Source organism: Granulicella sp. S156, assembly GCF_009766105.1.
In the GTDB taxonomy this organism is placed as follows: domain Bacteria; phylum Acidobacteriota; class Terriglobia; order Terriglobales; family Acidobacteriaceae; genus Granulicella.
Map to the genome: position 1 here is coordinate 89428 of NZ_LMUH01000009.1, position 57671 is coordinate 147098.

The window sequence follows — 57671 nt, forward strand, 5'->3', positions numbered from 1 at the left end:
GGCTCGCTGAACGGCATGTTCGACTTCAGCAAAAACAAGCCGCAGAACGAAAGACGAGTTCTGCTGGATCCGCAAACTGGATTGGCCGAAAAATAAGGAACAGCAAGTCAAGAAGGGCAGAACGTTGAACAGCTGGACTCGCAGGCAACTTATCAGGCAAGCCGGAATGGTGGTTGCGGGCGGTAGTCTGCTCAGCGGTAGAGCATGGGCTTTGCAGCATGCAGGCATGAAGATGGGCGGAGCCTCGCCTGTACACGGTCCGCATACGCTCGATGCAATGAAGCTGGAGCCGTTTGTCGATCCTCTACCGCTCCCGCAGCGGATGCACTCCGAAGGACGACGCTCTTCGGACTCTCTCAAAGCAGTCGATGCTCCGTACTATCGCGTGAACATTCGCGAGGTATCGTGCAAGATGCATCGCGACCTTCCGCCATCGCGCATGTGGAGCTACGGCGAAAGCGCTGCACCAGTGCTGTTTGAAGCGCGCAGTCATGAAGGTGTGTTGATCGACTGGTGGAACCAGTTACCCAAAAAACACTTCCTGCCTCTGGACACTCCCATGCACGGAATGGCTAACGCGCCGGAGACGCGCACCATCACGCATGTCCATGGCGCGCGCGTGCCGACCAACAGCGACGGGTATCCAGAGGACTGGTTTGGTCCAGGGGAGAGCAAGCTATCTTTCTATCCAAACCATCAGGATGCGACGGCGTTATGGCTGCATGACCACGCGATGGGCGTGAATCGCTTGAACATCTTTGCCGGGCTCATGGGCTGGTATCTTATCCGTGATGAGGCTGAGGAGAAGCTTGGACTACCCACGGGCAAGTACGAGCTCCCGTTGCTGATCTACGACCGCAGCTTCGATCCGCACGGGCAGCTCTACTATCCGAACCCACCTGACGAAGGCGCCTGGGCGCAGGAGTATCTGGGCGATGCGATGGTGGTGAACGGTAAGGTGAAACCGTATCACGAGGTTGAAGCACGGCGTTATCGCCTGCGCATTGCCAACACCGCAAACTCTCGCTTCTTCTCGCTCGCACTGTCGAACGGACAGAGCTTTCATGTGATCGGGTCCGATCAGGGATTGTTGTCTGCACCCGTTGAAATGAAGCGGCTGGTGCTGGCGCCGGCGGAGCGCACCGACATCCTCGTGGACTTCAGCCACGCTCGTGGCGAGAACGTCGTGTTGATGAGCGATCGCCTGGAACTGATGCAGTTCCGTGTGGCCAAAGATTCGGCTACGGACAGCAGCCTGTTGCCTGAGGTCGTACGGCCCGTCGAGCGCATCGATGAGAAGCAGTCGATCCGAACGCGTGAGATGACGTTGAACGAGTTTGACGGCGACAACGGCGAAGCCATGGTGATGCTGCTGAACCGCAAACACTGGGCCGATCCGGTGACGGAGATCGTGAAGCTGGATTCGACCGAGATCTGGAGTCTTATCAATCTGACGGAAGATACCCATCCGATCCATCTACACCTCGTGCGTTTCCAGATTCTCGACCGGCAGAGTTTTGCGAACTACGACTATCTGGCAGAGGAGAAGCTGCGTCTTACGGGCGAGGTCATACCACCGCAAGCCCATGAAGCAGGCTGGAAGGACGTGGTGCAGTGCCCGCCAGGCATGGTCACACGCATCATCGTTACCTTTCACGGCTACGCGGGAAGATACCTTTGGCACTGCCATATCCTGGAGCATGAGGCCAACGATATGATGCGTCCCTATGACGTGATCGTGTAGGCAGCCCTACAATCGGTTAACGTATCCGTGAAGGGGTGACGTTATGCATTCATGGATCGAACTGCTGCATGCCGGCTCCGCACAGTTTCCACCGGCATTGACCGCATTAAAACTCGGGGTTGCTTTGGCCATCGGTCTCCTGATCGGGTTTGAGCGGCAGTGGTCTCACAAGGACTTTGGCGTCCGCACCTTCAGCCTGGCCGCGCTGCTCGGCGGCCTGACGGCGATGATGCCTCTGCCGGTACTAATCACCGGCATGGTTGGGATTCTTATCCTTGCCGCACTGCTTAACCTTCGAGACATCCTTGCTTCTCAATCTGTCGAAGGCACCACTTCCGCGGCGCTCATCTTGACGTTCGTGTTGGGGGCGCTCTGTGGCGGAGGGCATATTTTTACCGCGACTTCCTGCGCCATCGTGACCACCTGGCTGTTGTCCTTGAAGCCACAGTTTCGCGCCTTCGCGGGTGGTGTAAAGCCGGAGGAGATCCGCAGTGCGCTGATGCTGGGGCTCTTCGGCTTTGTCATCTGGCCGCTTCTGCCGAATCGGTACATCGATCCCTGGGAGCTGCTGCAACCACGTGAAGCGTGGGTAACGATTCTGGTAGTAGCCTGCATTGGGTTTGTGAACTACATCCTGCTTCGTGTTTATGGAAAGCGAGGCGTGGCCCTGACTGCTGTCCTTGGCGGCATGGTGAACTCGACAGCGGCAACGGCAGAGTTCGCGGGAACGCTGCCTGCTTCAGGCTTGTTATCGCAGACGGTTGTCGCTGTTCTCCTAACCTCCGTGGCTATGTTCGCTCGCAATCTCCTGCTGCTCGCGATCTTTGCGCGCGAGGCTGTGCCCTATGCCATAGCGCCCATGATCACCATGACCGCAATTGCCGGATTCTTCGTGTGGCGCAGGCACCGTCCGCGCGACGAAGAGCGAGAGATGGACCTGAACCTGGCCTCGCCGTTGTCGTTTGCGAAGGTCTTTCGACTGGGTGGCTTGTTCATTCTTATTCAGGTGATCGGAACAGCAGCCACGCGTTGGTTGGGCAATGCCGGTTTGCTGGCTGTCAGTATGATCGGCGGAACCGTATCGAGCGCGAGTACAACGGCTGCCGCTGCGAATCTTGCCGCCCACGGCAAGGCGACTGCCTTGCAGGCCGGCATGGCCACCGTGGTCACCTCGATCGTCAGCACGGCGGTAAATCTGCCTATTCTGTACAGGCACACCGAGGCCAAACCCATCATCGGAGAGATAACGCTGGCGACAGCTATCCAGATAGCAGGAGGCATCACGGTGATGATCCTGCAAGCCCACTGGCATGGAATATTCCGCTAGTCAGCAGCCTGGCACAGCACGACAGTCTTGGCTCTAACCTATGCGGAGTTTCTTCCAGCCCGTGCTCGCCAAAGAGCGCCGGCGATGGGATCGACAACTCCCGGCAGTATCTTGATCTCGGGAAAGATATGCCGCAGGGAGGATTCCATCTCCAGGCGTACCGGCTCGACATTTTGCAGGATGCTTCCCGTGACTGCAACGTGCGGTACCTCTGCTTGCTGACCGTTGCCCTCCAATTTGAGCACCTTGCGGATGACGTGAGAGGCCACAGTCGCAAGATCGCGTCCAGCCTGCTGCAAGGTCTCCGCTGCAACGGCGTCTCCCCGGCTCGCACACTCAACGACTAACTTGGTCAGCTTCGAAAAATCAGGGGAGGGCTGGCGGTTGGCATACTCGACAAGCGAGGACACGGAATCTAGACTCCAGAACTCCAGAATCTTTGCCAGCAGAGATGTTTCACGGTCTTCGTCCAATGCGCTAAAGACATTGCGCAGGGCTTGATGTCCGATGGAGTGGCCTGAGCCCTGGTCCGCGAGAGCCGGACCCCAGCCTCCGGCGGTTACGATCTGGCCTCCGCTACTTCTACCGGCCGTGTTGGAACCCGTGCCTGCAAGAACCAGAACACCGCGCTTCCCAAAGAAAGCTGCGTCCAACGCAATCTCGACATCGCCCACCAGGATCAGCTCTCCGCCGACGTGTGCATGGAGAGCCGTCCGAATCCAATCCGTCACAAGCGGAACAGTCTCCCCGGCGGTACCGACGCAGATGCGCGTAATCTCGCGCAGGTTTACGCTGGCCTGTTTTGTCAGCTCGCCGAGTGCTGTTTGCAAATTATGCTCAGCGATATCGGCGCTCGTCCGCATCCGTTTGATGGTGCCTGTGCGAACGCGGCCGAGCTCGTTTGTCTCATCCGCAAGTACGAAATCAGTTTTGGTGCCGCCAGCATCGAGAGCAAGAAAATAAGCCATAGTCTCTATTCATTTATAACCTCTACGCGAGGCTCAGGTCGTCACTTCTGTACATCGTCACTGGGCAGAATAGCCTCAGCAGTAGGCTGCGGGGTTTGCGTCGTTGGCGACTCTTCCGCGCAAGCGATTACTTACTCTTAGCCGGTTTGGATCCGGGAGCCTCGCCCCCGAGTGCGGCTGTAATCTCTGCGGTAGCCTTGCCCAGGGCTTCGATTACCTGGCTGGTTGCCATTGCAGGGCCGTTGTACTGAATGTAGGGAATCGTGAGTGCCCCAACAGCCGAACCTCTTTCATCGAAGATCGGGTAGCTGATATCGATAACGCCTTTTACGACGTAGCTCGCGCGCTTGTCATATCCCGCCTTTTGAATGCGCGCGAGGTGCACGGCAAGATCGCGTGGCGGTTTCTTGCCTGTCTCGCGGCTCCACTCGGCAAGCGTACGCTCCCTTTGCACCTCATCCTGATGCGCCAGGATGACATAACCACTGGCCGCTTCCATAAGGTCTGCGGTCGAACCCAGCTTCACATAGAAGCCCCGGTTTGCGGGAGCATTGATCTGCGCCAGAATGGCGACGCGGCTGCCCTCCAGCACACCCATGTGGCACGATTGCAGCGTCTCATGCGCGAGCCGGTGCATCACTGGCAGGGCATCCACAATCAGTCGCTCGGTTGGTGGATGCTCCTGCACCAGCTTGAACAGCTTCAACGTTAACGAGTAGCGATCTTCGGCGAGCTGTGCGATGTATCCCCGGCGCTCCAGGCATAGCAGCATGCGAAAGATCTCTGAGACCGTCCGGTTCAGCTCGCGGGCCATCTGGCTCTTGGTGAGGCCGGCTGGCTGGTGCGCCAGCAGTTCCAGAACATCCAGCCCCTTTTCAAGAGCAGGTGTTGCATAGTTGAGAGTCTTCTCGTTCGTTGCAGAAGCTTTTGCAGTTCGTTTCCCGGCCATTCTGGTCCACCTGCTCAATCGATCTCGAAACAGAGTAGCAGGATAGCGCCGTAAGTTGATCAGGAAGCCCAAATTCGAAAGAAAGCGAAAGGCGTTAGCTATTTTGACTAACTAAAACTATATTTTTGGTGATAAAAGTTGTTCCGACGAAAGCTCGGTAAGAACGAACAGAGTTGCAGGATTTTTGTGCGTACACACTGCAAGCGCCATCCATACAGCCTCACGAGCGCAGCAAATAGGAGTAGCCCCATGGCCCGATCTTCGCGTTGCGTCTTCGGAATAACATCGTTGGTATTGGTTCTTCTCGGTGTGCGCGCTTCAGCGCAACAAGCCTCTTTACCGGCAACGCTGGCCACAACCACTCAGAGCCTTCAACTCTCGTCGCCGCTCGACTACCAGGTCTTTCAGCGTCGCACGAAACTTAGCGGCAGCATCGTCATTCGCGGCCACGCTGAGCTCCCGGTAACGGCTGTCGAAGCGCGGTTAGCCGGAAACTCTCTCGCCGGGCCCCTCGCGCCAACCTGGCACAGAATTTCTTTCAATGCCCAAACTGGCGATTTTTATGACAGTCTCGCAACCACTGCAGGAGGCTTCTATTCGCTTGAAGTGCGTGTATTGCATCGCGGCCATGCCCCCGAAGAAGTTGTTGTGCCCCATGTCGGTGTGGGTGAGGTCTTCGTCGTCTCTGGTCAATCGAACTCGACCAACTATGGAGAAACACCGCAAGTCACCGAGACGCAGAAGGTGACGACATTCGACGGCAAGGTGTGGCGGCTCGCGAATGACCCGCAACCCGGCGTGCAGGACAACAGCAGCAAAGGCAGCTTCATTCCGCCCTTTGGCGACGCACTCTTTCGCAAATATGGAGTGCCCATCGGCATAGCCTCAGTCGGCCATGGATCCACCAGCGTCCGCCAATGGCTGCCAGCGGGTACTCCCGTGGAGGTCATGCCGACGATGACCAGGTTCGTGAATGCCGCACCGGATGGCACGCTTGTCTGTGATGGCACACTCTTCCATGGCATGATGGCCCGCATCCAGGAGCTTGGTCCGCAGGGCTTTCGGGCAGTGTTATGGCATCAGGGTGAGTCGGATTCGCATCAACCTCCAGAGCACGAGATATCCGCCGAAACCTATCGTCGCATGCTGGAGCAAATCATTCTCTCCACGCGCAGCCAGGCTGGGTGGGAGATCCCATGGTTCGTCGCACAGGTCAGCTATCACACGCCTGCGGACACTTCTTGCCCGCCCCTCCGAGAGGCGCAGCGAAGTCTATGGCAGAGTGGGATCGCTCTTGAAGGACCTGACACCGACACCCTGACCTCTGCATACCGGCAGGACAATGGCAAGGGCATACACCTGAACGATGCAGGCCTCAAAGCCCACGGTCTGCTGTGGGCGCACTGGGTGGAACTCTACCTCGATCCTCTGCTGCGCTAAGCAGTCCCTTTAGGCGTGCACCAAACGAGAAATTATTTCAAACAATGCTGGATGGCACCGCTGCGCGGTGCTGTGTAGCAGAAAAAATGAGAAATGTTGCGAATAGTGCAACATCATTCTCATGCGCTTCATCCTGCCTATTCAAGCGGTACTACATAGAAAACAAAGGCTATTCGTATGGTGTGTTCTTGTCAATAAATTTTCTCTTGTAAAAACAATTACCCATCAGTGAAAAATCTGTTGACATTCGTTTCGCCGCCTTTGTAGGATGCGCTCCGTTGAAACTTCAAGACATTTTGCGTTGCCTACGGAGTACATGCATGCCGATCCTTTGTTGTAAGAATCCAATCAAGCGGGCCATGATGGCTGGCATTCTCGCGGTGTGCTTCGCCGTTTTTGCGACGATGGCGCACGCGCAGAGTTCGTCTGCCGCCGTCACGGGCGCCGTAACGGATTCATCCGGAGCCCGGCTTCCCGGCGCAAAGGTCGTGCTCACCAATGTCGAAACCAACGTCGCGCGCGACACCGTATCGAACGATGCGGGCGACTACAACTTTGTCAGTGTTCCGCCGGCAAAATACACGCTGGCAATCACCGCACCGACGTTTCAGACGCAGAAGTTCGCGGCATTCGACGTCGCTGTGGATCAGAAGGTGAATATCAACGCGGTGCTGAAGATCGGCGATGTGTCCACGAGCGTCACGGTGGAGGCCCAGGGCACGGAGGTCGAATCGACCACGTCACAACTCGGCACAGTCATGGGAACCAAGGAGGTCAACGACCTCCCGCTGAACGGGCGTAACTTTACACAACTGTTGACGTTGACGCCGGGAGCTGCGCCGGTCAATGTAGCCCAGAACAGCAGTTCGAGCAATACCGCGAATAACTCGGGTGATCAATACATTCTTCCAGCCCTGAACGGACAGCCGAATCGTGCCACGCTTTGGCTTGTAGACGGGTTGAACGACAACAACAGCTGGTACAACACCTACGCCATCCCGCCGATCATCGATACGATCCAGGAGTTCAAGATCAACGCCCACAACGATGCGCAATATGGGCAGGTCACCGGCGGCGTTGTAAATATTGCCACGAAGGCTGGAACCAATTCGCCGCACGGCTCCGTTTGGGAGTTTGTCCGGAACAACGATTTCGATGCCCAGACGTTTTTCCCGTCCGTCGGCAACACCTATCACCAGAACCAGTTCGGAGCCCAGGCTGGCGGCCCGATCGTCATTCCTCATCTGTACAACGGGCACAACAAGACATTCTTCGAGGTTGGCTTTGAAGGCTTCCGCTACAGCAAAGCCTCCCAGACGTACTTTCTGCAACCGACCGCCGCGCAGTTAGGCGAGTCGACTTGGGGTGGGCCGCAAAACCTGGCCTACGGCGACTTCAGCTCCGCCTCAACCGGGGTCGCTGGAAACTGCGTGGCTGGAGCCGTAAGCACCGGCAAGTGTCAGTTGTTCGACCCCACAGGAAACGGCAACGCACACTCGAACCGGCCGGCGTATGTCGGCAATCAGATTCCCGTATCCGAGATGGATCCGCACGCGATCGCCTACATCAATGCGATCTTCAGCGCGCCGATCACCATTCCCGGCATCGCCCCGACCACGGACAACGGCGAAGTAACAACTCCATCGCGCCAATCCACCTACAACTACACGGCGCGTATCGACCAGCACCTCGGCACCAGGGACTTTTTCTTCTTCCGCTATTCGGGCTGGAAGGAGGAGAGCGTCGGGCCTTCGACCGTTCCGCACCTTTTCTCGGACGGCGTGTTGCCCGCGCAGCAATATGGCGCAACCTGGCTGCGCGTCTTCAACCCCACACTCACCATGCAGGTGGAGTATGGCAGAACGCATGTCGCCTATAACAGCAGCACGGTCTACGATATTCCCAACATCGCCCTCGGCATCTACGGCATGTCGCCGGCCTTCGCGCAGAGCTTTATCGGTGGCATCACCTTGTTGACGGGCCTCTCGATTACCGGTGGCCCCGCTCCCGGCGAGAGTAACTCTCCGGTCCCGAACGAAACCAACACGCACGAGTATCTGGGTTCCATTACCAAGACCATCGGCCGGCATACCCTCCAGGCCGGCGGAGGCTGGGACCAGATCAACTATGGGCAATTGATTCGCCAGGGAACAACGACCTTCAGTGGCGCTTCGACGGCTGACTTTACGCTCAACGCCAGCACGGTTAACCCCGGCGCGCCTGCTGGAACCACCCCCGCGCAAGCCAGCGCGCAAACTGGATTTGGATGGGCCGACTTTCTCCTGGATGAACCCAACAGCGCCAACAAGCGCAACGTCAACATCACCATGCGAGTGGGGGGAATTGGCAGTATCTATCTTCAGGATAGCTGGAGGGTTCTGCCCAAGCTGACCTTGAACTACGGCATCCGCTATGACCGTTCCGTATGGCCGCAGTATGGAACCGATGGTTCTATTGGCACTCAGGGCAGCATCGAGACAGGAGACTTCGACTTCAACACCGGGCAGTACATTCTCCAGGTGGCGCCACCGCTATGCACTGTGCGTCTGCACGCACCATGCCTGCCGTCGGGAACACTACCTGCGAATGTTGTGGTTGCCCTGAACCAGAAGATTATCAAGGGCACCAAGACGAACATCGGTCCGCGTTTTGGTCTGGCTTATGCCGTCAACAGCACGCTTGCTATTCGTGCGGGGTTCGGCATTACCTATGACAATTGGTCGGCCATCACGCAAATGGCGCAGAACTTCCAGGGATCGTGGCCTGACATAGGAACCCTGCAACAGAACAGTCTCAATACACCTGGATCGGCGGCCTATACCTCCGCGCAAAACCCCTTTGGCACAAGCTCTGGAATCTATCCTGCGGCAACGCCCTTTTCGGCGACCAATGTAAATTACTTCGTCGATCCAGAGATCAAAAACCCGTATTCGGAGCAGTGGAACGTGGGCATCGAGCAGCAGATCGATCAGCACACGGTCGCATCGATAAACTACGTCGGTTCCGAATCACATCGCCTGGACATCGGTGGCTACTACAACACCGGAACGCTTTCCGCCACTTCCTTCGCCACCCGCCAGGCTAAGTATGCCGCCAATCCTTCGGCGTATAGCAACGGCGCGGGCAACAATCCCACGGGTCAACCCTATCCCTACACGGTGCCCAACAAATGGGACCACAATGCAGGCAGCGGGGATTATCACGCTTTGCAAATGGCGCTGACTCGCAGAACCTCGAACGGCCTTACCTTCAATGCGAGCTATACCTGGAGCAAGGCCATTGATGAAGGCATGTCGGAGCTCTTCTACGCTGGCACGGGCGCGTCGCTCGAAGATCCCTACAATCCGCGCGGCAGCCGCGGCGTAGCTGGTTTCAACGTTCCGCAGCAGTTGACCATCGGCCTGTCGTATGACCTTCCTTTTGGCAAGAACAAGAGCTTTTCTACAGGGAACGCTGTAGCGGACTACATCCTGGGCAACTGGGAGGTAAGCACGATCTACATCATGCGTTCCGGGCAGAACTTCAGTGTCAGCTCGGGAGGAGATATTGGGAATACGGGCAATGCCAATACCTATGAGCGGGCAAATCTGGTGGGCAATCCCTATGTGGCTGGCCCTGTTGCCGCGAATCCAGGTTGTACGCCGAAGGCAGGCGCAGTTCGTACTGCCGCACAGTGGTTCAACACCTGCGCCTTTGAAACGCCCGGTATCGGCACGCTGGGCGACTCCGGACGCAACTCAATGATGGCGCAGACCTATAACCAGATGGACGCATCGCTCTCCAGGGTCTTCCCGATCTGGAGGACCCTGAAGTTCAATCTGCGGGCCGACACCTTCAATGCACTGAATCACCCCGTACTCAGCTATCCTGGCGCCGCCACCACAACCCCTTCGTCGTACGGAGTGATTACAACACAGCAAACAATCAGCGGCTCATGCAGTTCTCCGGGAAGTTCCAGTTCTAACGCTGCGACGACACCAGGCAAATTCAACAGGCACGTCTTAACAACATAGGAAGATAAATCGCAATGAGCTCAATCAAGCTAAGCCGGCGCAACATGCTGCTGGGAACCGGAGCGGCAGTAGCCTCACTAAGTGCGGGTTCTCTTGCACTCGCACAGAAACCAGCGCCGGGCGAGCGCGATCCGACGTCCGTTCCCCCAACCCCCGATCAGATTCGTCGCATGAAGTGGTGGCATGAAGCCAGGTTCGGTATGTTCATTCACTTCGGCCTGTACAGCCAGCATGCGCGCCACGAGTGGGCGATGGAGACCGAAGCAATTCCCATCGGCGACTACACCCCTCTCGCCAAAGTATTCAACCCCGCACCAGGATCGGCGCGTGGCTGGGCGAAGCTCGCCAAGGCGGCCGGCATGAAGTACATGGTGCTGACGACCAAGCATCATGAGGGCTTTTGCAACTTCGACACCAAACTCACCGACTACTGCGCCACGAAGCAGGGCCCAGGTCGCGATCTGGTTCGCGAATACGTCGAAGCTGCCCGTGCTGAAGGCCTGCATGTCGGCTTCTACTACTCGCTGATGGATTGGCATCATCCCGACGGCGCACGCTGCGCCACTGACGAGGCTGCTCGCAAGCGCTTCGTCGAATACACTCACGGACTCATCCGCGAGTTGCTTACCAACTACGGCAAGATCGACGTGCTCTGGTACGACGTCTCCTGGCCGCTCGACGCCGCTGGTTGGGAGTCCGAGCGCATGAACAAGATGGTCTTCGAGCTTCAGCCCGACATCATCGTCAACAACCGCAATCAGCTCATAGGCGATTTCTCCACGCCGGAGCAGAAGATCGTCGCCGAAACCAACGGCCGTGCATGGGAGAGCTGTATGACCCTCAACGACAGTTGGGGTTTTCAGCGTGCGGACGATAACTGGAAGTCGTCCAGGACCATCATTCGCAATCTGATTACCTGTGTGCGCGACGGCGGCAACTATCTGCTGAACATCGGACCTCGACCTGACGGCGCAGTTCCTGCAGAGTCCGTTCGCGTACTCACAGAAGTAGGGCAGTGGATGGCAGTCAACGGCGAGACGATCTACAAGTCCGAGATATGCCTGCCGCGGCGCTCGAACTATGCAAGCTTCACGCGTACCGGCAACACACTCTACATGCACGTACACTTCTGGCCCGGCCAGGACGTCGCCATCTCCGGCCTCACGGTCAAAGTGAAATCGGCACGCCTCCTGAAGACCAACCAGGAAGTGAAGTTCACACAGGACCCGTACCGCGTGCATCTTACCGGCCTCCCCATGGATGCACCTGATTCGCCCGTCACGACCATAGCGATCGTGTGTGATGGAGAGCCACAGCAGGACACCAACGCCGTCCGCAAAAACAAACCACGCGGAGGCGTTTAAGAACGTATCCAGGAAGGCTGTCGCTGCTTCTGGGAGGACTCTAAGGCGATCCGCTCCTCGCATGATCTGTGTGCGAGGAGCGGATCGCCATGAACCGCCTACGTCTTTACCGCCAGAGAACGGCCAAGGGTCAGGATTGTTTTTCTCAGCCAGATATGAGCAGAATCTGTGTTGACCCGAGGATGCCAAATCATCACGTACTTGAACGGGTACAGCGGTTCAGGGGCGGCAAGAAGTTTGATGCGGGGATCCTGGGCGTAAGCCAGGGCAAATCGGCGTGGAACGGTTGCGATCAGTTCGGTATTTGGAACGGATTGAATCGCCGCTGCGAAGTACGGCACCTGCACCACTACATTGCGCTTGTAGCCGAGTGCCGCGAGTCTATCCTCCGGAACTGTCTGTAAGCCGCCCAATATGCTTACTCCAATATGATCTCCTTGCAAATATTGTTTCAAGGTAAGTCTTTTCCCGCCACCCCGCTCAGCGGCAACCACGCAAACGAAAGCCTCTTCATAGAGTTCAAACCGTTGTAAGGGTGAGGGGATTTTGATTTCCGCGGCATCCAGAACGAGATCGAGGCTTCCGTGTGTCAAAGCTTCGAATCGATCTGAAGGGGCGCTCGTAAGCTCGAACCTCACTTTCTCCGCGATAGGGAGAATCTCCCGGCACAAGAGCGGAGAAAATACGCTCGCTGCGTTATCGGTCACGGCTATTCGAAAACGGGCAACTTCCTTCGAGGGATCGAATTCACCGCCGCTGATCAAACGATCCAGCCGGGGCAGCATGACTTCCAACTCCTGCATGAGCCGTTGGCCTTGTGGTGTCAGTTCATAAGAGAGCGCTGTTCTGACAAAAAGGTCGTCATGAAACAGATCGCGCAACCGTTGCAGAGAACGGCTCACTGCGGGTTGCGTCAAGAGCAATCTCGACGCTGTCCTCGATACGTTGCGCTCTTCCGCCATTACGGCGAATACCACCAGAAGGTTGAGATCGGCCTGACGTAGTTGAGTGAGACGCATAACGGATATTAGCACTATGCATTGGACTCATAGCGGCTGGCGGCGTCATATGGTCACAGGCGTTGCGGAAAGCGGCGCAAAGGAGAAGGTCATGGCAAAGATAGCAATCGTAACCGGGGCATCACGCGGAATTGGTCGAGTGATCGCCAAGCGCCTTGCAAAAGATGGCTTTTCGGTCGTCGTCAACTATGCAGGCAACGCAACCAAGGCACAGGAAGTCGTCAACGAGATCGTCGCAGGCGGTGGTACAGCGACCGCGCTGCAGGCTGACATCTCGAAGCCGGAAGATGTTCAGAACTTGTTTGCATCGACCATGCAGCAATACGGCCAGATCGATGTCGTTGTTAACAATGCCGGCATCATGGGGTTGTCCCCGATTGTGAAGGGCGATCTGGAATTGTTCGACAAGACGATCCAGACAAATCTGCGCGGTACGTATCTGATCTTCGCTCAGGCGGCGCAGCACATCGCTGATGGTGGCCGGATCATCGCGTTTTCAAGCAGCGTTTTGCTGAAGGCCTTTCCCACCTATGGTGCCTATATCGCCGCGAAGGCTGGCGTCGAAGGCTTGGTTCATGTTCTTGCGAATGAGCTGGCCGGACGCAACATCACGGTCAACGGCGTGGCTCCCGGGCCTACAGGAACAGAGCTCTTCTTGAATGGCAAAACAGAAGAGGACATCGCACGCCTGCGCAATCTCTCTCCCTTGCACCGCCTCGGCGAGCCGGAAGACATAGCGAACGTGGTGTCGTTTCTTGCAGGACCCGACGGCGGATGGATGAACTCGCAGATTCTGCGCGTAAATGGTGGCTTCGCATACTGACACGTGTTGGCCGCAAAGCGCACGACGTATCGCGCACAACATTGCAATCACAAAACATTCAAGAGGGGAATTATGAAAAGCGTAATCGTAATTACAGGAGCATCGAGCGGGTTTGGCGCACTGACTGCCCGCGAATTAGCCAAGGCAGGTCATACCGTATACGCCGGCATGCGTGAGACGGCAGGCCGGAACGCACCACAGGTCGAGGATGCCCGTAAGTTCGCGACCGACAACAAGGCCGATCTGCGAACTGTCGAAATGGATGTGCAGTCGCAGGATTCTGTGGACAAGGCCATCCAGGCAATCGTCACGGAGCATGGCCGGCTGGATGTCGTAATCCACAATGCGGGTCACATGGTCTTCGGACCGGCTGAATCATTCACGCCCGAGCAGCTCGCTGAACTCTATGACGTCAACGTGTTGAGTACGCAACGCGTCAATCGTGCTGCTTTGCCGATACTTCGCAAACAAGGCACCGGCCTCGTACTTTGGATAGGAAGCACGAGCACGCGCGGCGGTACGCCTCCCTACCTCGCACCCTACTTCGCCGCCAAGGCCGGCATGGACGCCCTTGCCGTCAGCTATGCAGGAGAACTCTCTCGCTGGAATATCGAGACAACTATCATCGTTCCCGGCGCCTACACCTCTGGCACAAATCATTTCGCTCATGCAGGTCACCCGAAAGACAAGGACCGGCTGGCCGAGTATGACAACGGGCCCACATCCGGACTCGACAAGGAGATCATGGCAGGCCTGCAGAGTGTCTCCCCTGAAGGTGCCGATGTTATCGAGGTGGCAAGGGCTGTGGTGAAGGTCGTAGACATGCCCTTCGGCACACGTCCCTTCCGCGTGCATATCGACCCAGCAGACGACGGCGCGCACGTTGTGAATGCTGTCGCCGACCGCATCCGTGTGGAGTTTCTTCACAACATTGGCCTTCAGGATCTTCTTAAACCCACAACCGCGCACAGCCCGAGGTCTTAAGCGGCGAAGGGGTTCAGCTTTGGAGACCAATGTCCAGAAGCAGGGCAGATGGGGTTGGCCGCATTGATTTCAGAGTTATTGATTGAGAGTTTTTTACTCCTCGAAAACTGACCTTGCGGTTGGCCCATTCCCCAAACATTGCAGATGCAACACATACCCACCGCCAGGAGAAAAGATGTCATATCGCTACCGCATCACCATTGAGTCTCTCGGCTCAAGCCCAAACTATCAGGAGTATGAGAGTCTGCAATTCTGTGCCGACAATCACGACAACCTATGTGAGGTGGTGAAAGCGATTCACTCGAAACGGTTGTTCGATGCGGATAAGTCGGCATCACTGGCAATTGGTCTGAAGCTCTTCAGCGAAGTCATCCTCGAAAAAAGAAACGACCCACTGTTTGCTCCTCTTGTACTTCCGATCCGTAGCTTCATTCAACAAATTAAGATGTAGACAACCGCTTGACTATGAAGCATCATGGATTCGCCAGCTTCATTGGAGGTCCGTTGTCATGTTGAACCGCCGTTTATGTGTCTTGCTGCTTAGCGCGATCGCTCTGTCCCCTGTCACGAGTCGCGCGCAATACGCGCACACCCAGGGAGAACAAGTGATCGGCCGCGATGGCAAGCCACTGCTTTTGCGCGGAATCAATCTCGGAAACTGGATGGTCCCCGAGGGCTACATGTGGCAATTCGGCGGTCACGTCCAGTCCGCGCGCGAGATCGAAGCGTTCGTTACAGAGTTGATCGGTCCCGAGCGCAACCGGGCCTTCTGGCAACAGTGGCGCGATACCTACATCACGCAGCAGGACATTCACCTGATCCATCAGGCAGGCTTCAACTCCATCCGTATCCCCATCCACTACCGGTTCTTCCAGAGTGAGGATGCGGAGGGCTTTCGCCTGCTCGACCGGCTTGTGCAATGGAGCCGCGCGGAAGGCCTCTACCTCGTTCTGGACATGCACGCTGCTCCCGGCGGCCAGACCGGCACCAATATCGACGACAGTGACGGCTATCCCTGGCTCTTTACCGACAAGACTTCGCAGCAGCAGCTTCTGGATACCTGGCAGCGCATCGCACATCACTACCGCAACGAGCCCACCATCCTTGGCTACGATCTTCTGAACGAGCCTATCCCAACCTATCCCAGTCTGCACTCGTTGAATCCTTTGCTGGAGCCTTTGTACAAGCGCACGGCGGCTGTCATCCGCAAGGAAGACAAGCACCACATCCTCATTCTCGGCGGCGCACAGTGGGACAACAACTTCGACGTCTTCGGCCCACCCTTCGACTCGAACGTCATCTACGAGTGGCACAAGTACAAGGTTGTCACTCCTGATCAGAACGTCGTCCAGCGTTATGTGGACTTCCGCGCTAAGAACCACGTTCCCATCTGGCTGGGAGAGTCGGGAGAGAACAAAGACGATTGGATCGCTACCTTTAGAACTGTTCTGGAAAAGAACAATATCGGCTGGGCCTTCTGGCCTTATAAGAAACTGGCCGCCACCTCGGCGGTAGAGACCATTACACCTCCGGCCGATTGGCCGAGCATCGTCGCATACTCGAAGCTGCCGAATGGCGTCGGGCTCACATCGGATCGTCTGAAGGAGCGGCCGCAGCAGGAGGTCATCGACCGTGCCTTCGCCGAGCTGCTCGAGAACATCAAGTTCTCTCACTGCACAACGAACCTCGGCTATGTCCGTGCGCTGCTAGCTGAGACGACACTTACCGCCGCCGCGAATCAGTAAAAAAGAGGCCGGAGAAAAAACTCTCCGGCCTTGTGAAACATGAAAACGGGTTGTTTAGAAGGTGTAGCGTACCGAAGCCTGAGCGCGTCTCGCGTTGGTGCCGTCAGGGAAGCCTTGGGAGGCAGTGCCGACGCCATCAGGTACTTGTTGCAAGTACCCGTTGCCCTCGATGTCGAGAAACTCGCTATAGGCCGTTTGAGTTACAGAGGTGATCGTGCTGTAGTTGAAGGCGTTGAAGACCTCGAAGTTCAGTGTCAGGCTCTGCTCTTTCGGCAACTGAAAAATCTTCGTGAGACGAGCGTCCGTTCGTATCGTTGTTCCCAGTTGAACACTGCTTCTCGGGAGGAAGGGAACGCGTTGGGTTGCCGCAAATCCGATGCCAATACCGTCGATGGTTGCAGTGGAGTATGGATTATTGAAAGGTAGAGGGCCGGTAATTGCTGGGTTAGGGCATGGGTTGATGGGTGGATTGGTGGGGCATGCGTTGTACCCCCCGATCGTAATCTGCGGATCGACGCCTTGCGGTGTCGCATAGGTTTCGATCGCAGAGAACTGCCATCCGTTCGCAGCAGCGTTGACCAGCTTCGATCCATAACTCTTCTTTGGAACCGAGACGATGCCATTGGCCACAAGCCGATGCCGTTGATCGAGCGGGGACCTGCCCTTCTCAAACCGCTGGTCGCCATTGAAGACCGTAATGGGAGGATCGGTGTAGTAGATGTTATCCGCACCCGCTCCTTGTCCGAGATCGATGGAGTGAGACCACGTATACGCGATGGACATCTGCGTCCACTGAGATTGCCGGCGGTTCAGCGAGATAGCAAGGGCGTCATAAAACAACTTGCCGCCGTTGTAGATGTGATTCAGGACACCATAGCGCGGATCGTTGACGCCGTTGTTGTAGATCGGAGTGGTGTAGCTCCCGACCTGGGTCCCTGACGTATTCAAAATTTTGTACGTGTAGCTGCTGGTAGGGGCCTTTACGTTGTCGTCCTTCCGGGTAAGGAAGTCGTCGCCGTCATTCCAAAGATAGGAGATCGAGAGGTTTGTCTTCCTGTCGATCTTCTGCTCTAGCGTAAGGTCGGCCTGCTCCGTATAAGGAGTCTTCAGATTTGGATCGGCATAGGTCACGTTGCTGCCTGTGCCGGGAATGCTTGTTCCCGATAGAAATCCCGGAAAGGTAGGCGCGCCCGCCGTAACACCGGGGATAAAGTAGATCGTCTTCTGAATAACACCGTTCCTCTGCTGCAACCGGATAACGCTGGCTGAGGGCAGGCGGGCATAGGAGATGCCAATGCCGCCGCGCAGCACCGTATTACCTCCGTTCATGGAGTAAGCAAAACCAACGCGCGGGGCGAAGTTGTTCTTAGGCTCGTTCAGCACTCCGGTTGCGGGATAGTCCGGGTTCAACGGCGGCTGCGTGAAACGGTTGAACTCATACCGCAGTCCCAGATTCAACGTGAGCTGGCTACTCACCTGCCATTGATCCTGAGCATAGAAGTTGTAGTCGCGCACGATGGCCTCCGTACGCAACGGTCCAAAGGACTGAAGAAAACCGTTGTAGCGCAGCCCAGCCAGCGGATCACCCAGAGTCGGTGTTAGATCTTCGGCCCAGCTTGTGATCGTGCCGTAAAAGTACTCGCCCTTGGCATAGAACAGGGCATCTTCTACGTCGCGCATGTAATTGGTCTCTGCGCCAAACTTCAACTGATGCTTCTTGACGACCACGGAGTAGCCGTCCGTGAGCAGGAAGCGGTCCTCCGACGGCTGCGAGTTCGGGATGTTGACCGAAGGCCCCAGGTTGGCAAGGTCCGCAACGGAGAGGCCGGACTGCAGGCCATCGGTAGGATCAAGAGCTGGGTTGATGGACTGTTTGCGGGTGTCCTTGAACCAGCCGAAACGGAGCTCGTTGATCGCCGTGTCCGAGACGACGTGCGTGTAGGACGCGCGTCCCCAGCGGGTGAGATCGATCTGGTTGCCGTTGGGATAGTACCCACTGCCATCTGCCAGCGCGACACCACTGACGGCTCCATTGGGTGAAGAGAACTGCATCAGGTTGAAGTTGGCACTGATGCTGTCACGCTGTGTCGGCCGGTAGTCGATCTTCAGGAAGCCGATGTTCTCGTCCAGCTTGCGTGGAAGGACGGCGAAGGTCCTCTGGATATAAGCCTGTGCGGCCGCGCACTGAGCGGCGGTTGCCTGGCATGCGCCAGCCGTGAAGCTGCCGTCCGGATTCAGGTTGACCCCGCCATCCGTCGTGGAGGAAACCAACGGCCTGCTTTCGCGTGTTTCTTCCGTGTTGGCAAAGAAGAAGAGCTTGTCTCTGATAATGGGACCGCCCACGCTGCCTCCGAACTGATGACGCCAGTTGGGCGGATTGAAGGGCGCGCCGGTAGAGGTGGTCGAATAAGGATCGGTAGCGTTGAGTGTGCGGTTCTTGAAGAACTCAAACGCAGATCCATGAAAGTTGTTGGTGCCGCTCTTGGTGAGCGTGTTGACGATGCCGCCGGCTGCGTGGCCGAACTCGGCGGTATAGCCGGAGGTCATCACCTGGAACTCCTGCACCGCATCCTGGCTGAGCGGTGAGAACGCGCTGGTGCTGCCGGCATCGTCCTGACCCCATTGCTGGGTTACATCCATGCCGTCCTGCAGGAAGATGTTGTTTCCGGGAACGCCGCGAAACGTGACCTCTCCACCGGCGCCGTCGGTCGTTACGCCGGGAGTCAGCAGCACAAACTGGTCGGCGCGACGGCCGTTGATCGGGAGATCGTTGATCTCTTTCTGATTCACCAGAGAGGACACACCCGGACTGGTCAGGTCGATCTCGGTATCGGCTGCATTCACGGACACGGTCTCCGCAACACCGGAGAGCGAAAGCACGACTGGCACACTCGCGATCTCGCCAACGTGTATGACGATACCCTTCGTCTCATAGGGCGCGAAACCGGTCGCCTTCACGGTTATGGCATATCCGGGAGCTGGCGGCAGGGACGATGCTTCGAAGTCGCCAGCGGAGGTCGAGATCGTCTTGCGCGTAATGCCCAGGGAGGCGTTCGAGACGGTGATCTCTGCTCTTCCAACCACCGCGCCAGAGGGATCATGCACCGCACCACTGATAGCTCCCAATCCTGCCAACGACTGAGCGGATGCAAAGCCAGTGCTGAAGAGGAAGAGAGCGATCAGAAGGGCGAAGTACACCGGGATAAGGCCGGGTGTACAGGAGTATGAGCGACGACGCGTTCCTGGCTGCATAGTAAAGAACCTCTCAAAGATGAATCAAAGTTCGTGAAAGCCAAGGCGTCATTTAAGGCGCAAGGCGAAAGTGAAGGAGATACAACCTCGCCAAAGGAAATTTGGATCTCTTCCGATGGGTCGAGCAGCCTATGGTTATCGCGTGCAGCGTGCAACTGAAACGTTTCAGAAACGTCTGTGCCGAGTCGGTGTCCTCCGTCGTGATGGAGGATCGCTCTGCCGGCGGAAGCTTCCGCCAGGCTGAAGAAAATACACTACCGGGACTACCTGGTTGAGGCAGAAAAGACGATAGCTATAGGTTGCGATGAGGGTCGGGTAAAGCTCTAAATTGCCGAGATTAAGGTGATTCAAACACAGTGCAGAGATGCCGTCCAATCGCATTTTTTGAATTGTCGATTCGTTTCGCTAATCATGGCTATGCCGCTCAAGGAATGAAAAGAATGTTGACTTGTTGCCAATAATGTGTAATTTTCTTTAGAAATGGGCCGCTAATACGCTTTGGAGGCCTTTCTCTGGAACTGAGAAATCTCACTGCATTTGTAGCCGTGGCGGAGAAGAAAAGCTTCGTACAGGCTGCCACGCAGCTTCATCTCTCGCAACCGGCTATCACGGCGCAGATACAGCGCCTGGAGCAGGAACTCGGCTTGCTGCTGTTTGATCGCAACCGTCGATCGGTGCGCACAACGGCGGCGGGTGAGACGTTCCTTGTCGGCGCGCGTGCCACGCTGGCCACCGCCGCCGAAGCCGCGCTAGCCGCACAGCGTGTGGCGATGCAACAGACCGAGCGTCTGCGATTCGGCTTTCCTCCATCGGTCTCCCGCGAGATTGTTCCGAGCATCATGACCGAGTTCCACAAACGCTATCCGCACGTGAAGCTCGACCTGTTCTCCTTCCACACGAGCATCACCGTTACAGAGTTGCAGAAAGAGTCGCTCGATCTTGGCTTCGTGCGTCTGCCGGTCGAGGCCAAGGGGCTCGACATCGTTCCTGTACATCACGAACCCCTGGTCCTGTGCCTGCCCAAGGACCATCCACTGTGTACGGCGCCGCAGGTTGCAATCGCCGACCTGCGGCACGAACGATTCATCATGTACGGCCGCAAGTGGGCGCCTGGCTTTTATGACCGGATCACCGACCGATGCCTCGAAGCGGGATTCTCTCCCATCGTGTCCAACGAGATCGACGAGATGTATGTCGCGCCGGCGCTCGTAGCTGCCGGAGAAGGCATCGCGATTCTGCCGAAAATGGTGATCACCTCTCCGATTCGCAATGTCATCGTAAGAGAGCTCATGATCCCCGACCCATGTTCCGAACTTGGGATCGCCACCCGGACGCTGGATCATTCCCCCATGATCCGTACAGCTGTTTCGATCTCGCGCGCTGTCTGCCAGCGCTTTTCGGTCAACTAGGCTGCACAATCAAACTCTCCTATCACTCCATCTTTAAATATGATTGGAGTCCCTTCCGTCGCTGTGCTTGAATCGAGCTATCGTCGACCTGCTCCCACCTGTCGACGCCCACGTCGCCAAGGTGGTGCGGAATTTCGACCCCGCGTTATCGCGCTCTTCCTTAAGCGGATGGCCGCACCGATGAATTTCTAATCAAGAAGAAATGGATGACCCGCATGTCTGAACAGAAGCCGCAAAACTACCAAAGCAAAGACGTTTGGAGCCGTACCACCAGCATCCACGGATATCCCATCGATGAACTGCGTTCGGTGCTGCAAAAGAGCATTCGTCGCGGACGTGTGGAAGAAGCGGCGCTCGCCGCGTATGAGTTCTTTGCCTCCGGGCCGGAGACCGAAGAGGTGTTGTGGCGCAGGCTGGAGATCATCGCCACAGAAGATGTCGGCCTCGGCCTGGCTACGGCTCCATCGATCATCAACGCGCTGTACTTGCAGGCCGGTCGCATGGCTGACGCTGGCGACCGCTGGATCTATTGCGCCCACGCCGTACGGCTTCTGGCGACAGCACCGAAGGACAACATGTCGATGGAGCTCTCCGGATGGACGAAGGAAGTCGTGGAACGCGGTGAACGGCAGGTAGAGGTCGAAGACTTCATGGTCGACCTGCACACTCGCCGCGGCACAGAGATGGGACGCACCGTCGCGCACTGGTGGAACGAAGGCGCAAAGCTCGAGAACCGCATCGATGGCTACGACCCCAAGTGGGGCGACTATCTGCGCAAACTCGCGGGAGCGAAGGCGGAGTAGCACAGCCTCGACCGGGTGCCCCATTCTGCCGGTAAAATCTAGACAAGAACCGCATCTTCCACCCTGTTGCCTATGAGCCATCTGAGTCCAGTTTTCTATGGTCGTCAATTTCGGAACGGCTTCACCGTATTGCCACGGCACCGGCATGGTGACAGCTACCTCGCCCTGGTACTGTCGGGCGGCTACGAAGAAGCCGGCGATGGCGGACGCCATCGTGTACGTGCCGGCCAGGTTGTGATGCATGGCGCATTTGAGGCTCACTTGAACCGCTACGATGTCGAGGGCTCTGAAGTGCTCGATCTGGCTCTGCCCTCCTGGATGGAGCCTTCCACAGTCTTGATGCAGGCTCCCGATCCCGATACCGCTGTCCGTTTGGCCGAACGCGATCCGCAGGAAGCGCTTGCGTTTCTGCTCGAGACAATGAGGCCGCTGTCTCACCGTCTCCTCGACTGGCCGGATGAGTTGGCGCATGCGATGACCCTAGATCCCCATCTGCGCCTGCAGGACTGGGCCCGCGAGCGCCGACTCGCCGATGCAACCATCTCACGAGGATTCCGTCAGGTCTTTGGCATCGCTCCGTCCGCCTACCGCATACAGCTAAAGAGCAGGTTCGCTTGGCGGCAGGCAACTTCAGGTCGCGAGACTCTGTCTTCCATTGCGGCCCACGCAGGATTCTGCGATCAGGCGCATATGACCCATGCCGTTCGTGCCGTCACCGGCCGGACGCCTGGCGCCTGGCGTCGGCACGTCAAATAGATACAAGACAAGTTTCGCCAAATTGGGGCATGCTGGCTGCATGTCCAGAAAGATTGCCACAGTAGCGCTCTCCTCCCTGCTGCTTTCGTTTTCCTGCCTGCCTGCTCAGGTCACGAAGAACAAAAAAGTACAGACTCCCGCGCCATCCCAGCCACATGGATACGACTACGAACATCCAGAGGCCCAGCCTGCTGTGGAGGCTCTGGATCTCAACATGTACTTCCGCATTCGCAAAGAGGGCCTCGATCACTCTCACATCATGGAGTACGCCAGCGGACTGTTTGATGGCATCGGCCCGCGTCTCACTGGCTCACCCAACATGGCCAAGGCGAATGCGTGGACGCGTGACCAGCTCACAGCTATGGGTTGTTCGAATGCGCATCTGGAGAGCTGGGGCGAATTCGGGCTGGGCTGGCGTCAGATCAGCACCTCCGTCGATATGGCCGCGCCCGATACGGCTGTCTTCATCGCACAGGCCACGCCCTGGTCGCCGGCGACAAACGGTGCCGTCACAGCAGACGTAATCGCTATGCCTTCCCTCAAGGACGAAAAAGACCTTGACGCGTGGAAAGGCAAGCTGGCAGGAAAGATCGTTCTTTTGGGAAACCCGCCGGCGATCAAGCCAGATCCTGAGCCGATGCTGCAGCACTACGATAAGAAAAAACTTGACCAGATCTACGACTACCCGCTCGACGGCGACATGCAGGAACAGCATGTCTATACGGACGATCCTCAGTTCTGGGCGAAGGTCTTCAAGCAGGCAAATTTCGCCGAGAAAATCTCGCGATTCCTCGCCGATGAACATGCCGTGGCTATCCTGCTCTCGAGTTACGGTGGCGACGGCGGCATCATCAAGGACGACAATAACGAAGCCATGGGCCCGCGTGTGTTTATGCCGGACCATAAGCAGCCGATTCCCTCTGCCGTTCTGGCCAACGAAGCCTTTGGCCGCATCTCACGACTGCTTAAGCATCAGGTCCCCGTACAAGTTACTGCAAACATCAACACCCAGTTCACCGGAGACCACGAGCAGGGCTACGACACGATTGCGGAGATACCAGGCACCGATCCGTCGTTGAAAGACGAGGTCGTCATGGTCGGAGGCCACCTCGATAGCTGGCCCGCCGGCACCGGCGCAACCGACGATGGCGCAGGCGCGATCATCGCCATGGAAGTAATGCGTATCCTCACGGCGCTGCATGTACAGCCGAAGCGGACCATCCGGATCGGCTTGTGGAGCGGCGAAGAGCAGGGGTACATGGGATCGCTTGGCTATGTGGCGAACCACTTCGGCACAGTCGGTCTATCGACCAGTCCAGAACAATTGGAGGTGCCGGAGTTCCTGCGCCAACAGGTTGGCCCGCTCAAACTCAAGCCGGAGCAGGCACGCATCTCTGGCTACTTTAATCTGGACAACGGCGGCGGTAAGCTGCTCGGTATCTTTGCGCAGGAGAATGCAGCCATCGTGCCGATCTTCCAACAATGGATAGCGCCCCTCAAAGATCTGGGTGTGAGCACGATCAGCATGCGCAGGACATCTGGCACCGATCACGATGTCTTCGACGAAGTGGGAGTTCCCGGCTTTCAGTTTATTCAGGACCCCCGCGACTATGAGACGCGCAGCGTTCATACCAATCAGGACGTCTATGAGCGGCTCTCTCCCACCGACCTCAAACAGGCAGCAGTGGTCGAAGCGATCTTCGTCTACAACACCGCCATGCGAGACCAGATGCTACCCCGCAAGCCGCTGCCCCACCCGGAGAACTTCGACCGGGAGCGTCAGCCTTTGAAGGATGCAATGCCTGGCGCCGTAACAAAGTGATGGGGGGCACATGGCAGGCTTGAAAAAGCTTTGACATGAGCAGAGAGAGCCAAGTTTCGCCACTGCAGCCGTAGCGAAACTTGGCTCTTTTCTTCGCGAACTTTGCGTCAAAGTTTTCTCATGTGTTGGCAAGTCTCACGCAAACCGCAGCCGAACCCGTTTCTCCAGCGCGCTGCTGGCCTCATACAACGCCGTCGACAGCGCCATCGCAATCACGCTGGCTCCCAGCGCACGATGCAGATTGAACTGCTGCATCGTCACAGCGAACATATCTCCCAGTCCGCCAGTCTGCATCAGGAACTCAGCCACTACCGTCACCAGAATGCTGTACGCAGTGCCCACACGAAGCGCGACGGCCAACTCAGGCACCGCTGCGGGGAGCGCCAGCAGCACCAGCCGCTTCCATCGCGAAGCATGCAGTGCAGCGAACAACTCCTGCGACCGTTGCGGCAGACGGCGCAGTCCAGACCCTGCATAGACGAAGCTGGGAAAGAAGGTCATGATCGCGACCGTCAGCAGCTCTGTCCTGCTCTGATAGCCGAACAGGCGCGCAAGAATCGGGATCAGGCAGACGATAGGCGTCGCCGTCAGCAGCAGTGCCGAAGATTGCAATAGCCCGGACAAGATCTTCGAGGTCCAGCAAATCACCGCCAGCACAAGCCCTGCCAGCATTCCGAGCAACAAACCTCCCAGCGCGAAGCCCGTGGTCCACAAGGCAGGCACAATATAAACCGGCGCATGCATCGTGAGGTCCTGCAACACAGAGAGCGGCGAGACGACCACGATGCTGTTGTAGTTCGTCGTCATCACTCCAATCTGCCAGAGCAGCAGAAGCAGAATCACAGCCCATGATTTTTTCAGAAAGCGGAGGATCATGCCATCCTCCGTTCTACGGCACTCTGCAACAGCCCAATCACTCCATAGCCTGTCAGCGAGATACCCGCCACCACCAGCACCGCAGCCCACATCAGCGGGATCTGGAAGTTCTGCATCGTATTCAAAATCACAATGCCCAACCCCGTAGGCGCACCGAACCACTCGCCAACGACCGCGCCGATCATGGCAGTCGTTACTGCCAGCTTCATACCGTTCAGCAGCGCAGGCAGCGCGGAGATGGCATCGAGATAGAGGAAGCGAGTCCACCAGCTTGCACCGCTCGCCTTGAAGAACTGCCCCAGCCTCTGGTCGGCGGATTGCAGTCCCGAAGTCGCGGCTACATAGATAAGAAAGAAGACAGGAATCGCCGCCAGCAGCGCGGGCGTAGCCTCTCTGCCTACCGTAATAATCAGCACCGGCCCCAGCGCGATGGCGGGCAGTGCATTGACCACAACCGCCAGGCGATCAAGCCCCGGTTCGAGAACGGGCAACAGTTGTGCCGTCAGCGCCGTAACGCAACCCAGCGCCGCACCCAGCAGCAACCCAATGCCTGCGGAGGATACCGTAGTCACCGCCGCACGCAGCAGCAACGCGCGACGCCAGCCTATGGTGTACACGCGTAGAACATCGCTAAGAGCAGGCAATGTCTTGCCGCCCATTCCAGCCTTGCCGGCGATCTGCCACGCTGCAAGCAGCAGAAGAAATCCGCACGCCTGATACAGCGCGCGTTGCACTCCACCGTTGTTTCGCTCGGCGTATCGCATCACGGTTCCAGGCTCAACGTAAGGTCATCGACCAGTTGATGAAACAACTCTTGTCGCATGGTCTCGACAGCACGCGGCCGTGGAAAGGGTACTTGCAACTCGCGGATGATCCGCCCCGGACGGCCGCTCATCACCAGCACGCGATCGGCCAGAAAGATAGCCTCCTCCACGGTATGAGTCACGAGGATCGTGGTGATCTGCTTCTCCTGCCAGATGCGCTGCAACTCAAGATTCATGAAGCGGCGCGTAACGGCATCGAGCGCACCGAACGGCTCGTCGAGCAGCAGCAGTTTCGGATTCAGGCATAACGCACGGGCAATCGACACACGCTGCCGCATGCCACCCGAGAGCTGGCTCGGCCGTGCGGACTCGAATCCCTTCAGCCCCACAAGCTCAATCAAACCCGCAATGTGCTCGCGATCCGACGTACGTCCTGCAATCTGGAACGGCAACTCCAGGTTGCCCTCCACGGTTCGCCAGGGCAGAAGCGCGTGTTCCTGAAACGCAATGCCGAGCTGCTGCTTCGCCTGCAACTGCCGTGGCGGCAGGCCGTCCACAGTGACCGTTCCGGTCGAAGGCTCATCCAGTCCCGCGACCAGATGCAGGATCGTGCTCTTGCCGCAGCCGGAAGGTCCCAGCAGCGCGACGAACTCACCCTCGCGAATCGTAAGGTCCATCGCGCTTAGGGCCAGCACGCTACGCTCCCGGTTGATCCGGAACTCTTTGCTCACGTCCTTCAGTTCAATCGTGCTCAAGGACTATCCGATCGCGCGGTCGAACCGCGACATCAAAGTCTGATACTGCCGCCCAACGCGTTCGCGCATCGGCCCCAGGTCGAGCGTCAACAATTCACCATCCTTCAAGACGACCCGGCCATCGATAACCACCGTCCTGACATCCCTGCCCACGGCACTCTCTGCAAGCGTAATCACCGGATCATAGTTAGGGAACTGGTCATAATCATCGGTCGCAACCAGAACGATATCGGCCTTCTTTCCCACCTCCAGGCTGCCCACCGCATGCTCCAGCCGCGCTGCCCGCGCGCCTCCGCGCAGAGCCTGTTTGAGCATCTGCTCGTGCGTTACAGGCGGGTCGACATGGTACGGCGTACCCGCTACGGCCTGTTGTCCAAGCACCGCCCCGTGCATCACCTGGAACATGTCCAGGCTCGCTCGCGTCGCAGCACCATCGGTGCCCAGACCCACCCGAATCCCACGCCGCATCATCTCTAGCAGTCGCGGCGTTCCCATCGTGTAGTTGTTCAACGCGCAATGGCAGGCGGAGACGTCTCGCTCCGCATACAGATCCAGTTCATTCAAACTCAACAGCACCGAGTGCGCCCCATGCACATAGTGGTCGAGACAGCCGATGCGTTCCAGATACTCCGCCGAGCGCATACTCCACTGCTTGATCGCGAAGTCTACCTCGTAGGTTCCCTCCGCCAGGTGCGTATGGATCGGCGTATCGAGCGCATGCGACATCTCGTGCATCCCCAGCCGCAGCGCCTCGGTGTTCACCATGAGCTGGCGCAGGGAGAGCCACGTATTCACTCGTGGATGGTCCTTCCACCGCAACACCAGCTCTTCGCTTCGCCGCAGAGCGTCCTGGGTATCCATGCGCGACTGCGGCGGCAGGTCGTCCACAGTGTCCATGGTGGACATCGCAATTCTGCCGCGAATGCCGATCTCGTCGGCAGCTCTGCCCATCTCATCGGGGAACGGTCCGCCCGCTTCCAGAAAGCAGGTCGTTCCGCTGCGGATCATGGCAGCATAGGCGGCGACGCCGCTGCAATACACATCCTCCGGTTCGAGGCCGCTCTCAAAGGGAATCAGATAGCGCTGCCACATCGGGCTGCGCAGCTCGCCTTTGCGGCGAATCGACGGCAGCTTGCCGTGCAGGAACTGCTGCGCGGTATGTACATGGCAATCGATAAAGCCCGGCATCGCAATCATGCCCGGCGCGCGGATCGTCTCCGTCGCCGCAAACTTCTCAGCGGCATCGCTCGCCGCCCCGATCCAGACGATCGAATCTCCATCAACCGCAATCGCTCCATCGCGCACCAGCGTGTCCCGGTCATCGAAGCAGACAACGTCTGCTCCCGTAATCAAAAGACTCACCGCTTGTTTTTCTTCGCTCATCTCATCTCCATCCTGTCACCAACACCGGGTGCCCCATCCTTTGCTGCACAATTTTGTGAAGTAGCAAAAGATTTGATGGCAAAGGGTGGGGTATCGCCCGAAGGGCGACCGCCCCTGCCCGTGTCCGCGTTGCTTCCGATCTTCGTACCCGCATGATCCGTTTCACCCACGGCGGTCTTCTGCAACACTTCGATAAGCCTCTTCCAGCAAACTCAAATCGACCATGCGCTCTGGAGAAGGCAGATTCGTTCTCCCTGTCACGGCTGCCACTGCATACATGTTGGCAATGCCCTGCTTCTGGAACCAGAACGGAATCGTTGCACCCGCCTCGACTTGCAGCGGCATCTGCAGCCGGTTCAACGTGACCTGCTGTTTCAAGTCCAATCCCAGATCGCCACCGTATTTTTCAACGGCCAGCCTCGCGGCGATAGTGGGATCGACGAGACTGTCCGCGCGCGCCCGCAGCAGGCCCTTCAGGAACCCCACGATCTGCCGCCGCTTCGTGGTCAGTGTTACGCGATCCACAAAGAGAAGGGAAGAAGGAACCTTGTAGCCCAGGTCGTAGATCTTTGTGACGAAGAAGTCCTTCCCCTGCCGCAGCCCCATGTTCTCGAGCATCGTCGGCTGATTGGTTACGTAGCAGAAGTACGCGTCGCCCTCTCCATTCAGCAGCGCCTCGGGTGAGAAGCCGACGGGAATCAACTTGTAATCCATCGGCAGGTGATTGATGCGAAAGGTAGCGTCCAGCTCATTGCGCTCGCTCGGTCCCTGCACCAGAAAACGCCCGCCTACAAGATCGGCTGGTTTCAGCATCGGCCGCTTCGGCAGCGAGATCAGTCCGGTGGGCAGAATAGGAAACTGCGAAGCCACGATGACGAAATCGTTGTCCTGCGCTACGGCATCGAGAAAGGGAAGCCACTCTGCGTCGCCCAGCGAAGCCTGTTGCGCAGCAACTACGACGACTGGCTGTGGCGCATTCGGCCCACCCGGCAGATAGCCAACTCGAACACCCTCCTGCCGAAAGTAGCCTTTGTCCATCCCCACCCAAAGGTTGCCGTATTCCACATCGGGAAGCCATCCCAGGGCCCACACGAGCCCATCGCCGCGCGATCGTCGACAGCCCGAGAGCCCGGCCAATCCAGCTAACCCTCCTAGCTGTAGAAAGCGTCGGCGGTCCAATGAAAATGCACCTCCGGACGTTTGTAGTTCGGCTCGCATGCTTCGAGAGTAGCGTGAAGCACCCCGGCGAGCTAATCGGAAAATGCGATCACTCGATCCAGAGAAATGATTGGACTTTACACCGCTCCTCTGATTCCATGAGGATCACAGATATTTTGCGTGCAGCGCCTTTGCGGTATCTGGAACCTCCTTTTCCCCACATTTCTCTGAGCTTTTTGCGCTTTCCCGTTTCATTACTGATTTCTGCTATTCAGGCGGATGCTCCGTTTTACGAGGTCAAAGGCATGGCAGCACGGTTTGCACGAGGCATTGCGACAACCGTCTTTTGTAGCGTCATAGGATTTTCGACAATCCTGCCGCCCGCACTCGCGCAGAGTCCTGTCCCACCCGTCTCTGCCGAAGTCTCCTACGAGCAGACGGTAAAACCTATCTTCGATAGAAGTTGTAGCGGCTGTCACGTGAACGGCGGCCACGCCGGTGGCCTCAAGCTGGACTCCTTCGCTCTCCTGATGAAGGGCGGCGAAGACGGCGTCGTGATGGTTCCCGGCGATCCCACCAAAAGCATGTTGGCGAAAGCCATTCACTACGACGACACCTCCTTGCAGATGCCTCCCAAGGCCAAGCTCGCCGACGACGATATAGCCGTCATTGACCGCTGGATCAAGGAAAGCTCAACATCGATCGAGCCGAGCCCTGCTACGCCAGCCAAGACTCCAGCGGTAACTCCAGTACCGTCTCAACCTGCAACCTCGCTAGTGTCGACATCTCCCGCCGGTCCAGCTTCGCCGCAACTTGTTGCCGAGCAGGAACAGTTCTTCGAGACCAGTGTGCGGCCGATTCTCGTGGGCAAATGTTATTCCTGCCACGCTAGCGCGGCTAAGGGCGGCCTCCGCCTGGACTCGCGCAAAGCTTTGCTGCAGGGCGGAAAAGATGGTGCTGTCGTCGTCCCCGGTCATCCGGAGACCAGCATGCTCAGCTCCGCCGTCCACTACGGCGACAGCCGCTTGCAGATGCCTCCACGCCTCATGCTCAAGCCGGAACAGGTTGCCTCGCTCGACCAATGGATCAAAGACGGCCTGATCTGGCCGGAGAGCGCTTCTACCTCGGCTACCGAAAAAGTGACGGAGGCCCAGCGCAACTTCTGGTCGTTCAGGCCACCCGTCCGTCCCGCCGTTCCAGTCGTGCAGTCCAAGTGGGCAGAGAACGACATCGACCGTTTCATCCTGGCCAATCTCGAAGAGAAGAAACTCAAGGTCGGCGCAGACGCGGACAAGCGCACGTTGATTCGCCGCGTCACCTATGACCTCACCGGACTTCCGCCCACAGCCGCCGAAGTCGAAGCCTTCACAGCTGACAAGTCTCCCCAGGCGTACGAGCACATCGTCGATCGCCTGCTCGCTTCCAAGTCCTACGGCGAACGCTGGGGTCGCATCTGGCTCGACGTCGTTCGCTATGCCGATACCACCGGCGGCGGCGGCGACTTTCCCGTTCCACAGGTCTCCAAATATCGCGACTACGTCATCGAGGCCTTCAACGAAGACAAGCCCTACGATCGCTTCATCAAAGAGCAGATCGCCGGTGACCTGCTGCCTGCCGCAACCGAAGAAGCTCATTGGAAGAGCACCATCGCGACCGGATACCTCGCAGGCGCTTCCACCAACGACAACGCGCAGATTCCTGATGCCGTCGACAACCTCGGCTACGCCTTCCTGGGAGTGACCGTAGCCTGCGCTCGCTGCCACGACCACAAGTTCGATCCCATCCCGACCTCGGACTACTACGCACTCGCCGGCATTCTAAAGAGCACGCACTTCCCGAAGGCAGGCGATGATGGCGTCCGCTACCAGAAGGAGTTTGTCTACCGCGACCCCAGCGCACTGCAGCGTCCCGATATCGAGGCCTTTCAGGCCCAGTTGAAGCCGATTGAAGGGGCTATCTCCGCAGTGCTCGAGCTCCCCGGTACGTATGACGATCTGTTGCCACAGCTTGAGAGGCGGCGCATGAATCTCTATGCACGCGCTCCTGTCTTTCCCGAGACTGCCTATGCCGTAAGCGAAGGCAAGCCCCTGCAGGCCCAGATACAACTGCACGGAGACCCAACCAATCTTGGCGATGAGGTTCCGCGCGGGTTTCTGCAGGTGCTCGGCGGGTCATCTCTGCCGCCGGACAGCAAAGGCAGCGGACGGCTTGAGTTAGCCAACTGGATAGCCAGCAAAGACAATCCGCTTACCGCGCGCGTTCTCGTCAACCGGCTCTGGCAGGGCCACTTCGGCCGCGGCATCGTCGCGACGCCCAACAACTTCGGCAACCGCGGCCTCCCTCCCAGCAATCAGGCATTGCTGGACTTTCTCGCGACGGAGCTCATCCAGAAGGGATGGTCGATCAAAGCCATGCAACGGGAGATGGTGCTCTCGCATGCCTATCGCCTCTCTACGGCGGACATCGCGGCGAACGATGAGATCGACCCCGACAATCTCTACCTCTGGCGGCACACCAGAATGCGTCTCGATGCGGAGGAGATCCGCGACTCCCTGCTCGCCGACTCGCAACTGCTGGACCGAAGTCCGGCTGGCCTGCATCCCTTTCCTCCGCAGTCCGAGTGGAACTGGGAAGAGCAGAATCCCTTCGTGCCCGAACTCGCGAAGTACGAGAACGACCATCGCACGGTCTACATGATGGTGCAGCGAAGCGTGAAGCACCCCTACATGACGCTCTTCGACGGTGCGGACGCCAACGCCAGCACCGATCAGCGCAGCAGCAGCCTCACGCCGCTACAGGCGCTCTACTTCATGAACTCCGCCTTCCCGAAGCGCTGCGCGGACCATCTCGCCGAGCTGCTGGATGACGGCAAGCTGACCGATGAAACCCGCCTCGACCGTGCATTCCTCCTCATCTACAACCGGCTTCCCGAAAAGGCAGAGCGTGCGCGTTCAATGCAGTTCATCCAGCAGATGAGCGAGACGTATGTGGCCCGTGGCGATGCTCCTGACATCGCCCACCAGAAGTCGCTCTCTCACCTGTTCCAGGTCATGTTTTCCAGCAACGAGTTCATGTTCATCGAGTAGCGGAGGCAAGTCCTATGTCACATCGCAGACCGCAATCACGCCGCACCTTCATCCAGTCCCTCGCCAGCGCCTCGCTGATCCTGCCCGGCATGCTCCACGAGATGATGGCCGAGACCGTATCCCCGGCCCACTCTGCCGCTGACAATCCGCTCGCGCCCCGTGCGCCAATGTTTCCCGCCAAAGCCAAACGCGTCATCTTCCTCTACATGAGCGGAGGCGTCTCGCACGTCGATACTTTCGATCCCAAGCCGAAGCTCACGGCGGCCCACCGCCAGCTCTATCAACAGGACTTCCTCAAGGCCTCACCATGGAAGTTCAATCGCTACGCCAAATGCGGTACCGAGGTAAGCGAGCTCTTTCCTCACGTCGGCGGCATGATGGATGACATCTGCGTCATCCGCTCCATGAAGAACGACATCCCGAACCACACCCAGGCCGTCATGCAGATTCATGGCGGGTCCACGGTTGATGCCCGTCCGAGCATCGGTTCGTGGATGAGCTATGGCCTCGGCACCGTGAATCAGGAGCTGCCGTCCTACATGGTGCTCGCTCCGGAGATTCCCTACGGCGGAGCCTCCTGTTGGGACTCCAGCTTTCTTCCCGCATGTCATCAAGGCATTCGGGTGATCCCCGGGCAGGAAGCCATTCCTAACATGACACGCCAGAGTTCCCTGGATATCCAGGAGATGGATCTCGGTCTCATCAACTTCTTCAATCAGCGCAACCTTGCCGAACACGATGGCGACAAGACACTGGCCGCGCGCATCAAGACCTTCGAGACCGCCGCCGGCATGCAGAAGGAAGCCCCCGACGTCTTCGACATCACCAAAGAGTCAGACGCAACACTCGCGCTCTACGGCATCACGCGCGACACCAAGAAGGGCTTTGGCTGGCAGTGCCTCATGGCACGCCGCCTCGCCGAGCGCGGTGTGCGCTTCGTCGAACTCATCGATACAGGCTCGGATAAATACAACAACTGGGACTCGCACCTCGACATCAAGATGCACGCCACCCAGGCCCGCAAGGTCGATCAGCCCATCGCCGGTCTGCTGAAGGACCTCAAATCCCGCGGCATGTTGGAAGACACACTGGTTGTCTGGACAACCGAGTTCGGACGCAAGCCGGGAGACGGCTCGCCGGATGAAGCCGGTCGCACGCACTGGTCCAAGGCCTACTCCTCCTGGCTGGCCGGCGCAGGCGTAAAGAGCGGCATCACCTACGGGGCCTCGGACGACTACGGCTATGACATCGCCGAGAACCCCTGCGACATCCATGACTTCCACGCGACCATCCTGGCCCTGATGGGGCTCGACCACAAGAAGCTGACCTACCGCCACGCTGGCCGCGACTATCGCCTCACCGACGTCTCAGGCCATGTCGTTAAAGACATCATGACCTAATGATCTAACTAGAGGAAAAGGCACGATATGTGCTTTTATGTCTTTTGCACCCGATCCCCATGGAGATTCGTAATGCGCCGTAGTCATCTTTGGTTGTGCTCTTTTGGTGCCGTGCTTCTGCTGATGATCGGTATGCGATCTCTCCAGGCGCAGGCACCTTTGTTGGTCAAGCCCGGCGTTTTGCCACCACAAAAATCCACGCTGATCTTCGGCCAGAAGATCGTCTACTACGACACAGGCACAGGCCCCACGGTAGTTCTGGTCCACGGCTTCGCCAGCCAGGCCATGTTCGACTGGGGCAACGTCATCATGCCTCTCGCGAAGACACATCGCGTGATCGCGCTCGACCAGATTGGCTTTGGCGCATCCGACAAGCCTTTCATCGACTACAGCATCCAGACCTACGTCGATTTTCTCGGCGAGTTCCTAAGCACGCTCAAGGTGGACCACTTCGCTCTTGCGGGTGAGTCGCTTGGTGGCTGGATCTCTGCGGCCTACACGATCCAGGCCCTGAGCCCCGGTAACACCGGCAAGTACGCTCTACCGAAGCCGGAGAAGCTGATCCTCGAAGACGCCGCGGGACACACCGCCCTCAAATCCTTAACCCCGATCCCCGTCGCGGGTTCGTTAGCGGATGCAGCCGGTGTCGCGTTCATCTTCTACGACAAATCGCGCGTGACCGAGGAGTTTATCCGGCAGAACTTTGAGATCAAGCTCAAGGCAAACGACGGCAGCACGCAACGCCTGCTCTGGAACAATCCGAAGGTGGCGATTGAGACCGTAGGTGATAAGCTGCAGGGCATCACGATACCGACGCTCGTAGTCTGGGGCGGGAACGACGCTGTCGTTCCGCTTGCCGATGGCCGCGACTATGCCGCGAAGATCCCAAACGCCAGACTCGTGATCGTCCCCGAGTGCGGCCATGCGCCGTCGCTTGAAAAGCCTGCGGAGTTTCTGGCGGCAGCCCTGCCGTTCTTGCAATAAATCGTCTCCACCGGAGCCGGCCAGGGTAAATAACAAGCACTCGACAAAAGAATGACAAACTCAAGACCGGGCGCAAACGTCTGCTCCGTGGCCAATGGTGCATCCTAAATAAGCACTATAGGTAACCGGAGGCTTCGTGACCCAGGCGTACATCAACCGCATCGCCACTGCTGTACCCAACGACGATGTGCATAACGCGTTCGTCGCCTATGCTGACCAGATGCTCGGCGAAGCGACGAACTCCGACGCTCCTCGGGTTCAATCTCTATTTAGGCGCATGGCGGTACGATCGGGCATCGAGCATCGGTATTCAGTCCTCACGCTCAATGGCGCCAGCGACGAGTTTGCTGTGGACGCGAATGAGTTCTATACGCGCGGCAGCTTCCCCGATACGGCAAAGCGCATGCAGATATTCGAGCGCCTCGCGCCACGGCTGGCGCAGCAAACACTCGACAAGCTGGCACTGAACAACGAAGAACGCAGCGGTATTACCCACGTCATCGTAACGTCCTGCACCGGGCTATACGCACCGGGGCTCGACTTCGATATCGTCGACCACCTCGGGCTCGACACCTCGGTCGAGCGCACGATGATCGGCTTTATGGGCTGTTATGCGGCGATCAACGGGCTCAAGCAGGCCCGCCACATCGTGCGGTCCGAGCCGAAGTCCAAAGTCCTGATGCTCAACCTCGAACTCTGCACCTTGCACCTGCAGGAGACCGAGGACTTGGAACAGGTCCTCTCCTTTCTGGTCTTCGGCGACGGCTGTGCAGCAGCACTCATCTCTGCGGAGGAGACGGGTTTTGCGATGGACAGTTTTCGCTCCGTGCTGATCCCCGCAACGCGAGACCTGATTACATGGCGCATTCGCGGCGGTGGATTCGACATGCTGCTTTCAGGCAAGGTGCCGGGCGAGATCGGCAGGGCATTGCATACGAGCAGCAGTGACGTGCTGGAGCAGCATTGCAAGGAGAGCATCGCACTGTGGGGTGTGCATCCGGGCGGCAAGTCGGTGCTCGATGCTGTGCAGTTTGGCCTTGCGCTGCCCAAGTGCGCGCTCGATGCCTCACGCGAGGTGTTGGAACGCTTTGGGAATATGTCATCGGCGACGGTAATGTTTGTGCTCGAACGGCTCATGCAGACCGCGGAATCGGGACAAAAAGGCTGCGCGATGGCCTTCGGCCCCGGGCTTACGGCGGAGACCATGTTGTTCCATGCAGCCTAAGCCATCATCCATCGACTTCACTCATCGCACCGCGCCGGAAGATCTGCCGGAGTGGATGGACGAGCCTTGTTCCTATGAGGACTTTCGCGAGTGCCTCGCTGATCTCGCGCAGGTAAACCGCCTCACGCTGGCGTATCGGCCGACACTGCGTTTTCTGGATCACTTGATTGCAGTGCAGCCAACCTCAAAACCGCTGCACATCGTCGATGTGGGTTGTGGTGGCGGCGATATGCTGCGTCACATCGCCGCATGGGCCACGCGTCGCGGTGTGGCGACTGTTCTGACGGGCATTGATCTGAATCCGTATGCAGCACGCGTGGCGCGTGAGTTCTCGTCCAGCGATAACGGCATTGAATGGATCACCGGAGATGCATTCTCATACGCTCCTCCGGACGGAATCGATATCGTGCTGAGTTCTCTTTTCACGCATCACCTTCCCGAGCCGGAGATCGTGCACTTCCTCGAGTGGATGGACTCAATTGCTAGGCACGGGTGGTTCATCAACGATCTTTGTCGCGAGCGAACACCGTTCCGCCTCTTCACCGTGCTTGCAAAGGCAATCCGCTGGCATCGTTTTGTGCAGCACGACGGGCCAGTCTCCATTCGCCGCAGCTTTCGCGAGGACGATTGGCACCGCATGATCGCTGCAGCCGGCCTCGACCGTGCTTCCGTGCAGATAGAGCGTCGCTTTCCCGGGCGTCTGTGCGTGGGCAGGCTGCGGTGAACACGTATGAAGGGGTGATCGTGGGTGGTGGGCTCGCGGGTTCTGCCGCTGCCATTACGCTCGCGCAGGCCGGCCGCAGCGTTGTGCTCCTCGAAAAAGAATCGCAGGCGCACCATAAAGTCTGCGGCGAATTTCTTAGCCAGGAGGCACTCGTTTATCTGCGTGCTCTCGGTGTGGAGGTCGCGACACTCGGTGCTGTGCCGATCAACGCTGTGCGCCTGGCAGGACGATTCGGCGTCAGCGAGGTGCCACTGCCGTTTGCTTCAAGAGCGCTGACACGTCGCAAGCTCGATGAAGAACTTTTGCAGCTTGCCGAACGCGCTGGAGCCACCGTATTGCGGGGAAGGCGCGTGTTGTCGTTCGATCGTGCAGACGAAGGCTGGTCGGTGCGGCTTGCCGATGGGGCTACGGTCGTGGCGAATACGGTGTTTCTCGCTACCGGCAAGCACGATCTGCGCGAGCGGCCGCGGCCTGCAGGCCGTCAGGGAGACTTGATTGCCTTCAAGATGTACTGGCGTCTGGCACCCGAGCAGGCGGCGGCTCTTGAAGGCCATGTGGAGCTGAACCTCTATCGCAACGGCTATGCGGGGATGCTGCCGGTTGAGGATGGTGCGGTGAACCTGTGCGGTCTGGTGAAGCGCGCTGAGTACCTCCGTATGGGGGCACGATGGGAGCACCTGCTTACGGCGATGCAGCGGGATTGCTCGCATTTGAAACAGCGGCTACAGGGCGCGACGCCTTTATTGGCAAAGCCACTGGCGATCTCCGCGATTCCATATGGTTTCGTCCGCGAGCGTTCCGACGGAGCCTGGGTGTTGGGCGATCAGGCGGCGGTGATTCCTTCTTTTACCGGCGACGGTATGTCGATCGCTCTGCACAGCGGACGGCTCGCTGCTGGGATGTATCTACAGGGTGCGACAGCCGAGAATTTTCAGCAGCAACTGCATAGAGAACTGTCTCAGCAGGTGTCTCTGGCGACGGTGGTGTCGCGAGCCATCGTCAGTGAGCCTCGGCGGACCCTGGTGGAATCGGCGGTGCGGGTCTGGCCTGGGTTGCTGGGAAGTGTAGCGAGACGAACACGGATACGGCCAGACGCCATGCTGGGTTGAACGGATTTAGTAGTCCACGAACTCCAGTATTTGGCTTACTATTTCTCCCATGCCCACTGTGAATGCAGCTGTCGACGCCTACATTGCGAAGTCCGCTCCCTTCGCGCAACCGATACTCATCCATTTGCGCGAGATCGTGCATGAGGCCGCCCCTGACGTGGAGGAGGCGATGAAGTGGTCGCGTCCCTTCTTCATGTATCGAGGCGTTATCCTGGGCAACATCTCGGCGTTCAAGGAGCATTGCAGCTTCGGGCTGTGGGGTACGGAGATTGCGGAGATACTGCGCGCCGAGGGCATAGCGTCGAGTGAAGGCATGGGGACGTTTGGACGCATAGCCTCGCTGAAGAACCTGCCTCCACGTAAGAAGCTGGTGAGCTATGTGAAGCAGGCGGCAAAGATGATCGACGAGGGCGTGCGCACGAAGTCGCTGTCAATGCGGCCCAGGGTCGCCAAGCTACCAGTAGATGTGCCGGAAGCACTGACAGCCGCGCTCAAGAAGAATAAAGCTGCGGCGAAGAAATTCGAGGCCATGAGTCCGAGTTGCCGTCGTGAGTACTCCGAATGGATCGCCGAGGCCAAGCGCGAGGAGACGCGTGACAAACGGATTGCAACGGCATTGGAGTGGATCGCCGAGGGCAAGTCGCGGAACTGGAAGTATGAAAAGAGCTCGGCGTGGCAAGTAGACTAAGTCGATGAAACAGGCTGTTGCTAAGACCGGGCCCGCGCACGATGTTGAAATACCTGGTATCGAGTTTCGCCGGCAGTTGCTTGGCTGGTATCGCGAACATGCGCGTGCATTGCCCTGGCGCGGGATCGACGATCCTTATGCGACGTGGCTATCGGAGATCATGCTGCAGCAGACCCGCGTGGCCACGGTGATCGACCGTTATCGCGAGTTCCTTCAGCGTTTTCCAAATCTTCAGGCACTGGCTGCAGCTGAGGAGAACGACGTTCTCGCGCTGTGGAGCGGATTGGGCTACTACCGTCGAGCTCGCATGTTGCATCGCGGAGCGCAGTTTGTGGTGGGCGAGTTGCAAGGCAAAATGCCCACCACCGCAGCGGAGTTGAAGGCGTTGCCGGGTGTTGGCGACTATACGGCTGCGGCAATTGCGAGCATAGCCTTCGGCGAGAGCGTCGCCGTAGTGGATGGCAACGTCGAACGCGTGCTGTTGCGCCTTATGGGATTGCCCGAAGAACGCTCTACAAAAGGCCGTGCCCGAGTAACCCGAGCGGCGCAGGCGCTGGTCCCGTCTGCGGCAAAGCGCGGGATCGGAAATCCGCCGGGAGATCATAACCAGGCCATGATGGAACTGGGTGCGACGATCTGCACGCCGAAATCGCCGCTCTGTCTTCAATGTCCCGTAGTTGAGATCTGCAGGACACGAGGTGAGCACGCAACGCCTGCGAGAGCTAAGCAGAAGAGCCGCAGTGTGGCGTATCTGCTGCTACGGCGCGGCGAAAAAGTTCTGTTGGAGAGGCGTGCGGCAGAGGCTTCGCTGATGCCGGGCATGCTGGAACTCCCACCGCTACCGATGGATGCGGTTGCTGAATATGATCCAGTGCTGCGGGTGCGACACGCGATCACCAACACAAACTACGACGTGCAGGTATTTGCAGAGAGCAAGCTGCGTGACACGATTCCTGCTGCTGCGAGCGATCTTGTGTGGACGCCGGTTGCGAAGCTGCGCGAGATGCCGCTGACGGGGCTCGCCCGAAAGGTGTTGCAACGATTGGGTGTGATGACGTCCCCAAATCTGGGTACCCCCTCCTCGGCACCCGGAGCGCCGCCTATACTGACAACGAAGCCCTGAGTTGAACGATCTCCTAAAGGAAAACAAGGATGACAAAGCATTGGATGAAGACGGCGTTGCTGCTGATAGCAGCTGGCGCAAGCGCAGGCAAGATGTTGAGCCAGAGTGCGAACTTGACGGGCCCACTCAGTGCGGCGGAGAAGTCAGTTAGCGCGGATCGCATGCGTGAGCAGGACAAGTTTATCTCCGATGATCTACTCGAGGGACGCTATCCAGGGCTGCGCGGCGGCGAGCTTGCGGCGAAGTATATTGCTACGCAGTTTGCACTTGAAGGCCTGACGCCTGCTGGCGATGATGGCACGTTCTTCCAGCAGGTGAACTTCGTCGGCATGAAAGCGAAGCCGGCGGAGACGACATTCACCCTGGAACCAGAGAAGGGCAAGGCGCTCTTACTAAACTTTGGCGCCGACTTCGTCGTTACGAACCAGACACTGACGCCGGTGACCAAGATCGACGCTCCTATCGTCTTCGTCGGGTATGGCGCGACCGCCCCTGAGTTCAACTGGGACGACTATGCGGGCGTTGACGTGAAGGGCAAGGTGATTCTCTGCATCGTCGGCGATCCTCCTTCGGACGATCCAAAGTTCTTCGCGGGCAAAGCGCTGACGTACTACGGTCGTTGGACCTACAAGTTTGAGCAAGCCGCCCGAAAGGGCGCCGTCGGCGCGCTGATTATCCATCGCACCGATCTCGCCAGCTATGGCTGGGACGTAGTGAAGAACTCGAACTCCGGCGAGCGCACCGCGCTTCGTGACGACGCCAATCCCCGCCTGCAGGCTGCCAGCTGGATCCAGCTTGAAGTCGCCCGCAAACTGTTCGCGATGAGCGGGCTCGATATCGACAAAGAGTTTGCGGCTGCGGGACAGCGCGGATTTCATGCGGTAGAGCTTCCGGTGCGCCTGAAGGCAACGGTGACCAGCACCGTGCGTCCCTTCCAGAGCCCGAATGTTGTGGCGATACTGCAGGGCCAGAACAAAGCGAGCGGCAAGCCCGATCAGGCGGTACTTTACACGGCACACTACGACCATCTCGGCTTCGTACCGGGAATGCCTGGCGATAACATCTACAACGGCGCTGCGGACAACGGAACCGGCGTCGCTATGATCCTGGAGATGGCACGCGCCTGGAAGCAGGTTCCTCCCAGCGAGCTGCCGCACTCGGTAATCATCGCAGCGGTCACAGCGGAGGAGCAGGGTTTGCTCGGCTCGGAGTATCTAGGCCAGCATCCGCCGGTGCCTTCCTCGCAGATCTCTCTCGACATCAACTACGACATGCTGCTCCCGATCGGTATCCAGCAGGAGATTAATGTCAACGGCGCGCAGCGCACGACATTCTTCCCCGAGGTGCAGGCGACGGCGAAGCGCTTCGGCCTGGCCATCGTTCCGGATCCGCGGCCCGAGGCCGGCAGCTACTATCGCAGCGACCATTTCAGCCTCTCGCGGGTAGGTATACCGGCGTTCTCGGTCGATGGGGGCACCTTGTACGAGGGCCACGACCGCGCCTGGGGTGTCGCCCAGGAGAAGGACTACAACGACAACCACTATCACAACTTCAGCGACAACTTTGACCCCAACTGGGACTTCCGAGGCGACGCTAAGTTGGTGCGGTTTGGGATCGATCTAGGCTGGCAGGTGATCCACGCACCCCATACGGTGGAGTGGAAGGCCGGCGATGAGTTCGAGGCTGCGCGCAAGGCAAGCGAGGCAAAGTAGGGATAGGTGCTTTTCGTACAAATCACCCTAACATTGTCATCTCGACCGAAGGCGGCGTTCTTTGCTGCCGTAGTGGAGAGACCTGCAGGTTGACCGCGCAGGCACTATTGCCAGCACAAACAAACTGCAGACCTCTCCACTACACACCGGTAACCGTTATGCTCCGCTCGAGGTGAGAATGTGCGGGTAATGATTCGATCCTGCCGAATCGCAAGGCTCTAGTCGTGGTGCTGCTGCTCTTTCGGCTCAGTACTGCTTTGCCGCAGCCACAGCCCGCTCCAGCTTTCAGAGACCAGAATACTGTTGCCGGGGTTACGCGGGTCGTAGCGCACCTGCACCGCCTGATCGAGCCGGAAGCCGCGCACCCGCTCGGGCAGGCGCGAGACATCCTGGGCGCAGTTATAGGTCACCCCAGCGAGGCGATAGCTATAGAACAGGACCTCGGGTGTCGGGGAAAGGCTTTCTTCGCCGTCGAGCGACCGAGCGTCCACGAGATAGCCGTCGGTGATGCGGCCATTCATGGAGATACTTTCGCAGCGGCGGCGTTCAAGTTCATCGGCCGAAGGTCGAAGTCGGCGGATGAACCACCAGCAGATGCCTAAAACAACGAGGGCTCCTGCGGCAACCCCACCGATCAGGCGGGGCTCACGGCCATCGAAAACGTGCACGAGGTCATGGAGATAGGGCTTCACGGGCTTGGGGAAAGGATAGCGTAGAGACCTGTCTTACGGGTGAAAGGTGAGCCAAGTATGGTTCGTCCCTGCCGCTGTTTTTGTCTTTGTTTTTCTGGTTGTCATTCCGAGCGGAGCGAGCGAACCTGTTTTCTCCCGTTTTTCGCTCATATCACCCCTACTTCCGGCGAGGTAAGGCCCACCAGAAAAAGGCCAACACCCACGCGGCGATATACTGCCCTGTGCGAACTATGCGAAAGAACAGTGCAAAACCAGACGTTGTAACCGGCCACCCGCTCGACCTTGGCGAGGGCCGCCGTGTGCGGTCTACGACGGTGATCTGCGTGAAGCGAGGGGACTCGATGGTGATGGCCGCCGACGGGCAGGTCACCCTCGGATCTACAGTCATGAAGCACTCGGCGAAGAAGATTCGCCGCCTCTACAACGAGAAGATTCTCGCCGGCTTTGCCGGTTCGACGGCCGATGCGTTCTCGCTCTTCACCCGTTTCGAGGCCAAGCTGGAGCAGTACGGCGGCAATCTCGGCCGTTCCGCCGTGGAACTTGCCAAGGACTGGCGCACCGACAAGCTGTTGCGCCAGTTGCAGGCTCTGCTGATCGTCGCCGACACGAAGCAGATGTTCCTGCTGAGCGGCGATGGCGACGTCATCGAACCCGATGCAGTGGGCGACGGCCTGATCGCGACCATCGGCTCGGGCGGAAGCTTCGCGCTGGCTGCGGCGACGGCCTTGATGGAAAACACGCCGATGACGGCGCGCGAGATTGTCGAACGCAGCATGAAGATTGCTGCTGAGATCTGCATCTATTCGAACCAGAGCGTAACGATCGAAGAGCTGAAGGCAGCGGAGTAGTCTGCTGGCCGGAGCGAATGCTGAATGACAGGAGATTTCATGTTGCGTCTCGCCAAATACGTCCTTTTAGCCGGAGCTGTCCTTGGCACGGCTGCTTTTTCTCCCTCCCTGACAGCGCAGCGCAAGGCTGCACCGGTGAACTCGTCCGCAGCGCCGGTACCCGCGCCGATTTTGCAGGGCAAGAAGGCGTTCATCTCGTTTGAACTGGGGGATGTCAGCTCGTTTCCTTCGACCTATAGCGGCGGCCCGGAGCGTGCGTACAACGAGTTCTTTCAGGGGATGCAGGAGTGGGGGCGATATCAGCTCGTCGCCGATCCTAAAGATGCGGATGTGATCTTCGCGATCCGGTTTGTTGACTCGCCGGGCCTCAGCAATCCACAGATTCGGCTGGGCATCTCCGACTCCCGCGGACGCGTCTCGCTGTGGGGTTTTGCCGAGGAGATCAACGGAGCGTTTCGCAAGAAGAACCGCGACGCCGCATTTTCGGATGCGATCACTCAGATCATTAGTGATGTGAAGCTGCTGGTGCAATCGAATGTTGCACCGCCACAACCGTAGTCACGCCCAGGTACGCTGTATGTCCGATTTTACTGTGTCGATAGTCTCTGTTGCCCTGTTTTGTGTCGTGGCCTACTTGATGGCGCGCCACGGCGCCGCACGCCGTCTCCGCAGGCTACAGCAGGAGTATGGCGCGGAGAATGTCTTCTTCTCCCGTGTCGACCAAAGCTATATCGCGCTCGACCCCACGAAAAAACGTGTCGCACTCAGTGGACGTGGTGGTTCTTCTTCTACGGGTACGAGCATGGGAGTGTATGACTTTGCGCAGATCAGCTCCGCCGAGATCGTAAGCAATGGGACGACGCTCGCGCGTGTGAGCCGTACAGAAGAGGTTGGCAGTCCTTCTACTGCGTTGCTATCGCGACCGGCTGCGGCAGAGATAAACTCCGAGTCAATGCGTCACGTTGGACTGCGTGTCAACGTCAACGATTCTGTTTATCCGACGTTTCTTATCCAGTTTGTTTATGAAGCCATACCCAGCACTGAGAAGCCTGCGGCGGAAGAGCGTCCCGAGCTGACGGCACTTCGTTCGTTCTATGATCGGTTGCGTACTGCTATCCGCCAGACGGAGGCTGTTTCGGCGGAGGCAGGTTTGTCTGCGGCCTCACCGTCCGGGCCGTGCATTGTGTCGATCGTGAGCGCGCGCAATACAATCGATGCGATCAATGCGATCCGGCGGTTGCGTCCGGACCTCGATTTAGTCTCAGCCAGGAATCTGGTGGAAAGTATGCCTGCAGTCGTAATGACCGGCGTCGATCCCCAGGAGGCGGAGCGGCTTCGTAACTCACTCGCACTGCAGGGGATTGGCGTCTCCATTATCTAAAAGTTTTGTAAGGAAGAAAGAAGAACCCTCGAATTATGGCAATTTACCTTCCCGGAACGGCTGAAGACCAGGCACTCGCGCTCGACGAGATGACGCCGCGCGAGATCGTGGCCGAGCTCGACAAGTATGTCGTCGGCCAGGCCGCGGCCAAACGTGCGGTGGCTATTGCGCTGAGAAACAGATCGCGCCGGCAGAAGCTCCCCCCCGATCTTGCGGAAGAGATCATGCCGAAGAACATCCTCATGATCGGCTCGACAGGCGTGGGCAAGACCGAGATCGCGCGGCGGCTGGCCAAACTCACCAACTCACCGTTTCTCAAGATTGAGGCTTCGAAGTTTACCGAGGTCGGCTACGTTGGGCGTGATGTGGAGTCGATGGTGCGCGACCTCGTCGAGATCGGCATCGACATGGTGCGCGAGGAAAAGCTCGACGAGATTGAAGATCGTGCCGAGATTGCTGCTGAAGATCGCCTGATTGATCTGCTGTTGCAGCAGGGATCAGCAAGTTCGCCATCCGCGGAAGCAGGTCCTGCCACGCCCAGGCTCGTCCTGACAGTTGAAGGAGAGCCCCTACCCGCCCTGGTGCTAAAAAGCGGTGTTGAAGAGGGACCACCCAAACCTGCAGAGGCAGCCGCAAAGGATGCGTCTCCCGGGCTGGTCGTAGTGCCGAAGACCGACGCGGAACGCGCCCGCGAAAAGGACCGGCTCCGCCAGCAGTTTCGCGAGGGCCGCCTCGACGACCGCATGGTGGAGATCGAAGCCCGCGACCGCAACATGCCGCAGATCGAGTTCATCAGCAACCAGCCTCCGGAGGACATGGAATCAAGCGGCATGAAGGAGATGCTCTCCGGCATGTTCGGTCAGCGCACCCGCAAGCGCCCCATGAAGGTCGCCGATGCCTTCGACTACCTCGTACAGGAAGAAGAGGGCCGCTTGCTCGACATGGACCAGGTCACGCGTCTCGCGATTGAACGCGTCGAGGACTCGGGCATGGTCTTTCTCGACGAGATCGACAAGATCGCCGGGCGCGAAGGCGGGCACGGGCCCGACATCAGCCGCGAGGGCGTGCAGCGCGATATCCTCCCCATCGTCGAAGGGACGACCGTCAATACCAAGTACGGCATGGTTGCGACCGACCATATCCTCTTCATCGCCGCCGGAGCGTTCCACGTCTCTAAGCCGAGCGATCTCATCCCGGAGCTGCAAGGGCGCTTTCCGATTCGCGTAGAGTTGCTGCCGCTGACGGTGGCTGACTTCCTGCGTATCCTCACCGAGCCCCGCGCGTCGCTGGTAAAGCAGGCAACGGCCTTGCTCGAAACCGAAGGACTGACGTTGGAGTTCGCTCCCGAGGCGCTCGAAGAGATGGCGAACTTCGCCTTTCGTGTGAACGAGACAACCGAGAACATCGGTGCGCGGCGTCTGCACACCATCATGGAGCGCGTGTTGGACGAGATCAGCTTCCAGGCTCCGGACCTCGTAAAGGCAGTCCAGCCTGCAGACGGAACAAAGCCTGTGCCGCAGCTGATCGAACGCACAACAGACAAAGGCACGCAGCGCGTTCTGCGCGTCGAGCGAGAGTACGTGCAGCAGCAGGTAGCCGACATCGTGAAGAACCAGGATCTGAGCCGCTATATTTTGTAATCTTTGAGGCGGAGTCACGAAACCGGGTGCCCCATCTCCAGGGCATCGCCCGAAGGGCGACCGCTCCCGCTTTTGTTTTTCTGGTTGTCATTCCCGTAGGGAACCTGCTTCTCGTTTGCTGTGGCTGGACTCTCTATGGCACGGCTCAAACCTTGTGTTTCATAAACTTCGTCAACCACTCCCCTATACTTAATCCATCGTGCCTAGAGGAGCTTCATGACGAGTCAACGCATTCGCCGGCTGCTAGGTGTGTATGCAGTCCTGATGTTGGTAGTGGCCTTTGGGTATGCCCGCTACGACGGCTACATCATGGATGGCGATGGCACAGCATTCATGGACATCTCGCAGGCCCTGACCGATGGTCACGCGGGCCTCGCGATCAACGGTTACTGGAACCCCGGCTATCCTGCGGTGCTGGCCGTGGTGAGGATGCTTGTTCACCCCACGCGCTGGACCGAGATGGCGATGGCGCGCTACACCAACGTCGTCATCTTCGCGTTGGCGATGGCGGCATGTCTCTTTTTGACGACCGGGCTGGTGCGGCTGCGCGCGCAGCGCGGGCCGGGTGAACCTGGCGCAGCGGTCCCAGAGTGGGCCTTGCATCTGCTCGGATTAGCACTGCTGACGATAAGCGCCGGACGCGAACTGCCCCTCTCAGCGGTACGTTCCGACACACTGCTCATGGCGCTACTGCTGTTCGCCATGGGGCTGGTGCTGCGGCTGCAGGCAGGCACAGGCTTCTGGGCGTGGCCTGTCTTGGGAGCCATACTGGGCTGCGCCTATCTGGTCAAATCCTTTGCCTTCCTGCCGTCTGTATTTTTGATCTTGGCGGCATTGATCTTCGGTCTTACGCGCAAGGGCAGCGCTCGGACGCAGATCGCCTCCGGCGCTGTAGTCGCGGGAGTGGTATTTGCGGCCATCGCCGGGCCTTATGTCGTAGCGGTCTCGCGACAGTTAGGACACCTGTCGACTGGTGACTCCGCGCGCCTGAACTATTGCTTCTTTATTGACCAGACCCCGCGCTGGCACGAGTGGTACCTCCACGATCTCGGCCACGCCGTAGGCACATTCACGCACCCTGAAGCCGTCATCGCTGCACCGCCACCGGTCTTCAGCTTCGCGGCGCACCCGGTGGGCACGTTTCCGCTGTGGTTCGACCCAGCCTATTGGACCGATGGCCTGAAGCCGCACTTCTGGCTCAGAGGCCATCTGGAGCGACTGCTCCGCTGCACGGAGTTGCTGACGCGCTTCCTGCTCGCGCGCCCGGAGGTCTTCGTCCTCTTAGGCGTAATGCTCGCCTTCGGTGCGATCTGGCCAAGGCGACGCGCGCTGTGGGTAGGCGCTCCCGCTGTCGCATGGGGTCTGCTGATGCTGGGCATCTACTTTCCCATCGATCTGCAGGACCGCTATCTAACGGGACCGTTTCTGTTGGTGCTGTTGCCGCTCTTTGCGTGGTTGCAGCGCCGCGAGGGCGAAGGTGATCGTACGCGCTGGATCGCCGCCGCGTTGGTAGTGCTGACGGCAGGCGTCGCCATCGCACAGGCCGGAAGCTATCTGCTGGAACGCCGCCGTCTCGAACCTGCCGCACATCGCGGAGAAGCCGGCTACAACCCGGAGATGAACCCCATGGCTCAGGCCCTTAACACAATGGGCCTCAAACCCGGCGACAAGATCGCCTGCTTCGGAGACACAGCCTGCTATCTGGATCACCAGTGGGCAAGGCTGGCGGGTGCGCAAATCCTCGCAGAAGTAGAGACACCCAACAGCGCCGACCCGCAGCAGGTATGGGATTCGGTCGCCGACAAGCACACCATCACGGAGCCGCTCCAGAAGATGGGCTTGCGGTTCATCGTGACGAAGTTCGCCAACTCAGCGCGCAAGCCCGACGGCTGGGTGCAGTTGGGGGACAGTGACTTCTTTGCCTATCCATTAACGGATGGGTCGCGCTAAGCCCAGCAAAGAATCTACGGGCGAGTGCCCAGGTTGCTGGTTCCATCCAGCGTTGGAACAATGGGCAGACCTGCAGCGATCGGAGTGATCACGGGAGTAGCAACGCCGATGATCTCGGTCACGGAGCTGCCCAGGAAGTTTGGCACCCAGACGTTGCCCGAGCTGTCGATCGCGATCCCCTCTGGCCCGTTCAGGCCGCCGCCAGTATAGAAGCCGGTTCCGGAGAGAATGGCTCCGGCATTGGAGAGTTCGGTCACTGTATTGCCATGGAAGTTACTTATCCAGGCGTTGCCCGAGCCGTCGATCGCGATCGCCGTTGGCTGGCTCAGGCTGCCGCCGGTGTAGCCGGTGGTCCCGGAGAGAATTGCCCCGGTATTTGAGAACTTAGACACAGATTCGCCTAAGTCATTGGGCGACCAGGCGTTGCCGGAACTGTCGATCGCAATCCCCTGTGGAAAGTCCAGGCCGCCGCCGGTGTACCCATTCGCTCCGGAGAGGATTGCCCCGGCATTGGAGACCTCGGTCAAGGAGTTAATCCCGAAATTAGCCACCCAGGCGTTGCCCGAGCCGTCGATCGCGATCCCATCGGGATCGCTGAAGCCGCCGCCGGTGTAGCCATTGGTCCCGGAGAGGAACGTTCCGGTGCTGGAGATCTCAGTCACGGAGTTACCTCCTTCATTAGCCACCCAGGCGTTGCCCAGGCCATCGAACGCGATGCCCTCTGGCTCGTTCAGGCCGCCGCCGGTGTAGCCGTTGGTTCCGGAGAGGAATGTCCCGGAGCTGGAAATCACGGTCACGGAGTTACTACCAAGATTATCCACCCAGGCGTTGCCTGAGCTGTCGATCGCAATCCCCAATGGATGGCTCAGGCCGCCGCCGGTGTAGCCATTGGCCCCGGAGAGGAATGCCCCGGAGCTGGAAATCACGGTCACGGCGTCATCGGAAGGATTCGTTACCCAGGCGTTGCCCGCGCTGTCGATCGCGACCCCACTGGGCCCGCTCAGGCCGCCACCGGCGTAGTTGAGAGTGAGAGACAAGTCGTTGGCCGAGTTGAAGAATGGCTGGAAGGGACTGGTGCTGGTAATCAGACCGATCAGTGTGGCGACATTGCCATTCGGGTTCTGCGCGAAGTTGATGGCCGCTGCTGCCGTATCGGTGGGCGCGGTGGCATAGGTGGTATTGGAGAAGAGCGTGCTGCATCCGGACGAGCTAGTTCCGGTGGTATTGACGCAGGCAGCCAGGAAGTCCGCCACGGTGTTGATCCTGGTCACGGGAACTGTGACGTTGCTATGGAGAGGGAAGGTCGAATTGGGCAGCCCGCTGGCCTGGTTCACAATATTCAATGCAGTATTGAAGGCATTTGCTAATCCAATCCCGGAGGCTGCATGGCCCGTTACCGCGCTGGGCGCACCGATGTGCAACGGATCGGTCGCAAAGCCTGCCAAAGCAAAGGCCGTCACAGCCGTGCTGACCTCATTCATGGTCACGAAGGTAACGCCCGGGAAGGCACCGCTGGCAGTCGCGCTGGCGCAGTTGCCCATTACAGCCAGCAGCGTTGCCGCCAGGTTGGCGCCGCTGGGGGTGCCAACTCCGTTGACCTGCGGATCTCCGCCGATGGAGTACAGGTAGACCTGGGTGTTCGGCGTGCAGGCGAAAGCGCCATTGATATCGAAGTTGCCATAGGGATCCGTGGTGACGTAGAAGTTCCCATTCCCATCCGCCGGATTCCCCGTCGCAGCAGTCAGCAGCGAGGTCGACGCGTTACTCGAGGAGGCGGCGATGCCGTTCCCGCCGTAAGCGGCAGTGCTGGCAGCATACATATAGACATGCGCGCCATTGAGCGGCTGCTGTCCTCCATGTACGACGCCCTTGATGTGCACGGCGGTCTGCGTCGAGGTATTGGAAACATCCCCGAAGTTCGCCGAGCAGCCGGTCATACCAAGCACAAAAGCCACGCCCAGTACGCTGGCCACAGACGAGAAAGACAGAGGATGGTTTCGCATAGTTCTCCTATAAGGGAACGGTAGTCATATTCGTAAAACTTACGCAGAACAGGGGCCCGAACTCCAGATAAGAATCTACGGGCGAGTGCCAAGGTTGCTGCTTCCGTCCGGCGTTGGAACAACGGGCAGACCGGCAGTGATCGGAGTCACCACAGGGGTAGCAAGGCCGATCATCTCGGTCACGGAGTTGCCTTGAAAGTTCGTGATCCAGGCGTTGCCTGAGCCGTCGATCGCGATCTGCATGGGCTGATTCAGGCCGCCGTTGGCGTAGCCGCTGAAACCGGAGAGAGTTGCCCCGGTGCTGGAGATCCCGACGACAGAGCCGAAGGTGTTGGCCACCCAGGCGTTGCCAGCCCCGTCGATCGCGATCCCGGCAGCCTCGTTCACGGTATTGTCGGCAACGTAGCCGGTGGTCCCGGAGAGGAATGTCCCGGTATTGGAGATCTCGGTGACAGCGAACCCCCCACCGGCTATCCAGGCATTGCCCGCTCCGTCAATCGCGATCTGTTGTGGCGTTTGCAGGCCCCCGCCGGTGTAGCCGTTGGTTCCGGAAAGGACTGTTCCGGTATTGGAGAACTCGGTCACGGAGGCACCGCTGAAATTCCCCGCCCAGGCGTTGCCCGCGCCGTCGATCGCCATTCCATTGGGCTCGCTCAGGCCGCCGCCGGTGTAAACGTCCCCGGGAAGTATCGCCCCTGTGCTGGAGAGCTTGCTTACGGAGTTGCGAAAATCACTCGCCCAGAGATTGCCCGCGCCGTCGATCGCGATCGACTCCGGCTCGTCCAGGGCGCCGCCGCGGGAGCCGACGGTTCCGTTGAAGACGGTCCCTGCATTGGAGAGTTCGATCAGGCCAATACCACCACTGGTTACCCAGACATTGTTCGCGCGGTCGATCGCGATATTACTGGGTCCAACCAGGGAGATGTCTTGGTAGCCGCTGGCTCCGGAAAGATAGGACCCGGAGCTGGAGATCTCGGTCACGTCAAACCCTCCGGCATTCGCCACCCAGGCGTTTCCCGAGGCGTCGACTGCGATCCCATTCGGAGAGGTCAAGCCGCCGCCGGTGTAGTTGATCCCAAGAGATAAGTCGATGATAGTGCTGTTGAAGGGCTGGAAGGGACTGGTGTTGTTTGCCAGAGGGAGCAGAAAGTTAATATTGGTTCCCGCGTTCTGCGCGATGTTGATGGCTGCGGCGGCCGTATCGGTGGGCATCGTGGCGTAGGTCGTGTTGGAGAAGAGTGTGCTGCATCCGGAGGAACCAGCGCCGCTGGAGTTGACGCAGGCAGCCAGGATGTCTGCCACGGTGTTGATCGTGGTCACGGGGACCACAGCGTTGCTGTTGAGAGGCAAGGTAGGATTGGGCAGTCCGGTGCTCTGGTTCACGAGGTTCAGCCCGATCGTGAAGGCGTTGGCCAGGCCGGTCCCGGCGAGCGCATCGCCCGATGCGCTAGGCGCCCCGATGTGCAGGGGATCGGTGGTAAAACCTGCCAGCGCATATGCAGTGGCTACCGTACTGACCTCATTCAGAGACACGAACGTAACGTTCGGGAAGGCGCCGCTGGGAGTCGCACTCGCGCAGTCGCCCACTACCGCCATCAACGCTGCCGCAGAATTCGGCGTACCGGCAACTCCTTGACCACTCAACTGCGGATCTCCGCCGATCGAATACAGATAGACCTGAGTGTTCGGCGTGCAGGCAAAAGCCCCGTGGATGTCGAAATTGCCTCCTGCATCCGTGACGACATAGAAGTTCCCGTTCCCATCCGCCGGATTCCCCGTCGCAGCGGTCAGCAAGGAGGTCGACGCATTGCTCGAGGAGGCAGCGATGCCGCTACCGCCATACGCCCCTGTGTTGGCGGCATACATATAGACATGCGCGCCATTGAGCGGCTGCTGGCCTCCATGAACCGCGCCCTTGATGTGCATGGCCGTCCCAGTGGGAGCGCTGGAGACGTCACCGAAGTTCGCTGAGCATCCGCTTAGGATAACTACGCTGGCAAGCCCAACAGAACTGACCACGAAAGAGAGTGACAGAGCCTTTGTCTTCACAGGACCTTCCCCCTGCCGAGGGGTTGACGGGCTGCTGGACGTGGCCATGATGGTCTCCCCTGGGGTGTTTTTGATATGTGGACGCAATTCATCCAAACATACTCGAGTCCTGGGCGATCAGGTAGAGCCAGATCTAAGGTTTCCATGGTGCCAGATTCATCCGGAGGGGCTCTTCTGGAGATTTTGCATAGATCTCCCACACCGGAACAGGGGGCTCATTCGTAAAAACTTACGCAGAACAGGGCCCGCACGTAACGAACGATGACAGAGCCCTCGAGCGAAGCAGCTACGGGCGTGTGCCGAGGTTGCTGGTTCCGTCCGTCGTTGGGATAACGGGCAGACCCGCAGAGATCGGAGTAATCACGGGGGTAGCAAGGCCGATCAGCTCGGTCACGGGGTGACCCTGGATGGTTCCCACCCAGATGTTGCCGGAGCCGTCGATCGCCAACGCCTCTGGGTAGTTCAGGCCACCGCCTGTATAGCCGTTGGTTCCGGAGAGGATTGCTCCGGTGCTGGAGAGTTCAATCACGGAGCCTCCTCCAGGATTCACTACCCAGGCATTGCCCGAGCCGTCGATCGCGATTCCCCCTGGAAACTGTGTGCCGGCTGGGGCGGCCGTGTAGCCGTTGGTCCCGGAGAGGAATGTCCCGGCGCTGGAGATCTTGGTCACGGCGCCTGTGTGATTCGTCACCCAGGCGTTGCCCGAGCTGTCGATTGCGAGCGAATTGGGATCTTCCAGGCCGCCGCCCCTATAGCCGAGGGTTCCAGAGAGGCCTGTCCCGGCGCTGGAGAGCTTGATCACGGAGAAAGAATCTTCACTCGCCACCCAGGCGTTGCCGGAGCCGTCGATCGCGATCCCCTGTGTCCCGTCCATCTCACCGCCCTGATAGCCGTTGTCCCCGGAGAGGATTGTTCCGGTGCTGGTGAGTTCATACACGGAGGCACCCTCGAAATTCGTCACCCAGGCGTTGCCGGAGCTGTCGATCGCGATTCCCTGTGTACCGTCCAGGCCACCGCCCGTATAGCCATTGGTTCCGGAGAGGATCACCCCGGCGCTGGAGATCTTGGTCACGCCGCAACATAAAGCATTCGTCACCCAGGCATTGCCCGCACCGTCGATCGCGATCCCTGCGGGATCGTTCAGGCCGCCGCCGGTATAGCCGTTGGTTCCGGAGAGGATTGCTCCGGCGCTGGAGATCTTGGTCACGGAGTCAGTTCCAGAATTAGGCACCCAGGCGTTGCCCTCGCCGTCGATCGCGATCCCAAAGGTCTCGTTCAGGCCGCCGCCGCCGGTGTAGTTGATACCGAGGGAGAAGTCGTTGGCAGAGCTAAGGGTCCCCTGGAAGGGACTGGTTGTCGTTACCAGGCCGAGTAGGGCGGAGACATTGGCCCCCGGGTGCTGCGCGATGTTGATGGCCGCCGTTGCCGTATCGGTCGGCGCGGTGCCGTAGGTCGTATTGGAGAAGAGTGTGCCGCAGCCAGACGAGCTGGTTCCGGTGGTGTTGACGCAGGCCGCCAGGATGTCCGCCACAGTGTTGATCGTAGTCACGGGAACTGTGGCCTTGCTGTTCAGGGGCAAGGTCGGATTAGGAGCTCCGCTGGCCTGGTCCACGATATTCAGTGCGGTATTGAACGCATTGGCAATACCGGTCCCAGAGAGCGCATGGCCCGTTACCGCGCTGGGTGCGCCGATATGCAGCGGATCGGTGGCAAAGGCCGCCAAAGCATACGCGGCAGCGACAGTGCTGACCTCATTCAGAGACACGAAGGTGGCGGTTGGAAAGGCCGCACTGGGAGTCGCGCTGGCGCAGTTGCCCACCACTGCCAGCAGCGTTGCGGCAGAATTCGGTGTACCGGCAACGCCTTCGCCACCCAACTGCGGATCTCCGCCGCTCGAATAGAGATAGACCTGCTGGCCAGAAGAGCAGGCGAATGCCCCATTGATATCGAAGCTGCCCCCTGTATCCGTAGTGACGTAGAAGTTTCCGTTCCCATCCGCGGGGTTTCCCGTCGCGGCAGTCAGCAGAGAGGTCGACGCATTGCTGGAGGAGGCGGCGATACCGCTCCCACCATAAGCGGCAGTGCCGGCGGCATACATGTAGACATGCGCGCCGTTGAGCGGCTGCTGGCCCCCATGAACCACGCCCTTAATGTGCACCGCGGTCTGCGTCGAGGTATTGGTCGTGTCCCCGAAGTTCGCCGAGCAGCCGCTCAACCCAAGAGCAAAAGCCACGCTCAGTACGCTTGCCACAGACGAGAAAGACAGACGATGGTTTTTCATAGTTCTCCTACACCAGGCAACAATGCTTTTATGTTGAAACTTGCCCAGAGTAGGGGCCCGGACTCCAGATAGATTAACAGCAGATCGCCTGCACTTTGAAGAGCAAAATGTAAAATTCCACCGGAAAGAACGCGGATTTCGTCCAACGGCTCGCCACCTTGTGTGGCATAGATGCAAAGAATCTGGAGTAAAGCTTTGAGAGTACAGAACAAAGTCGCCTTGATTACCGGCGGCAGCAGTGGAATTGGTTTGGCAACGGCCAGGCTACTTCGAGTGGAAGGCGCAAAGGTCTCAATCACAGGCAGGGATCAACTCCGGCTGGATGCGGCGGCAAAGGAACTCGGCCCTGATGCCCTTGCCATCAACGCGGATGTCTCGGACTTTCCCGCGATGGAAAGAGCCATAGAACGCACGGTCGAAGAGTTCGGGAAGCTCGACATAGTATTTGCAAATGCAGGACTCTCGATCCCGACTCCCCTTGGGGGCTCTTCGGTTGAGATCTTCGAAAGCGTTGTGAACGTCAATTTAACGTCAACCTTTTTTCTGATTCAGGCGTGTCTGCCGTACCTCAACGACGGCGCTTCGTTGATCTTCACATGGCTCAGTCCAGAGTGTTAACGGCAGGCCGGGATGGTCGGCCTATGCCGCCAGCAAAGCTGCCCTGCGAACGCTGGCAAGGGTGCTGGCATCTGAACTGTCTCCTCGCGGCATTCGCGTCAATGTCGTGACGCCCGGTTCCGTGGATACACCTCTTCTGGACGCTGCAATCTCAAGTCACGACGAAGATCGTGACCCATTTATCGAGAAGCTAAAGGCAGCCATCCCACTCGGTCGTATGGGCCGGCCACTCGAAGTCGCGAACGCGGTTCTCTTCCTCGCCTCGGAGGAATCGTCTTTTGTGCAAGCGAGTGAGATTGTCGTTGACGGCGGAGCTACGGGCGCATTTTCAGGAGCGCCAATTTATAAACGATGACCTTCAATCTTCAACGCCGGATGATCGACGCGGGAATCGAAAGATAGGTCATGCGCTTGGCCTCTTTACGTCCACGTGCGACCGAATCCAGCACCAGACCACAAACCATCGAGAGGAACGAAAGCAGCACGATGCCCGTCGAGAGTATTGCTGTCGGAAAGCGTGGGACCAGGTGCGTCCGGTGGAACTCGATCAGAATAGGAACGCTCAGGCCAACACCCAGAACGAACAGAATGGCTCCGCTAATCGTGAAGAACTGCAAAGGGCGCTGATCCTTAACCAGCGCGACGATCGTAGCGAGGATACGCGCTCCGTCCTTGTAGGTATTCAGCTTGGAGGTGCTGCCTTCGCCGCGATCGCGGTACGGGGTCTCAATCTCGCCGAGCGGCATCTTGAGCTCCAGCGCATGGATAGTGAGTTCCGTCTCGGTCTCGAAGCCGGAGCTGAGCGCGGGAAAGCTCTTGACGAAGCGGCGGCTGAAGACGCGGTAGCCCGAGAGCATATCCGTAATGCGGTTGCCGAAGATGGAGCGAACGATGCCTGTAAGCATCGCATTGCCGAAGCGGTGGCCGCGGCGGTAGGCGGCTGCGATGCTGGTGACACGCGTACCGGTAACCATATCGATGCCTTCGGAGAAGAGCATGTCGAGCATGGGAACGGCGCTGGCAGCTTCGTACGTGTCGTCGCCATCGACCAGCACATAGGCGTCGGCCTCGATGTCCGAGAACATGCGGCGGACGACGTTGCCTTTGCCTTGCAATCGTTCAACCGAGACGAAAGCTCCTGCGGCGCGGGCGACTTCAATGGTGCGGTCGGTAGAGTTGTTGTCGTAGACGTAGATCGTCGCCGAAGGAAGCTCACGGGCAAAAGCCTTAACGACCTTACCGATAGCAGCCTCTTCGTTATGGCAGGGAATCAAGACCGCAATACGCAGCAGAGTGTCCGAAGCGCCAGGTCGCGCTGCCTGATTGGTTGAAAGTTGTTCCCCCATTGCTCCCAAAGGCTATCACCGATAGACGGCAGGACGAGACACTTTTCCGCGCCGTGTTGAGGTCCGGGCTCTAAAATGGGCGTATGCCGCTCAATGAAGAATCCAGGTTGGAGCGCCCCTTGCGGCTGGCCGCTCTCGGGTTATCGCTTTTCTTTGTACTGTTCTTTCTCTTCATCGCTCTGCATCGCCTGCACTACCCGTTCGAGGTGGACCGCGTCGAGAGTGGCATGATGACCTCGGTCTGGAGGCTGCGGCACGGCTATCCGCTCTACGCAGCGCCAAGCCTGGAGTGGGCTCCCTATCTGTATGCTCCGCTGTTCTTCTATCTTTCAGCCGCGTTGTCCAAGGTGATGGGCCTCAGCTATGCCCCGCTGCGTATGGTGTCGATTCTCTCTACGCTCGGCAGCTTCGGCGTGATCTTCCTGATGGTCTGGAAGGAGACAAAGCGATTCGCGGCTGCAGCGGTGGCGGTTGGACTCTTCGCCAGCCTGTATGTCTTCGTGCTGGGCTGGTTCGACGTGGGCCGAGTCGATTCGTTGTCGGTCTTCCTGTTTCTTCTTGCCGTATTGGCGACGCGGCGAGCGCATCCTCTGCTGGCGGCAGTGATGTGGCTGCTTGCCTTTCATGGCAAACAAACTTTTCTGCCCCTGGGGCTGGCGATCTTCCTCGTGGAGTGGCAGCGGCCAAAGCGCATGCTGCTGGGGATGGCAGCCTTTACGGCGATGGCCTGGGCCAGCGTCGTCTGGCTCAATCATCTAACGCAGCACTGGTACAGCTTCTATGCGTTCGGCACGTCGGGCGCGCTGGGCTGGGCTCCGCGGGAAGCAGCGATGTTTCTGCCGCATGACTTTTTTGAGCCGCTGCCGGTTGCCGTGATCCTGATCCTGATGGCTGTGTTGCTGGCCCCCATGCGCTGGCGAGAGCGTGACGGATCGTTCTTCGCTATCGTCACAGCGCTCCTGGGCGCGGCCGTTTGGTTCGTTCGAGCCCATGGCGGAGCCAATATCAACGCAACAATTCCGTTGTACGCCTGGGTGGCCATCCTCACCGGAGTGGCGGTCCATCGGCTGCTTGTGGTTTGGGAGACATCTGAATCCGTGCCCTCTTTCGCGCGCGTTTCAGTCCCGGCACTGCTCTGGATGGCGCTGACCTTACAGCTGATGGCACACCTCTATCGCCCCGGACAGGTACTGCCGATAGAGGGATCGTTGGCAGCGCGCCAGCAATTCATGGAAGACTTGCGCGCGACGCCAGGGGATGTGTGGCTCGTAAACCATAGCTACGATGGCCTGATGGCGGGCAAGCCGATGCACGCCGAGATGGACGCTCTGGATGCCGTGCTGGGCCGCGGATATCAGCCCGCTGTGCAGGAGTTCCATCGCCAGATCGCCGGGCAACACTTCACCGCAGTCGTGCTGGACCGTGGTCAAGGAAGCTACGAACCGCCGGGGCTCTTCA

43 protein-coding genes and 1 pseudogene (1 of these 44 running past the window's edge) are annotated in these 57671 nt (G+C 58.7%); 30 read left to right on the forward strand and 14 right to left on the reverse strand.

The annotated features are described in order from the left end of the window. Nucleotides 1–124 precede the first annotated feature (124 nt). Together GSQ91_RS07990 and GSQ91_RS07995 are read left to right on the forward strand one after the other, a co-directional pair. The gene (locus GSQ91_RS07990) at nucleotides 125–1744 is read left to right on the forward strand and encodes a multicopper oxidase family protein (protein WP_254064420.1); all 1620 of its coding nucleotides are present in this window, start codon (nucleotides 125–127) and stop codon (nucleotides 1742–1744) included. 43 nt (nucleotides 1745–1787) lie between these two features. After that, entirely contained in the window at nucleotides 1788–3071 is a 1284-nt protein-coding gene (locus GSQ91_RS07995; RefSeq protein ID WP_158820895.1) for a DUF4010 domain-containing protein, read from the forward strand. 38 nt (nucleotides 3072–3109) lie between these two features. Here the strand turns inward: GSQ91_RS07995 and GSQ91_RS08000 are convergent, their stop codons facing one another. Together GSQ91_RS08000 and GSQ91_RS08005 are read right to left on the reverse strand one after the other, a co-directional pair. After that, a complete protein-coding gene (locus tag GSQ91_RS08000) occupies nucleotides 3110–4039 on the reverse strand; it encodes an N-acetylglucosamine kinase (RefSeq protein ID WP_158820897.1) in 930 nt (309 codons plus the stop codon). A 127-nt stretch (nucleotides 4040–4166) separates the two neighbouring features. Further along, nucleotides 4167–4988 (reverse strand): IclR family transcriptional regulator, encoded by an 822-nt coding sequence (locus GSQ91_RS08005; protein WP_158820899.1) that lies wholly within the window; start codon nucleotides 4986–4988, stop codon nucleotides 4167–4169. A gap of 249 nt (nucleotides 4989–5237) precedes the next feature. Between GSQ91_RS08005 and GSQ91_RS08010 the strand changes: the two genes are divergently transcribed. The 3 genes from GSQ91_RS08010 to GSQ91_RS08020 all read left to right on the forward strand — a co-directional run bounded on the left by GSQ91_RS08010 (nucleotide 5238) and on the right by GSQ91_RS08020 (nucleotide 11805). Next, a complete protein-coding gene (locus GSQ91_RS08010; RefSeq protein WP_158820901.1) occupies nucleotides 5238–6428 on the forward strand; it encodes a sialate O-acetylesterase in 1191 nt (396 codons plus the stop codon). A 320-nt stretch (nucleotides 6429–6748) separates the two neighbouring features. Next, entirely contained in the window at nucleotides 6749–10441 is a 3693-nt protein-coding gene (locus GSQ91_RS08015; RefSeq protein WP_158820903.1) for a carboxypeptidase-like regulatory domain-containing protein, read from the forward strand. A gap of 14 nt (nucleotides 10442–10455) precedes the next feature. Further along, nucleotides 10456–11805: an alpha-L-fucosidase gene (locus GSQ91_RS08020; protein WP_254064421.1), complete on the forward strand. Its 1350-nt coding sequence runs from the start codon at nucleotides 10456–10458 to the stop codon at nucleotides 11803–11805. 98 nt (nucleotides 11806–11903) lie between these two features. Here the strand turns inward: GSQ91_RS08020 and GSQ91_RS08025 are convergent, their stop codons facing one another. Further along, on the reverse strand, nucleotides 11904–12824 hold the full coding sequence (locus GSQ91_RS08025) for a LysR family transcriptional regulator (RefSeq protein WP_158820905.1): 921 nt from the start codon (nucleotides 12822–12824) through the stop codon (nucleotides 11904–11906). Nucleotides 12825–12915: 91 nt separating this feature from the next. Between GSQ91_RS08025 and GSQ91_RS08030 the strand changes: the two genes are divergently transcribed. From GSQ91_RS08030 to GSQ91_RS08045, 4 genes are all read left to right on the forward strand, one after another. Continuing rightward, the gene (locus GSQ91_RS08030) at nucleotides 12916–13647 is read left to right on the forward strand and encodes an SDR family oxidoreductase (protein ID WP_158820907.1); all 732 of its coding nucleotides are present in this window, start codon (nucleotides 12916–12918) and stop codon (nucleotides 13645–13647) included. 72 nt (nucleotides 13648–13719) lie between these two features. Continuing rightward, nucleotides 13720–14631, forward strand: a complete 912-nt coding sequence (locus GSQ91_RS08035; protein WP_158820909.1) for an SDR family oxidoreductase — start codon at nucleotides 13720–13722, stop codon at nucleotides 14629–14631. Nucleotides 14632–14806: 175 nt separating this feature from the next. After that, nucleotides 14807–15082, forward strand: a complete 276-nt coding sequence (locus GSQ91_RS08040; RefSeq protein WP_158820911.1) for a DUF3861 domain-containing protein — start codon at nucleotides 14807–14809, stop codon at nucleotides 15080–15082. A 58-nt stretch (nucleotides 15083–15140) separates the two neighbouring features. After that, nucleotides 15141–16376 carry a glycoside hydrolase family 5 protein gene (locus GSQ91_RS08045; RefSeq protein WP_158820913.1) on the forward strand — a complete coding sequence of 412 codons (1236 nt, stop codon included), beginning with the start codon at nucleotides 15141–15143 and terminating at the stop codon, nucleotides 16374–16376. 54 nt (nucleotides 16377–16430) lie between these two features. Here GSQ91_RS08045 and GSQ91_RS08050 read toward each other — a convergent pair whose 3' ends face one another. Continuing rightward, entirely contained in the window at nucleotides 16431–19628 is a 3198-nt protein-coding gene (locus GSQ91_RS08050) for a TonB-dependent receptor (RefSeq protein WP_158820915.1), read from the reverse strand. Between the two features lie 518 nt (nucleotides 19629–20146). On the opposite strand from GSQ91_RS08050, the gene GSQ91_RS08055 reads away from it, so the two are divergent. The 4 genes from GSQ91_RS08055 to GSQ91_RS08070 all read left to right on the forward strand — a co-directional run bounded on the left by GSQ91_RS08055 (nucleotide 20147) and on the right by GSQ91_RS08070 (nucleotide 24418). Further along, nucleotides 20147–21037 carry a LysR family transcriptional regulator gene (locus tag GSQ91_RS08055; protein WP_256370372.1) on the forward strand — a complete coding sequence of 297 codons (891 nt, stop codon included), beginning with the start codon at nucleotides 20147–20149 and terminating at the stop codon, nucleotides 21035–21037. Nucleotides 21038–21252: 215 nt separating this feature from the next. Beyond that, on the forward strand, nucleotides 21253–21840 hold the full coding sequence (locus GSQ91_RS08060) for an AAA family ATPase (protein WP_254064422.1): 588 nt from the start codon (nucleotides 21253–21255) through the stop codon (nucleotides 21838–21840). Between the two features lie 72 nt (nucleotides 21841–21912). Next, entirely contained in the window at nucleotides 21913–22596 is a 684-nt protein-coding gene (locus tag GSQ91_RS08065; protein WP_158820921.1) for an AraC family transcriptional regulator, read from the forward strand. 40 nt (nucleotides 22597–22636) lie between these two features. After that, nucleotides 22637–24418: a M20/M25/M40 family metallo-hydrolase gene (locus GSQ91_RS08070; protein WP_158820923.1), complete on the forward strand. Its 1782-nt coding sequence runs from the start codon at nucleotides 22637–22639 to the stop codon at nucleotides 24416–24418. Nucleotides 24419–24553: 135 nt separating this feature from the next. Here the strand turns inward: GSQ91_RS08070 and GSQ91_RS08075 are convergent, their stop codons facing one another. From GSQ91_RS08075 to GSQ91_RS08095, 5 genes are all read right to left on the reverse strand, one after another. Next, nucleotides 24554–25294, reverse strand: coding sequence for an ABC transporter permease (locus GSQ91_RS08075; RefSeq protein ID WP_158820925.1), 741 nt, complete (start codon nucleotides 25292–25294; stop codon nucleotides 24554–24556). After that, a complete protein-coding gene (locus GSQ91_RS08080; RefSeq protein WP_158820927.1) occupies nucleotides 25291–26058 on the reverse strand; it encodes an ABC transporter permease in 768 nt (255 codons plus the stop codon). The genes GSQ91_RS08075 and GSQ91_RS08080 overlap by 4 nt, the downstream gene beginning before the upstream one ends. Beyond that, on the reverse strand, nucleotides 26058–26813 hold the full coding sequence (locus GSQ91_RS08085) for an ABC transporter ATP-binding protein (RefSeq protein WP_158820929.1): 756 nt from the start codon (nucleotides 26811–26813) through the stop codon (nucleotides 26058–26060). Before GSQ91_RS08085 ends, GSQ91_RS08080 begins: the two co-directional genes overlap by 1 nt. Nucleotides 26814–26816: 3 nt before the next feature. After that, a complete protein-coding gene (locus tag GSQ91_RS08090; RefSeq protein WP_158820931.1) occupies nucleotides 26817–28196 on the reverse strand; it encodes an amidohydrolase family protein in 1380 nt (459 codons plus the stop codon). Nucleotides 28197–28358: 162 nt separating this feature from the next. Continuing rightward, nucleotides 28359–29333: an ABC transporter substrate-binding protein gene (locus GSQ91_RS08095; RefSeq protein WP_158820933.1), complete on the reverse strand. Its 975-nt coding sequence runs from the start codon at nucleotides 29331–29333 to the stop codon at nucleotides 28359–28361. Between the two features lie 326 nt (nucleotides 29334–29659). Here GSQ91_RS08095 and GSQ91_RS08100 point away from each other — a divergent pair, with 326 nt between their 5' ends. The 9 genes from GSQ91_RS08100 to GSQ91_RS08140 all read left to right on the forward strand — a co-directional run bounded on the left by GSQ91_RS08100 (nucleotide 29660) and on the right by GSQ91_RS08140 (nucleotide 41405). Beyond that, entirely contained in the window at nucleotides 29660–32440 is a 2781-nt protein-coding gene (locus tag GSQ91_RS08100) for a PSD1 and planctomycete cytochrome C domain-containing protein (protein ID WP_158820935.1), read from the forward strand. 14 nt (nucleotides 32441–32454) lie between these two features. Further along, nucleotides 32455–33840, forward strand: coding sequence for a DUF1501 domain-containing protein (locus GSQ91_RS08105; RefSeq protein ID WP_158820937.1), 1386 nt, complete (start codon nucleotides 32455–32457; stop codon nucleotides 33838–33840). 72 nt (nucleotides 33841–33912) lie between these two features. Further along, the gene (locus GSQ91_RS08110; protein WP_158820939.1) at nucleotides 33913–34824 is read left to right on the forward strand and encodes an alpha/beta fold hydrolase; all 912 of its coding nucleotides are present in this window, start codon (nucleotides 33913–33915) and stop codon (nucleotides 34822–34824) included. 136 nt (nucleotides 34825–34960) lie between these two features. Further along, on the forward strand, nucleotides 34961–36049 hold the full coding sequence (locus GSQ91_RS08115) for a type III polyketide synthase (protein WP_158820941.1): 1089 nt from the start codon (nucleotides 34961–34963) through the stop codon (nucleotides 36047–36049). Continuing rightward, nucleotides 36039–36773, forward strand: a complete 735-nt coding sequence (locus GSQ91_RS08120; RefSeq protein ID WP_254064423.1) for a methyltransferase domain-containing protein — start codon at nucleotides 36039–36041, stop codon at nucleotides 36771–36773. Before GSQ91_RS08115 ends, GSQ91_RS08120 begins: the two co-directional genes overlap by 11 nt. Then, nucleotides 36770–37882 (forward strand): NAD(P)/FAD-dependent oxidoreductase, encoded by a 1113-nt coding sequence (locus GSQ91_RS08125; RefSeq protein WP_158820943.1) that lies wholly within the window; start codon nucleotides 36770–36772, stop codon nucleotides 37880–37882. The genes GSQ91_RS08120 and GSQ91_RS08125 overlap by 4 nt, the downstream gene beginning before the upstream one ends. A gap of 49 nt (nucleotides 37883–37931) precedes the next feature. Next, entirely contained in the window at nucleotides 37932–38570 is a 639-nt protein-coding gene (locus GSQ91_RS08130) for a YdeI/OmpD-associated family protein (RefSeq protein WP_158820945.1), read from the forward strand. 4 nt (nucleotides 38571–38574) lie between these two features. Next, nucleotides 38575–39693 carry an A/G-specific adenine glycosylase gene (locus GSQ91_RS08135; protein WP_158820947.1) on the forward strand — a complete coding sequence of 373 codons (1119 nt, stop codon included), beginning with the start codon at nucleotides 38575–38577 and terminating at the stop codon, nucleotides 39691–39693. Between the two features lie 29 nt (nucleotides 39694–39722). After that, nucleotides 39723–41405 carry a M28 family peptidase gene (locus GSQ91_RS08140; RefSeq protein ID WP_158820949.1) on the forward strand — a complete coding sequence of 561 codons (1683 nt, stop codon included), beginning with the start codon at nucleotides 39723–39725 and terminating at the stop codon, nucleotides 41403–41405. A gap of 218 nt (nucleotides 41406–41623) precedes the next feature. On the opposite strand, the gene GSQ91_RS08145 is transcribed toward GSQ91_RS08140, so the two are convergent. Then, the gene (locus GSQ91_RS08145; RefSeq protein WP_158820951.1) at nucleotides 41624–42073 is read right to left on the reverse strand and encodes a DUF3592 domain-containing protein; all 450 of its coding nucleotides are present in this window, start codon (nucleotides 42071–42073) and stop codon (nucleotides 41624–41626) included. Between the two features lie 254 nt (nucleotides 42074–42327). Between GSQ91_RS08145 and hslV the strand changes: the two genes are divergently transcribed. The 5 genes from hslV (at nucleotide 42328) to GSQ91_RS08170 (ending at nucleotide 47916) form a co-directional block, all read left to right on the forward strand. Then, entirely contained in the window at nucleotides 42328–42945 is a 618-nt protein-coding gene (gene hslV, locus GSQ91_RS08150; RefSeq protein ID WP_158820953.1) for an ATP-dependent protease subunit HslV, read from the forward strand. Between the two features lie 39 nt (nucleotides 42946–42984). Beyond that, the gene (locus tag GSQ91_RS08155) at nucleotides 42985–43503 is read left to right on the forward strand and encodes a hypothetical protein (RefSeq protein WP_158820954.1); all 519 of its coding nucleotides are present in this window, start codon (nucleotides 42985–42987) and stop codon (nucleotides 43501–43503) included. Between the two features lie 19 nt (nucleotides 43504–43522). Beyond that, the gene (locus GSQ91_RS08160; protein ID WP_158820956.1) at nucleotides 43523–44326 is read left to right on the forward strand and encodes a ribosomal protein L7/L12; all 804 of its coding nucleotides are present in this window, start codon (nucleotides 43523–43525) and stop codon (nucleotides 44324–44326) included. Nucleotides 44327–44361: 35 nt separating this feature from the next. Further along, entirely contained in the window at nucleotides 44362–45966 is a 1605-nt protein-coding gene (gene hslU / locus GSQ91_RS08165; protein WP_158820958.1) for an ATP-dependent protease ATPase subunit HslU, read from the forward strand. Between the two features lie 216 nt (nucleotides 45967–46182). Further along, nucleotides 46183–47916, forward strand: a complete 1734-nt coding sequence (locus GSQ91_RS08170) for a hypothetical protein (protein WP_158820960.1) — start codon at nucleotides 46183–46185, stop codon at nucleotides 47914–47916. A 14-nt stretch (nucleotides 47917–47930) separates the two neighbouring features. Here the strand turns inward: GSQ91_RS08170 and GSQ91_RS08175 are convergent, their stop codons facing one another. From GSQ91_RS08175 to GSQ91_RS08185, 3 genes are all read right to left on the reverse strand, one after another. Further along, nucleotides 47931–49919, reverse strand: coding sequence for an NHL repeat-containing protein (locus GSQ91_RS08175; RefSeq protein WP_158820962.1), 1989 nt, complete (start codon nucleotides 49917–49919; stop codon nucleotides 47931–47933). 75 nt (nucleotides 49920–49994) lie between these two features. Beyond that, entirely contained in the window at nucleotides 49995–52016 is a 2022-nt protein-coding gene (locus GSQ91_RS08180) for a hypothetical protein (protein WP_371417095.1), read from the reverse strand. Nucleotides 52017–52254: 238 nt separating this feature from the next. Then, on the reverse strand, nucleotides 52255–54249 hold the full coding sequence (locus tag GSQ91_RS08185; RefSeq protein WP_158820964.1) for a hypothetical protein: 1995 nt from the start codon (nucleotides 54247–54249) through the stop codon (nucleotides 52255–52257). 195 nt (nucleotides 54250–54444) lie between these two features. On the opposite strand from GSQ91_RS08185, the gene GSQ91_RS25845 reads away from it, so the two are divergent. Further along, complete coding sequence (locus GSQ91_RS25845; protein WP_254064424.1) at nucleotides 54445–54867, forward strand: SDR family oxidoreductase; 423 nt, start codon at nucleotides 54445–54447, stop codon at nucleotides 54865–54867. A 40-nt stretch (nucleotides 54868–54907) separates the two neighbouring features. Continuing rightward, nucleotides 54908–55222, forward strand: a pseudogene (locus GSQ91_RS25850) (SDR family oxidoreductase); the annotation flags it as partial. Nucleotides 55223–55232: 10 nt separating this feature from the next. Here the strand turns inward: GSQ91_RS25850 and GSQ91_RS08195 are convergent. Further along, nucleotides 55233–56213 carry a glycosyltransferase family 2 protein gene (locus GSQ91_RS08195; protein ID WP_158820966.1) on the reverse strand — a complete coding sequence of 327 codons (981 nt, stop codon included), beginning with the start codon at nucleotides 56211–56213 and terminating at the stop codon, nucleotides 55233–55235. An 83-nt stretch (nucleotides 56214–56296) separates the two neighbouring features. Here GSQ91_RS08195 and GSQ91_RS08200 point away from each other — a divergent pair, with 83 nt between their 5' ends. Then, nucleotides 56297–57671, forward strand: partial view of a glycosyltransferase 87 family protein gene (locus tag GSQ91_RS08200; protein ID WP_158820968.1) — the 5' portion only. It continues 173 nt past the right edge of the window; only the first 1375 of its 1548 coding nucleotides appear in the window; it begins with the start codon at nucleotides 56297–56299; its stop codon lies off the right edge, out of view.

Bases quoted from the DNA above. Each gene is read 5' to 3' on its own strand.
- GSQ91_RS08020 (WP_254064421.1), top strand. From the start codon at position 10,456: ATGAGCTCAATCAAGCTAAGCCGGCGCAACATGCTGCTGGGAACCGGA.
- GSQ91_RS08090 (WP_158820931.1), bottom strand. From the start codon at position 28,196: ATGAGCGAAGAAAAACAAGCGGTGAGTCTTTTGATTACGGGAGCAGAC.
- GSQ91_RS08040 (WP_158820911.1), top strand. From the start codon at position 14,807: ATGTCATATCGCTACCGCATCACCATTGAGTCTCTCGGCTCAAGCCCA.
- GSQ91_RS08015 (WP_158820903.1), top strand. From the start codon at position 6,749: ATGCCGATCCTTTGTTGTAAGAATCCAATCAAGCGGGCCATGATGGCT.
- GSQ91_RS08100 (WP_158820935.1), top strand. From the start codon at position 29,660: ATGGCAGCACGGTTTGCACGAGGCATTGCGACAACCGTCTTTTGTAGC.
- GSQ91_RS08180 (WP_371417095.1), bottom strand. From the start codon at position 52,016: ATGGCCACGTCCAGCAGCCCGTCAACCCCTCGGCAGGGGGAAGGTCCT.
- GSQ91_RS08170 (WP_158820960.1), top strand. From the start codon at position 46,183: ATGACGAGTCAACGCATTCGCCGGCTGCTAGGTGTGTATGCAGTCCTG.
- GSQ91_RS08075 (WP_158820925.1), bottom strand. From the start codon at position 25,294: ATGATCCTCCGCTTTCTGAAAAAATCATGGGCTGTGATTCTGCTTCTG.
- GSQ91_RS08185 (WP_158820964.1), bottom strand. From the start codon at position 54,249: ATGAAAAACCATCGTCTGTCTTTCTCGTCTGTGGCAAGCGTACTGAGC.
- GSQ91_RS08130 (WP_158820945.1), top strand. From the start codon at position 37,932: ATGCCCACTGTGAATGCAGCTGTCGACGCCTACATTGCGAAGTCCGCT.
- GSQ91_RS08135 (WP_158820947.1), top strand. From the start codon at position 38,575: ATGAAACAGGCTGTTGCTAAGACCGGGCCCGCGCACGATGTTGAAATA.
- GSQ91_RS08025 (WP_158820905.1), bottom strand. From the start codon at position 12,824: ATGCGTCTCACTCAACTACGTCAGGCCGATCTCAACCTTCTGGTGGTA.
- GSQ91_RS08110 (WP_158820939.1), top strand. From the start codon at position 33,913: ATGCGCCGTAGTCATCTTTGGTTGTGCTCTTTTGGTGCCGTGCTTCTG.
- GSQ91_RS08195 (WP_158820966.1), bottom strand. From the start codon at position 56,213: ATGGGGGAACAACTTTCAACCAATCAGGCAGCGCGACCTGGCGCTTCG.
- GSQ91_RS08070 (WP_158820923.1), top strand. From the start codon at position 22,637: ATGTCCAGAAAGATTGCCACAGTAGCGCTCTCCTCCCTGCTGCTTTCG.
- hslU (WP_158820958.1), top strand. From the start codon at position 44,362: ATGGCAATTTACCTTCCCGGAACGGCTGAAGACCAGGCACTCGCGCTC.
- GSQ91_RS08030 (WP_158820907.1), top strand. From the start codon at position 12,916: ATGGCAAAGATAGCAATCGTAACCGGGGCATCACGCGGAATTGGTCGA.
- GSQ91_RS08010 (WP_158820901.1), top strand. From the start codon at position 5,238: ATGGCCCGATCTTCGCGTTGCGTCTTCGGAATAACATCGTTGGTATTG.
- GSQ91_RS08160 (WP_158820956.1), top strand. From the start codon at position 43,523: ATGTCCGATTTTACTGTGTCGATAGTCTCTGTTGCCCTGTTTTGTGTC.
- GSQ91_RS08000 (WP_158820897.1), bottom strand. From the start codon at position 4,039: ATGGCTTATTTTCTTGCTCTCGATGCTGGCGGCACCAAAACTGATTTC.
- hslV (WP_158820953.1), top strand. From the start codon at position 42,328: ATGCGAAAGAACAGTGCAAAACCAGACGTTGTAACCGGCCACCCGCTC.
- GSQ91_RS08155 (WP_158820954.1), top strand. From the start codon at position 42,985: ATGTTGCGTCTCGCCAAATACGTCCTTTTAGCCGGAGCTGTCCTTGGC.
- GSQ91_RS07995 (WP_158820895.1), top strand. From the start codon at position 1,788: ATGCATTCATGGATCGAACTGCTGCATGCCGGCTCCGCACAGTTTCCA.
- GSQ91_RS08175 (WP_158820962.1), bottom strand. From the start codon at position 49,919: ATGCGAAACCATCCTCTGTCTTTCTCGTCTGTGGCCAGCGTACTGGGC.
- GSQ91_RS08005 (WP_158820899.1), bottom strand. From the start codon at position 4,988: ATGGCCGGGAAACGAACTGCAAAAGCTTCTGCAACGAACGAGAAGACT.
- GSQ91_RS08050 (WP_158820915.1), bottom strand. From the start codon at position 19,628: ATGCAGCCAGGAACGCGTCGTCGCTCATACTCCTGTACACCCGGCCTT.
- GSQ91_RS08035 (WP_158820909.1), top strand. From the start codon at position 13,720: ATGAAAAGCGTAATCGTAATTACAGGAGCATCGAGCGGGTTTGGCGCA.
- GSQ91_RS08045 (WP_158820913.1), top strand. From the start codon at position 15,141: ATGTTGAACCGCCGTTTATGTGTCTTGCTGCTTAGCGCGATCGCTCTG.
- GSQ91_RS08065 (WP_158820921.1), top strand. From the start codon at position 21,913: ATGAGCCATCTGAGTCCAGTTTTCTATGGTCGTCAATTTCGGAACGGC.
- GSQ91_RS08080 (WP_158820927.1), bottom strand. From the start codon at position 26,058: ATGCGATACGCCGAGCGAAACAACGGTGGAGTGCAACGCGCGCTGTAT.
- GSQ91_RS08105 (WP_158820937.1), top strand. From the start codon at position 32,455: ATGTCACATCGCAGACCGCAATCACGCCGCACCTTCATCCAGTCCCTC.
- GSQ91_RS08120 (WP_254064423.1), top strand. From the start codon at position 36,039: ATGCAGCCTAAGCCATCATCCATCGACTTCACTCATCGCACCGCGCCG.
- GSQ91_RS08060 (WP_254064422.1), top strand. From the start codon at position 21,253: ATGTCTGAACAGAAGCCGCAAAACTACCAAAGCAAAGACGTTTGGAGC.
- GSQ91_RS08140 (WP_158820949.1), top strand. From the start codon at position 39,723: ATGACAAAGCATTGGATGAAGACGGCGTTGCTGCTGATAGCAGCTGGC.